The sequence below is a fragment of the Geothrix paludis genome, from assembly GCF_022808815.1.
Taxonomy (GTDB): domain Bacteria; phylum Acidobacteriota; class Holophagae; order Holophagales; family Holophagaceae; genus Geothrix; species Geothrix paludis.
In genome coordinates this window covers 391005-447218 of record NZ_JAKZLC010000003.1, presented here as the reverse complement: position 1 = coordinate 447218, position 56214 = coordinate 391005, and the positions used below count along the sequence as shown (strand labels likewise).

Annotated in this window: 51 protein-coding genes and 2 tRNA genes (1 of these 53 cut by a window edge); 17 read left to right on the top strand and 36 right to left on the bottom strand. The window is 68.7% G+C overall.

Translation table 11 applies throughout. The annotated features are described in order from the left end of the window. Window positions 1-138, top strand: the end of a protein-coding gene (locus MLE64_RS10375) for a helix-turn-helix transcriptional regulator (RefSeq protein WP_243317655.1). It extends 921 nt beyond the left edge of the window; the window shows 138 of its 1059 coding nt (coding positions 922-1059); the start codon falls outside the window, past its left edge; it ends in the stop codon at window positions 136-138. Window positions 139-141: 3 nt separating this feature from the next. On the opposite strand, the gene MLE64_RS10370 is transcribed toward MLE64_RS10375, so the two are convergent. From MLE64_RS10370 to MLE64_RS10340, 7 genes are all read right to left on the bottom strand, one after another. After that, window positions 142-732: a hypothetical protein gene (locus tag MLE64_RS10370; RefSeq protein WP_243317654.1), complete on the bottom strand. Its 591-nt coding sequence runs from the start codon at window positions 730-732 to the stop codon at window positions 142-144. Window positions 733-812: 80 nt separating this feature from the next. Beyond that, complete coding sequence (locus tag MLE64_RS10365; RefSeq protein ID WP_243317653.1) at window positions 813-1418, bottom strand: hypothetical protein; 606 nt, start codon at window positions 1416-1418, stop codon at window positions 813-815. 1 nt (window position 1419) lies between these two features. Next, the gene (locus tag MLE64_RS10360; protein ID WP_243317652.1) at window positions 1420-2586 is read right to left on the bottom strand and encodes a M48 family metalloprotease; all 1167 of its coding nucleotides are present in this window, start codon (window positions 2584-2586) and stop codon (window positions 1420-1422) included. A gap of 3 nt (window positions 2587-2589) precedes the next feature. Further along, the gene (locus tag MLE64_RS10355; RefSeq protein WP_243317651.1) at window positions 2590-3270 is read right to left on the bottom strand and encodes a hypothetical protein; all 681 of its coding nucleotides are present in this window, start codon (window positions 3268-3270) and stop codon (window positions 2590-2592) included. A gap of 115 nt (window positions 3271-3385) precedes the next feature. Beyond that, window positions 3386-4876 carry an ammonia-forming cytochrome c nitrite reductase subunit c552 gene (locus tag MLE64_RS10350; RefSeq protein ID WP_243317650.1) on the bottom strand — a complete coding sequence of 497 codons (1491 nt, stop codon included), beginning with the start codon at window positions 4874-4876 and terminating at the stop codon, window positions 3386-3388. An 87-nt stretch (window positions 4877-4963) separates the two neighbouring features. Further along, complete coding sequence (gene nrfH, locus MLE64_RS10345) at window positions 4964-5461, bottom strand: cytochrome c nitrite reductase small subunit (RefSeq protein ID WP_243286772.1); 498 nt, start codon at window positions 5459-5461, stop codon at window positions 4964-4966. Between the two features lie 163 nt (window positions 5462-5624). Further along, the gene (locus tag MLE64_RS10340) at window positions 5625-6437 is read right to left on the bottom strand and encodes a DUF4097 family beta strand repeat-containing protein (RefSeq protein ID WP_243317649.1); all 813 of its coding nucleotides are present in this window, start codon (window positions 6435-6437) and stop codon (window positions 5625-5627) included. A gap of 106 nt (window positions 6438-6543) precedes the next feature. Between MLE64_RS10340 and MLE64_RS10335 the strand changes: the two genes are divergently transcribed. Further along, a complete protein-coding gene (locus MLE64_RS10335) occupies window positions 6544-6804 on the top strand; it encodes a hypothetical protein (protein ID WP_243286774.1) in 261 nt (86 codons plus the stop codon). Between the two features lie 10 nt (window positions 6805-6814). On the opposite strand, the gene MLE64_RS10330 is transcribed toward MLE64_RS10335, so the two are convergent. Beyond that, a complete protein-coding gene (locus MLE64_RS10330) occupies window positions 6815-7279 on the bottom strand; it encodes a DMT family transporter (protein WP_243317648.1) in 465 nt (154 codons plus the stop codon). A gap of 70 nt (window positions 7280-7349) precedes the next feature. Then, window positions 7350-8279, bottom strand: coding sequence for a GGDEF domain-containing protein (locus MLE64_RS10325; protein WP_243317647.1), 930 nt, complete (start codon window positions 8277-8279; stop codon window positions 7350-7352). A gap of 104 nt (window positions 8280-8383) precedes the next feature. On the opposite strand from MLE64_RS10325, the gene MLE64_RS10320 reads away from it, so the two are divergent. Continuing rightward, a tRNA-Gln gene (locus tag MLE64_RS10320) sits at window positions 8384-8458 on the top strand. A 17-nt stretch (window positions 8459-8475) separates the two neighbouring features. Then, window positions 8476-8550, top strand: a tRNA-Glu gene (locus MLE64_RS10315). 357 nt (window positions 8551-8907) lie between these two features. Here the strand turns inward: MLE64_RS10315 and MLE64_RS10310 are convergent. Beyond that, the gene (locus MLE64_RS10310) at window positions 8908-9348 is read right to left on the bottom strand and encodes a hypothetical protein (RefSeq protein WP_243317646.1); all 441 of its coding nucleotides are present in this window, start codon (window positions 9346-9348) and stop codon (window positions 8908-8910) included. 191 nt (window positions 9349-9539) lie between these two features. Here MLE64_RS10310 and MLE64_RS10305 point away from each other — a divergent pair, with 191 nt between their 5' ends. After that, a complete protein-coding gene (locus MLE64_RS10305) occupies window positions 9540-9893 on the top strand; it encodes a hypothetical protein (RefSeq protein ID WP_243317645.1) in 354 nt (117 codons plus the stop codon). 238 nt (window positions 9894-10131) lie between these two features. On the opposite strand, the gene MLE64_RS10300 is transcribed toward MLE64_RS10305, so the two are convergent. The 6 genes from MLE64_RS10300 to MLE64_RS10275 form a co-directional block, all read right to left on the bottom strand. After that, the gene (locus MLE64_RS10300) at window positions 10132-12864 is read right to left on the bottom strand and encodes a DUF927 domain-containing protein (protein WP_243317644.1); all 2733 of its coding nucleotides are present in this window, start codon (window positions 12862-12864) and stop codon (window positions 10132-10134) included. Beyond that, window positions 12861-13154 (bottom strand): hypothetical protein, encoded by a 294-nt coding sequence (locus MLE64_RS10295; protein WP_243317643.1) that lies wholly within the window; start codon window positions 13152-13154, stop codon window positions 12861-12863. The genes MLE64_RS10300 and MLE64_RS10295 overlap by 4 nt, the downstream gene beginning before the upstream one ends. A 205-nt stretch (window positions 13155-13359) precedes the next feature. After that, window positions 13360-13575 carry a helix-turn-helix domain-containing protein gene (locus tag MLE64_RS10290; RefSeq protein ID WP_243317642.1) on the bottom strand — a complete coding sequence of 72 codons (216 nt, stop codon included), beginning with the start codon at window positions 13573-13575 and terminating at the stop codon, window positions 13360-13362. A 253-nt stretch (window positions 13576-13828) separates the two neighbouring features. Next, a complete protein-coding gene (locus tag MLE64_RS10285; RefSeq protein ID WP_243317641.1) occupies window positions 13829-14143 on the bottom strand; it encodes a hypothetical protein in 315 nt (104 codons plus the stop codon). A 62-nt stretch (window positions 14144-14205) separates the two neighbouring features. Continuing rightward, the gene (locus tag MLE64_RS10280) at window positions 14206-15570 is read right to left on the bottom strand and encodes a tyrosine-type recombinase/integrase (RefSeq protein WP_243317640.1); all 1365 of its coding nucleotides are present in this window, start codon (window positions 15568-15570) and stop codon (window positions 14206-14208) included. 573 nt (window positions 15571-16143) lie between these two features. Continuing rightward, window positions 16144-16893 carry a cytidylate kinase-like family protein gene (locus MLE64_RS10275; protein WP_243317639.1) on the bottom strand — a complete coding sequence of 250 codons (750 nt, stop codon included), beginning with the start codon at window positions 16891-16893 and terminating at the stop codon, window positions 16144-16146. A 168-nt stretch (window positions 16894-17061) separates the two neighbouring features. On the opposite strand from MLE64_RS10275, the gene MLE64_RS10270 reads away from it, so the two are divergent. Further along, window positions 17062-18132, top strand: coding sequence for a VanZ family protein (locus tag MLE64_RS10270; protein ID WP_243317638.1), 1071 nt, complete (start codon window positions 17062-17064; stop codon window positions 18130-18132). A gap of 131 nt (window positions 18133-18263) precedes the next feature. Here the strand turns inward: MLE64_RS10270 and yihA are convergent, their stop codons facing one another. Next, window positions 18264-18851, bottom strand: coding sequence for a ribosome biogenesis GTP-binding protein YihA/YsxC (gene yihA, locus MLE64_RS10265; protein WP_243317637.1), 588 nt, complete (start codon window positions 18849-18851; stop codon window positions 18264-18266). Between the two features lie 88 nt (window positions 18852-18939). Further along, the gene (gene ftsE / locus MLE64_RS10260) at window positions 18940-19626 is read right to left on the bottom strand and encodes a cell division ATP-binding protein FtsE (RefSeq protein ID WP_243317636.1); all 687 of its coding nucleotides are present in this window, start codon (window positions 19624-19626) and stop codon (window positions 18940-18942) included. 170 nt (window positions 19627-19796) lie between these two features. On the opposite strand from ftsE, the gene purU reads away from it, so the two are divergent. Further along, window positions 19797-20651, top strand: a complete 855-nt coding sequence (gene purU, locus MLE64_RS10255; protein WP_243317635.1) for a formyltetrahydrofolate deformylase — start codon at window positions 19797-19799, stop codon at window positions 20649-20651. A gap of 8 nt (window positions 20652-20659) precedes the next feature. Here the strand turns inward: purU and MLE64_RS10250 are convergent, their stop codons facing one another. The 5 genes from MLE64_RS10250 to zwf all read right to left on the bottom strand — a co-directional run bounded on the left by MLE64_RS10250 (window position 20660) and on the right by zwf (window position 25765). Beyond that, entirely contained in the window at window positions 20660-21832 is a 1173-nt protein-coding gene (locus MLE64_RS10250; RefSeq protein WP_243317634.1) for an acetyl-CoA C-acetyltransferase, read from the bottom strand. A gap of 73 nt (window positions 21833-21905) precedes the next feature. Continuing rightward, the gene (locus MLE64_RS10245) at window positions 21906-22715 is read right to left on the bottom strand and encodes an SHOCT domain-containing protein (protein ID WP_243317633.1); all 810 of its coding nucleotides are present in this window, start codon (window positions 22713-22715) and stop codon (window positions 21906-21908) included. Between the two features lie 60 nt (window positions 22716-22775). Then, window positions 22776-23618 carry an SIS domain-containing protein gene (locus MLE64_RS10240; protein WP_243317632.1) on the bottom strand — a complete coding sequence of 281 codons (843 nt, stop codon included), beginning with the start codon at window positions 23616-23618 and terminating at the stop codon, window positions 22776-22778. Further along, window positions 23615-24304 carry a 6-phosphogluconolactonase gene (gene pgl / locus MLE64_RS10235; RefSeq protein ID WP_243317631.1) on the bottom strand — a complete coding sequence of 230 codons (690 nt, stop codon included), beginning with the start codon at window positions 24302-24304 and terminating at the stop codon, window positions 23615-23617. Before pgl ends, MLE64_RS10240 begins: the two co-directional genes overlap by 4 nt. Then, on the bottom strand, window positions 24305-25765 hold the full coding sequence (gene zwf / locus MLE64_RS10230; RefSeq protein WP_243317630.1) for a glucose-6-phosphate dehydrogenase: 1461 nt from the start codon (window positions 25763-25765) through the stop codon (window positions 24305-24307). Window positions 25766-25874: 109 nt separating this feature from the next. Between zwf and edd the strand changes: the two genes are divergently transcribed. From edd to MLE64_RS10205, 5 genes are all read left to right on the top strand, one after another. Beyond that, entirely contained in the window at window positions 25875-27707 is a 1833-nt protein-coding gene (edd, locus tag MLE64_RS10225) for a phosphogluconate dehydratase (RefSeq protein ID WP_243317629.1), read from the top strand. After that, on the top strand, window positions 27704-28330 hold the full coding sequence (locus MLE64_RS10220) for a bifunctional 4-hydroxy-2-oxoglutarate aldolase/2-dehydro-3-deoxy-phosphogluconate aldolase (RefSeq protein ID WP_243317628.1): 627 nt from the start codon (window positions 27704-27706) through the stop codon (window positions 28328-28330). Before edd ends, MLE64_RS10220 begins: the two co-directional genes overlap by 4 nt. 22 nt (window positions 28331-28352) lie before the next feature. Then, window positions 28353-29351, top strand: coding sequence for a type I glyceraldehyde-3-phosphate dehydrogenase (gap, locus tag MLE64_RS10215; RefSeq protein WP_243317627.1), 999 nt, complete (start codon window positions 28353-28355; stop codon window positions 29349-29351). 82 nt (window positions 29352-29433) lie between these two features. After that, window positions 29434-29916 (top strand): hypothetical protein, encoded by a 483-nt coding sequence (locus MLE64_RS10210; RefSeq protein WP_243317626.1) that lies wholly within the window; start codon window positions 29434-29436, stop codon window positions 29914-29916. 36 nt (window positions 29917-29952) lie between these two features. Continuing rightward, complete coding sequence (locus MLE64_RS10205) at window positions 29953-31428, top strand: AGE family epimerase/isomerase (RefSeq protein WP_243317625.1); 1476 nt, start codon at window positions 29953-29955, stop codon at window positions 31426-31428. 154 nt (window positions 31429-31582) lie between these two features. Here MLE64_RS10205 and MLE64_RS10200 read toward each other — a convergent pair whose 3' ends face one another. The 11 genes from MLE64_RS10200 to MLE64_RS10150 form a co-directional block, all read right to left on the bottom strand. Next, the gene (locus tag MLE64_RS10200) at window positions 31583-33850 is read right to left on the bottom strand and encodes an alpha-amylase family glycosyl hydrolase (protein WP_243317624.1); all 2268 of its coding nucleotides are present in this window, start codon (window positions 33848-33850) and stop codon (window positions 31583-31585) included. A gap of 19 nt (window positions 33851-33869) precedes the next feature. After that, a complete protein-coding gene (gene glgP / locus MLE64_RS10195; protein ID WP_243317623.1) occupies window positions 33870-35522 on the bottom strand; it encodes an alpha-glucan family phosphorylase in 1653 nt (550 codons plus the stop codon). 71 nt (window positions 35523-35593) lie between these two features. Continuing rightward, window positions 35594-37282 (bottom strand): alpha-amylase family glycosyl hydrolase, encoded by a 1689-nt coding sequence (locus MLE64_RS10190; RefSeq protein ID WP_243317622.1) that lies wholly within the window; start codon window positions 37280-37282, stop codon window positions 35594-35596. 168 nt (window positions 37283-37450) lie between these two features. Beyond that, window positions 37451-37882 carry a pullulanase-associated domain-containing protein gene (locus MLE64_RS10185; protein WP_243317621.1) on the bottom strand — a complete coding sequence of 144 codons (432 nt, stop codon included), beginning with the start codon at window positions 37880-37882 and terminating at the stop codon, window positions 37451-37453. 56 nt (window positions 37883-37938) lie between these two features. Then, entirely contained in the window at window positions 37939-38829 is an 891-nt protein-coding gene (gene malG / locus MLE64_RS10180) for a maltose ABC transporter permease MalG (protein WP_243317620.1), read from the bottom strand. Window positions 38830-38840: 11 nt separating this feature from the next. Beyond that, a complete protein-coding gene (gene malF, locus MLE64_RS10175) occupies window positions 38841-40373 on the bottom strand; it encodes a maltose ABC transporter permease MalF (RefSeq protein WP_243317619.1) in 1533 nt (510 codons plus the stop codon). 76 nt (window positions 40374-40449) lie between these two features. Beyond that, entirely contained in the window at window positions 40450-41655 is a 1206-nt protein-coding gene (malE, locus tag MLE64_RS10170) for a maltose/maltodextrin ABC transporter substrate-binding protein MalE (RefSeq protein WP_243317618.1), read from the bottom strand. Between the two features lie 45 nt (window positions 41656-41700). Further along, entirely contained in the window at window positions 41701-42798 is a 1098-nt protein-coding gene (locus MLE64_RS10165; protein ID WP_243317617.1) for an ABC transporter ATP-binding protein, read from the bottom strand. Window positions 42799-42860: 62 nt separating this feature from the next. Next, window positions 42861-44549, bottom strand: a complete 1689-nt coding sequence (locus MLE64_RS10160) for an alpha-amylase family glycosyl hydrolase (RefSeq protein WP_243317616.1) — start codon at window positions 44547-44549, stop codon at window positions 42861-42863. A gap of 70 nt (window positions 44550-44619) precedes the next feature. Then, window positions 44620-45978, bottom strand: a complete 1359-nt coding sequence (locus MLE64_RS10155; RefSeq protein ID WP_243317615.1) for a maltoporin — start codon at window positions 45976-45978, stop codon at window positions 44620-44622. Window positions 45979-46057: 79 nt separating this feature from the next. Beyond that, on the bottom strand, window positions 46058-47707 hold the full coding sequence (locus tag MLE64_RS10150) for an alpha-glucosidase (RefSeq protein WP_243317614.1): 1650 nt from the start codon (window positions 47705-47707) through the stop codon (window positions 46058-46060). Between the two features lie 430 nt (window positions 47708-48137). Between MLE64_RS10150 and MLE64_RS10145 the strand changes: the two genes are divergently transcribed. The 5 genes from MLE64_RS10145 (at window position 48138) to MLE64_RS15805 (ending at window position 54185) form a co-directional block, all read left to right on the top strand. After that, window positions 48138-49172 carry a glucokinase gene (locus MLE64_RS10145; RefSeq protein WP_243317613.1) on the top strand — a complete coding sequence of 345 codons (1035 nt, stop codon included), beginning with the start codon at window positions 48138-48140 and terminating at the stop codon, window positions 49170-49172. A gap of 71 nt (window positions 49173-49243) precedes the next feature. Continuing rightward, window positions 49244-50212 carry a LacI family DNA-binding transcriptional regulator gene (locus tag MLE64_RS10140; RefSeq protein WP_243317612.1) on the top strand — a complete coding sequence of 323 codons (969 nt, stop codon included), beginning with the start codon at window positions 49244-49246 and terminating at the stop codon, window positions 50210-50212. Between the two features lie 115 nt (window positions 50213-50327). Then, window positions 50328-51230, top strand: coding sequence for a DUF4097 family beta strand repeat-containing protein (locus MLE64_RS10135; RefSeq protein ID WP_243317611.1), 903 nt, complete (start codon window positions 50328-50330; stop codon window positions 51228-51230). Window positions 51231-51243: 13 nt separating this feature from the next. Then, complete coding sequence (locus MLE64_RS10130; RefSeq protein WP_243317610.1) at window positions 51244-52923, top strand: M16 family metallopeptidase; 1680 nt, start codon at window positions 51244-51246, stop codon at window positions 52921-52923. After that, complete coding sequence (locus MLE64_RS15805; RefSeq protein ID WP_279343028.1) at window positions 52920-54185, top strand: M16 family metallopeptidase; 1266 nt, start codon at window positions 52920-52922, stop codon at window positions 54183-54185. The genes MLE64_RS10130 and MLE64_RS15805 overlap by 4 nt, the downstream gene beginning before the upstream one ends. On the opposite strand, the gene MLE64_RS10120 is transcribed toward MLE64_RS15805, so the two are convergent. Together MLE64_RS10120 and MLE64_RS10115 are read right to left on the bottom strand one after the other, a co-directional pair. Further along, complete coding sequence (locus MLE64_RS10120; RefSeq protein WP_243317609.1) at window positions 54186-55064, bottom strand: phosphoribosylaminoimidazolesuccinocarboxamide synthase; 879 nt, start codon at window positions 55062-55064, stop codon at window positions 54186-54188. Between the two features lie 93 nt (window positions 55065-55157). Further along, the gene (locus MLE64_RS10115; protein ID WP_243317608.1) at window positions 55158-56201 is read right to left on the bottom strand and encodes a tetratricopeptide repeat protein; all 1044 of its coding nucleotides are present in this window, start codon (window positions 56199-56201) and stop codon (window positions 55158-55160) included. Window positions 56202-56214: the final 13 nt, after the last annotated feature.

Below are 56214 nucleotides of genomic sequence, written 5' to 3'. Positions count from 1 at the left end.
AGCTTCATGGCGACGGACCTCCAGGGTCCCACCCGCTACATCCTCCAGCTGGGCGCCGAGGCGGAAGTGCTCGAGCCCAAGGCCCTGCGGACGCACCTGGCGGCCACCTTGAAGGCCATGGCGGCTCGGTACCGGTAGGTCTCAGCCCTGCTTCACGCCTCGTGTATTGCTCTCGATGGCGCAGAGCAGGCCCAGGAGTTCGGAGGCGAGGTAACCGCCCAGGAGGCCCAGGGCCGCGGAAGCCAGGCCGGTGAGCAGCATGGCCAGCCCCGCGGGGAACGGATCGCCCCCGGCGCCGGGCAGCAGCAGGCGCAGCTCGCCCATGTCGGGCCGCGCCTCGCCGGCGCTGATCCAGATCATGAGGGCGCCGCCCACGCTGGCCACGGCTACCAGGCTGGCGTAGAGCTCGCCGCCCAGCCGCAGTAGCAGGCGCGTGAGGGGGATGATCACCTCTCCGGCGATCTGGGGCATGGCCGCCACGTCCTGGGCCCGCACCCAGCTCAGGTGGGCCACGAGGTAGGTGGCCAGGACCAGGGCGACCTGGAAGATCAGCTGTCCGAAGATGGCCTGGGTGCTCGTCCCGCCGCCGCGCCACAGCTCGATGGACAGCCAGATCCCCGCCACGAGGGCGGCCACCGCCCACAGCCGGAGGAGCCAGGAGAAGACCTGCTTGAAGAAGCTGCCCTCGGAGATGAGGCGCAGCAGGGCGGGAACGATGGACAGCTTCGGCATCGGAGCCTCCGGCGGACGTGGGATCAATGGCTCCAGCCTCCGGGGGTCACCGGCCTCCGTCAAGCGATTCCCTTCTCCGGTCAGCCCTTCTCGCGGGGGTGCGCCGACTGGGCGATGGCCTCGACCTGGGGCAGGTGCTTGGTGAAGTAGTGGATCCGGGGGGCCTCGTACACCATGAGGAAGAGCTCGCCACGGTGGATGGCGCCGTAGGCCACGCCCCGCGTGCGGACCTCGTCGCCCTTCCTCACCCGGCTGAACTCGAACCGGAAGCCGTTCTCGTCCGCGAACCGCGCCGGAGCCAGCTTCTCCAGCTTGAAGACGCTGCCGTCCCGGCTGGCGAAGGCCTCGTACATCTCCACCACATCCTGGGCCTGCATGTCCTTCCGGAAGCGGGGGATGGGCTTGTCGGCCGGGCGGTCCTTGACCACCACCAGGGATTCACCCTCGGCGATGCCGGTGTGGAAGTGGAGCTGATCCAGGGGCATGCCCTCGGAGGTCCAGACATCGTGCTTGGGCTGCTGGGTGCCCTCGAGGCGGCTCCAGGCGCCGTCGATGCGGACCGCCAGACGGTCGCACACCACCATCTCCCCGGGCGTGACGCCCACCCAGGTGGCCGGCTTCGTGCAGCCGGGCAGCAGCACCAACGAGGCGAGGAGCGCGACGAGGAGCACGGGCTTCAGGTTCATCTCAACCCCCTTCCGTCAGGTAGGAACGGATCATCTCGGCGTCCTCGGCATCCGGGCGGGCCGCCAGGTACCGGCCGAAGGCCTCCCGCATCTCGGGCAGCCGTCCGGCCTTGCGGTGGAGGACGCCCAGGGCCCGGTGGACTTCGGGCGGCACGCCCGGCAGGCCCGCGGCCTTCTGGTAGGCGGCCAGCGCGCGCTCGCCGTCCCCGTCCGAGGCCCGCAGGCGGTAGGCCTCGCCCAGGAAGTAGGCGGCCTGGCCGTCCTTGGGATCCGCCGCGGTGAGCCGGTCCAGCAGAGCCAGACTCTCGCCGAACTTGCGGCGCCGGAGCTCGTCCTCCAGCCAGAGCTGGCGCCAGGGCGCCGTGGCCTGCCGGAGGGCCGGGGCGCGGGGGTCGAGATCCGGTTGGCCGAGGGCCTTGGCCGCGGCCTCCAGCTTGGTCTGGCGCTCCTTCTCCGTGGGATGCGTGGCGAAGAGGAGGCTCCGGGAGGAGGCGTCGCCCGTCCAGTCCTTCTCCGCCTGCAGTTCCGCCAGGAGGTTCGTCCAGACCTTCGAGGCCTCCAGGGGCGGATAGCCCGCGGCGGCCATCAGCTCCAGCCCGATCTGATCGGCCACCCGCTCGTGGTTCCGGCTGTAGGCGAACGCCCCGGCCAGGATGCCCAGGCCCGCCAGCGTGCCGGCCACGGGCACCAGGCCCAGGACATGGGCGAAGGCCGTCCGCGACTTGGCGTCCCGGAGGCGCTCCACCGAATGGCGCGCCATGTAGTGCCCCACCTCGTGGCCGATCACCGCGGCCAATTGGGCTTCGTTCTCGGCCCGGAGGATCAGCCCCGTCCAGACCTGCATCATGCCGTTGGGGGCCATGTTCGCGTTGAAGTAGGGGGACCGGACTACATAGGTGCGCACATCCGGGCAGTGGGCCTGGGCCAGGCGGCAGGTGATGGCGTGGACATAGGCGGACAGGGCCCCGTCCCGCACCAGGAAGGAGCTCTGGCGCAGGCGCTCCTCCTCCCGGTCCATGAGGGCCCAGAGGCCGCCCTCATCCGTCTTCGGCGAGGGCCGCGGGATCCGGGGCGGCGGCGTCCAGCCCTGCGCCGCCCTTAGCGCCGGGCCCAGGAGGGCCATGGCGCCGCAGCACCCGCAGGTCTCGACAAAGTCGCGGCGGTCCACACCCTACTCCGGGAATTCCTTGAGCAGATGGCCGAGGGTGGCCTTCGCGGGTTCCAGTTCCCGCACATCCCCGGTGACCTTGGCCATCTCGTTGAACCACAGGATGCGGCCCGTCTTCAGATCCACCAGGGAGGCGTAGCCCACCTGGGCGCCCCCGCCCACCCCCACGCCGAGCGCCGCGTAGAGGACCATGGTCGCCACCCGGCCGCCGGTGGCGTAGCTGTCCCGCAGGAAGATGAACAGCGCGTAGTCCGCCGAGGCCTGCTTCCGGATCTCGGCGACCTCCTCGCCCAGGGACCAGTCGAGCTTCCCGGCCTTGCTGGGCAGCTTCCAGCTGCCGAAGTGGTGGAGGTCGATGGCGCGGGCCACGGCGCCGTGCAGGTGGTTGAGCTCCGCCAGGAGCTCTCCGTCCCCGGGCGGCACGGGCACGAAGGTCCCGCCCTGCCCCGCCTTCCGGAGACGGAGGGCCTCCTTCAGATTCGCGATGGCCTTGGTGGTCCACTCCGCCCGGGGTTCCAGCACGCCGCCGGCGGTCACGGCGAACAGTTCCACGTCGAGCGGCATCACGGCTACCGTGGCCCCGGCGGGCAGGCCCGTGAAGCCCTCGGCGAGGTGGGACTGGGCGGCGAGCCCACGGCCCAGACTCAGGATCAGGGCCAGGAAGATCAGGCGGAAACGGACCATGGGATGCCTCCGGATGCACGGAGCAGGTCATGTGTGGGATCGGTTCCTTCCATGCTATCCCCTGACGCAAGCGGGGCCGGCTGAGCCGGCCCCGCGGGGTGCTAGGTGGGAATGCCTACTTCCGGGCCGACTTGGAGGTGCCCAGATCGCGGAGGGCCACCTGGCCCTGGCGGCCGAAGTCGATGGCCTCGCCGAGGATGCGGGCGACCTCCTGGGGCGCGTGGAAGCCCATGGAGTTCTCGGCATTCACGAAGTCGACCCGCCACTGGGCCTTGCGCTGGAGCTCGAGGATGGGCTTGAGCTTCGCCTCGTCCACGCCGGCCTTCTTGGCGGCCTCGATGTCACTGATGAGGTTCACCACGGCGTCCTCGGCGCGGTCCATGAGCGCCTTGGTGCGGTCCTGGATGGCCGTCACGCGGGCCTTCAGCTCCTCCTCTGGGAAGCGGTGGCAGGTCTGGCAGGAGCGCGAGACATTGAGCAGCGGGCTGCGCACCTGGTGGTCGCTGACCTTGAGGGCGCCTTCGCGGACGTAGGGCATGTGGCAGTCCGCGCAGGAGACGCCGGAGCGGGCGTGGATGCCCTGGCTCCACATCTCGAACTCGGGGTGCTGGGCCTTGAGGACCTCGGCGCCGGTCTTGCCGTGCTGCCAGTCGAAGAAGCGGTGGCCGTCAGGGAACTTGTAGCTGTCGTAGTAGGCCTCGATCTGCTCGACCTTCAGGCCGTTGTTCCAGGGGAAGAAGAGCGTCGTCTTGGGCCCGCAGTAGTACTCCACGTGGCACTGGCCGCACACCATGGACCGCATCTCCTGGCGGGAGGCGTCGCGGTTCGCGTCATAGGGCGTGGCGCGGTCGCCCTTGCGCCACTTCTCGATGGACGGCAGGTGCGGCACCGGCTCGGGGCTGTTGGCCAGGGCCACGATGCCGCGGATGAAGCCGGGCTTGGTGACGCGCAGGGCCATGTTCTTGGGGTCGTGGCAGTCGATGCAGGCCACGGGGTGCTTCACCAGCTTGGTGGCGTCGGCGTAGGGCATCTTGCACACGGCTTCGAAGCCGGCCATGAGCTGGGCCTGGGCGTTGGCGCTGGTGAAGTCCTCATCCAGCGTGCCGGGCGCGCCGGCCTTCAGGCCCTGCTCGCGGAAGGCCACGGTGTTCGAGGCGTGGCAGTGGAGGCAGGAGCCGGGCTGCTTGCGCTCGGTGACGCGCTTGGTGTTGCGCTGGTCGTCCAGCATGTAGGCGTGGCCGCGGCGCTGGTTGAAGTCGATGGCGAAGGCGTAGCCGTCGAAGATGGTCACCAGCCGCGGATCCTCCTGGATGCGGCTCTTGGGCAGGGCCTCGCTGCCGGCGCCGCCGTACTTGGTGTTGTACTTCTCGGAGGTCTTTAGGTAGGTCTCGTACTCGCGGGGGAAGTTCTTCCCCCACAGGGCGGGATCGACGACCTTCTCGTCGAGGTCCACGAGCTTGAAGCTGGTCTGCTTCGCCTCGGCCTTGCGGGTGGTGATGCTGGCGTAGAGGGCCATCACGAGCACCGTCGCCACGGCGGCGCCCGCGGCGATGAGGCCCATCCGGACCACAGGCCGGGAGAAGAACGGGGTGGGGTTGTCGGTCATCGGGGGTTCCTCCCGCGTGGCGGGCCACGCGCCTTAAGGTGGGATCGGGGGTGGGATCAGGGGTAGGTGGTCAGGTCGGTCGGAAGCTCAGCCCATGGGCCCATGGCCCACCTCCTGGTGGCAGCGCACGCAGCCGTAGAGGTCGGCCTTCTGGGTCGGGTCCGTGGGCACGCCCAGGGTGCCGTGGGCGGTGATCTCGCCTGTCAGCTCGCCGTGGCAGCGGATGCAGTTGTCCTCCAGCACCTTGGCGTTGCCGGGCTTGATGCGGATGGGCTCCGCGAAATTCAGCAGCGTGAAGGCCTTCGAGTGGTGGTACCCGTTGCTGGCCTTCACGAAGAACTTGTTCACGACGTTGTCGTGAGGCAGGTGGCAGTCGTTGCACACGGCCACCGCATGGTGCGAACCGTGCCGCCAGCTGTCGTACTCCCCGCGCATCACGTGGCAGTTCACGCAGACCTGGGGATCGTTCGACAGGTACGACGTGCCGTGGGCCGCCACGAACGTGTAGGCCCCGGACCCCACGAAGACGCCCGCGAAGACGCTGGCGAGGACGCTCAACAGGAAGAGGCGACGCTTTCCGCTCACGGGGTATCCATCCGATGTCCGAGGGTCCGTCCTCCGACCGGAACAGGATGAGATAAAATTAGGACCTGTCAATCCGATATCAAAATATCTTTTCAGACTAAATGGTTGCCTATGAAGAGCAAGAGCCGGCAGGGCCGGCTCTTGCTCAATGGGTCGAGAGGTCCTAATCCAGCGTGATCGCCCCGTTCACCGTGCTCAGGTGGATGTCCTGGTCCCCTCCGGGGAAGGTGGCCGTGACCCGCCGCTTGGCCACCTCCACCTGCTCAGCGCCCTTCGCCTTGAAGGTGATGCCGCCGTTCAGCGTGGTGGCGGTGAGGTGCCCCTTCAGGCCCGCGATCTGGAGGTGGATGGTGCCGTTGACGGTCTCGGCCTTGACCCCGCGGCCCAGGCCGTCCAGACCCGTGCCTTTGATGGTGCCGTTTACGGTCTGGATGGTGAGGCCCCCCTGCACCCGCTCCAGGGTGACGGCGCCGTTCACCGTGGTCGCCTGAAGGGAATCCCCCAGATCCATGGCGCGCACCCCGCCGTTCACGGTGGTGAGGCTGGCGGCGCCCCGGGTTCCGCTGAGGGCCACTTCACCGTTCACGGTCTCCAGGGAGGAGACCACGCGACGCGGCACCTTGAGGGTCATCTGGCACTGCGGCCCCTGGTAGGAACCCCAGCCATTGTGCTTGGGATACTCGCCGCGGATTTCCAGACCGTTCTTCCCGGATTCGAGGACCACCTTCACCTGCTCGTCCCGGCTGCTGGGCTTGAACTCGCCCGTGAACTGCACCTCGTCGCGATCCCAGGCCTCCACGTGGATGAATCCATTGACGTTCTTCACCTTGAGCGTCGAGCCGGCCGCCAGGGGCACCGTGCGGGTCTCGGTGGTCTTCTCCGCTTTGATGGGCTGGATCACCTGGGTCTGGGCGGCGAGCGGGGCCCAGAGGAGGACGGCGGCCACGGCCGCGGCGAGGGGATGGGTGAGGGACATGGAAGCCTCCTGCGCTGTCAGAGAACGATGGAGGTGATACGAAGGCCTTCGGAGGCGGTTTAGACTCCTTTCCAGCTCCGTATACTTGGGAGTGCGCGGAGTCCCCATGTCCCAGACCATCGACCGCCCCGAGCTCAGCCCCGCCGAGTGGAAGCTCATCCAGGATCTGCGCTCCCTCCCGGACGCGGCCCTCCGGGAGCGCATGCAGACCTCCATCGGCGAGCTGCTGTTCTTCTTCCAAACCCCCCGCTGCCAGGGCATCGGCATCGAGGGCTTCCCCTGCGGCGATCCGCGTTCCTCCTGCGAGGACTGCCACCAGATCTGGGACACGCTCGACAAGGTGGCCGAGCGGGTCCGCAAGGCCTGAGCGACCGGCGTCAGCGCGCCAGCCAGCGGTCGCCGAAGTTCACGAGGATCGCGCCCGCCAGGATGAACCCGGCCCCGAGAAGGCGGATCCAGGACAGGCCCCGCGCCTGGAGGCCGATGAGGCCGAAATGATCGAAGGCCAGCGAGGAGCACACCTGCCCCGCCACGATGAGCGACACCATGGCCGCCAGGCCGATGCGGGGAGCCAGCAGGGTCGTCCCGAACACGAAGAAGGCCCCCAGGAAGCCGCCCAGCCACTGCCACCACGGCACGCGGGATAGGCCGCCCAGCGCCGCGAAGGGTTGGCCCGTGAGGGCGGAGACCACCAGCAGCGCCGCGGTGCCCACCGCGAAGGACACCAGGGCCGCCAGCATGGAGCCGCTGTGGAGCGATGCCCTGAGCGCGTTGTTGACGGCCGACTGGAGGGGCACCGCCAGCCCGATGGCGAAGGCCATCACGAGAAAGAGCAGAACCATGCGTGCCTCCGCCTGGAAGGGCCCATGGTAGCCACCTTGGAAGCCCCGGCCATCCTTTGACGGGGCCTCCTCAGAGGGCGCACACGCGATTGCGCCCCTCCACCTTCGCCCGGTAGAGGCCTGCGTCCGCCCGGGCCAGCATCTGCCCCGCATCCAGGTCCCCCGGGCCCCGCTCGGCGATGCCGAGGCTGCAAGTGACCAGCAGCCCGCCGCCGGGAAGGGGCACGGGCACTTCCCCCATGGCCTTCCGGAAGCGCTCCGCAAGGGGCCGTGCGCCATTCAGGTCCGTCTCCGGAAGGATCACGAGGAACTCCTCGCCGCCGATGCGGCCGGCCAGGTCCGCCTCGCGCAGCGTGGCCCGCAGCCGCTCCCCGAAGACCTGGAGCACGAAGTCCCCGGCCCCGTGGCCGTGGGTGTCGTTGATCTGCTTGAAGTGGTCCAGGTCGCACATCAGCACCGACAGCGGCCGGCCGTAGCGCACGCTGAGGCCGAAGCGGGTCTGGAACTCCGCCAGGGCGCGGGTGCGGTTGGCCAGGCCCGTGAGCGGGTCCTTGGTACTGAGGTCCAGCAGGGTCTCGTGGAAGGCGCGCTCGAGGGGGTCCATGGCCACCAGCTTCAGCACGTGCCCGCCGATGGCCATGCGATCGCCCGGATGCAGGGCCACGGCCCCCTGGATGCGCGAACCGTTCAGCAGGGTGCCGTTGGTGGACCCGAGGTCTTCCAGCCACACCTGGCCGCCGATCACGCCAATCCGGGCGTGGTGCCGGCTCACCTCGCCATCCAGCAGCGCCACCTGGACGTCCGGCGCCCGGCCGATGAGGGAAGCCCCGGGCCGCAGGGCGAAGATCCGTCCCAGAGCCGCGCCCGCGTAGGCCACCAACGCCCATTCCGAAGGAGCCTCGGGGAGGTCGCCTCCGGGCTGGATCCCCGCCAGCGTGGGCATGTCCGCGGTGACGGGCGCCTGCACGGGCCGGGGCGGGGCAGGCCGTTTGCGCACCATGGGTCCTCCGGGAGATCCCTTCTTTTTTGGAAGACTACATCCCACCTGCCGGAACCACCTCTTGTCTTTTACCCAACACCTGGTACATTGAATCTTCCACTCGTTGGGGAGTGGTCTAATGGTAGGACAACAGATTCTGGTTCTGTCAGGTGAGGGTTCGAGTCCTTCCTCCCCAACCACTCAAAACTTGGTTCCTGGTCCCATCGTCTAGCGGTTAGGACGACGCCCTCTCACGGCGTAAACAGGGGTTCGATTCCCCTTGGGACTACCAGCAAGCCCCCTAGAGAAATCTAGGGGGCTCTTGTTTTTAAACGGCGTCAGCCTTCGCCCTCTGGGCCCCACGGGGCAATTACGGGGCAAACCCGTGTGCGAAGCACTCCGAAGAGTGACGAACCCGCATCACACGAACCAGAGCACAAGGCGCACAAGGCCGGCGCCGATCATCAACGGCACACAGCACCCGGCCATCTTCCCGGCCCTGCGTTGCCGCCCGCTCCGGGAGAGCGGAATGCCGATCTGACGCGACAGCCGCGCCTGGGCCTGGGAGATGCCCAGGGCGCGGCGCCACGAAAAGGAGAGTCCAGGGATACCTGATCCCTTGCGTCCCATGCTGCCTCCGGTTGGGTTCTCACGATTCTACGGCGGCCCGCTCGGACGACTCCGCACCATCTGTCCCAGGCCGCTGGGAGTCCTCCGTCAGGGTTCGGAGGGCGAGCCACGGGAGCGGGCACGGATCCGCGCAGGCGGCCATGGCCTCGAAGAGGAAGGCGGCCCGCTTCGCCCCCTCCGCACGCGACTCCCCCTCCATCGCCTGGACGAGGATGGAGGCCAGAGCCGGAGCCAGCACCACGATTGCCTGTCGCAGCTGTCGCACCATCTCATCCCGGCATGTCTGCCCCTCACCAAAGGCCAGAACTTCCGGCATCGCCCTCGCCACGTAGGCAAAGGCCCGGGCCCGGTTCCCATGCGGGCCAGCTGTCGCGCGTTCATGAACAGGAGGCCGTGCGTGCTCGATGAAATCCAGATACCAGGGGAGCACCGCGGCCAGGTCATAGGCCCCCTGGATCATCCCGGGCATCCCCAGCCTCTGCCACCGTTGCAAGGTCCGAGGCGTCACGCCAAGGGCCGCGGCCAAGTCCAGGTGTCGGATTCGCATTCGTCCTCCTCATCATCAGAGCGGCGCCATGGGCCTGTGGCCTCTAGCTAGTAAAGCCGGGAGGGCTGCCGCGATACCCTCCCGGTAGGCCCTGGGAAGGACCCGTGAAGCCCAGAGCCCGGGGGCGGGGCGATCTGGGCCCCTGGCATCCCCTGCCTCAGGCTCCCGGGCACGGCACAGGCACCTCCTTCCTCGACCTCACATGCACCGTCCCGCCCCTGGGACAGGCCGGCCCTGGCCTCTGCCTCTGCCCTGGGGAGGCCCCCCTCATGCTCCATGATTCCCGCCCGCTCTTCCCGCAGACCCTGGGCCTCCCGGATGGGCAAGCCAGCGCAGAGCTGGGCCAGCACAGGATCAACGGCCCCCGCATGACCTTCCACCTGGTGCCTCATGGGCAGGCGATCTGCCCAGCTCACCTGGCCCCGCCCTTCCCACAGGTGTTCCAGGTGTTTCCATGAATCCCAAAGCCAACGCCTGTGCGGCTTTGAATGGGAACACCTAGCCTCTTCCCGAAGGTGTTTCCGGCGTGCCCCAGGTGTTCCCTACCCCCGGGCCCCAGGTTCAGCAGGTGGAACATGGGAACACCTAGGGAACACCTAGGGAAACACCTTGAGGTGTTCCCTTGAGAGTCAACATTGATGCGGGTTTCCATGATTGAAACACCTGGAACACCTGATTGAGCACGTCCCGGAAGGATCACTCATCGCCCCCCTGATGCTGTGCCACGCGGCAAGCCCGAATGACGTAGCACCGCACAGCCCCATGCCCGGGGATCTTGATGGACCGGGCCAGCTTCCCTGCCCCATCCGGTTCCAGGATGCCGGCATCGGCACAGGCCCGCGCCACGTCCCGGGCTCCGGACCCCTGGCAAGCCTCCCTCCAGCCTTCGGAGGTGATGAAGTAGTCCCACCCGTCCACCGGACCTTCAGCCCGCTTCCTGGTCCCGGCCCGGTTGATTACCCGCGCCTCCCTGACTCCCCACTCATCGAATCGAGAGGTGCCGTGCTTCTCGATGAAGGCGAGCACCGCCTCGATGCCCTTGTGCGTCTCCGAGGCCCCAGCGTGCCCGCGCCGATCCAGCCAAGCCCGGAAGCACTCCCCCGCGGCCCGGAACGACTCGCCCTCCGGCCAGGGCAGAACACCCATGCGCTGGGCCAGCTCCCCGGCCACGGCCACCAGGGCGAACCGCCCTCCCACGCGCCGAACCTGGGCATCCGCACCCTGCGGAATCGTGGCTTCCATCCACTCGGCCTCCATCTCCAGGAGCTTCCCTTGGATGAAGGCCCGGCGCTCCCACTCCGCGCACAGGCCCTCCAGGAAGGCCCGGGAGGCGTGCCCGTAGTGCGCCCGCGCCTGGGCCTTCAAGTGCTCGGCCAGGGCCCCCTGGCCTGGGAATCCATGGGCCCCCTCGAAGATCCCGGAGGTTGGGCAGGGAATGTCTGGCACCCGCACCTCGTGACCCGCCATGGCTCGCTTCCCCGCCCCGGCCAGGATGGCGTCCACCCCGCGCTCCCCTGTGCTCAGGAAGATCAGGCCCCACTGGTGCAAGGGGCGTGTGCCGCCCTCCCGCTTGGCCCGGACCTTGGCAGATCCGTTCGCCAGCATGTAGGCCACGTCCCCGATCTCATCATCCTTCGCCTGGTTCATCTCATCGAGAGGCAGGAACCCGTCATTGCGTGAGGCGGCCACTCCCTCCAGCCCATTCGACGTGGCTCGCCAGGTGGGGAGAGTATCCACGCTCCCCCAGACGGACGCGGCCACCTCAAGCACCGTGCTTTTCCCTTTGGAGCTGGCCCCCTGGATGTTGAACCCGCCGCGGGCATCGGGGCGCACCATGCGGAGGAGCGGCCCTGCGAAGGCGCAAGCCAGGGCGAAAGCGAGGCGGGGCTCTCCCACCGCATAGGCGGCCACCTGGTCCTGCCACCCCTGAAGCGTGCCGCCTGTCCCCGCATTCACAGGCGATCCCGCTCCCGAGTAGCGCACCGCCTCCGCGGTCTTCCCCACCACGCTCCCATCCGGAAGCACAAAGGCCCCACCGTGCCATCCGAGGGTTTCCACCAGGCGCACCCGGGCCCGGATCTTCGGCGCGGCCCCGCACAGGTAGCGCAGCAGGGCCTTCCTGGGCCCAGGGTCCGGGGAGAGCATCATGCCGCCCTGGGCCAAGGTCCGGGCCAGGTCCGTGCCCTCACCGCTCAGAAGGTCGAAGGGCACCGCTTCCTCGTGATGCACTCCGTCCAGGTCGTCCCAGGCGATGAGCAGTCGCCACCCCGAGGATTCCAGGTCACGCACCAGGCCCGGGAGGGTGAAGGGCGGGGCGATCCAGGTTCGAGCTGGGGGGAGAGGTTGCCCTTCTGCATCCTTCCCGTTCTCCTTCACCAGGAAAAGGCCCCGCGTGCCCCACTCGAACCCGGCCACGCAGGGCCGGCCCTCCGGCGCCTGGGGCGTATCTTCGCCTCCGCGGCCCTGGGGCCCGCGTGCGGGCTCCATCAGCGCACAGCCCAGCTCCGTGCTCCCCTGGGCCCGTTGCCAGGCGTCTGCCACCTTGTGCTCCAGCTCGGCCCGGCTCCAGCTCGGCTCGCACTTCGGGTTATGCACCTCCTCCATCAGGACCAGGGCCTCGGCCTCCGTGAGGTTGAACCTCGTGACCACCTTCAAGGCGGCCTCGAAGGTGGCTCCGCTCCCGTTGCTCCCCTGGATGCCCCCGGGCATCGTTTCGAGGTAGGCCCCCGCCCGTCGTAGCACGGCCTCCCGGTCCTGGTGGAGGGGCGGCACCTCCGGCGCACACGGCGCTGTGGTGGCTTGCCCTCGGTCCACCGGGAAGGCGGCGCGGATCTGGTCCCGTGTGTAGCGGGGCCCATCGGCCCATTCGAGGATCACGGGGGCGGGTTCGGCCTTCCGATGGAGGAAGCCGGGCACCCGGAGCACCCGCGCCACATCGCAGGCTTGCAGGTCCCCGCCGAAGGGGGCCAGGGCCCAGGCGATGGCCTTCACCTCGGCCTCGTGCTCGGCCCTCCGCTCCTTATCCCCGCATGGCATCAGAGCATCCGCGCACCAGTAGAGGTGCCACCCTCCCGGCGTCCGGACCACCATCGAGGGGCACAGAGGCAGGGCGGCCAGGTCCAGGGCCTGCTGTGCCCCCTTGGAATCCACGTCGCACCACCAGGCCCGGAGCGTCCGGATGTTCGATTTCTTGCGGCCCTTCCCGTCCGTGCCGTTCACCGCCACGAACACCCCCGCCCCGCGCCGGTTCAGGTCCTCCAGGGCGGCCCGGTTCTGTTCCAGGGGCCCGTGGATGGTCCGGGCCAGCGTGCCGCGGGGCTTCCCTCCGGGCTTCTCATCATCGAAGGTCTGAAAGGTCAGGCCCTCACCCTCCGGGGAGAGGCAAGCCAGGAAGGCATGTGCAGAGGAATCAGTCGTCTGTGCGCTCACCGCGCACCTCCCTTTCGCCAGATCCCAGCCCGCTGGGCGTCAATTCCCTCCAACGCCAGGAAAAGCGCGGCGCCCCAGGGCGTGCCTGCGTCCTCTTCCTGGATCAGCACTCGCCCCTTCCAGTAGAGGAAGCGCACGGCCTCTTGGCGTCCCTGCCAGGGCATCATGAGCACCCCCCCATGCCGGCGCTTCACGCGGCGCAGCTCCCGGGCGCGGGAGATGAGACGGGCGGCCAGGCCGGGCAGACAGGAGGGCTCCCCGTCCGCCAAGTCCTCAGGACCAAGAGGCATGACCAGAGGGGGCGCTACGATGCTCAGGGCACGGCCATGCCCCAGGACAGTTCGAGGGAAAATCAGGAAATCACGCATCCGCCCCCCCGTTGCGATGGGCGATGGATGGGCAGACACTGAGGGGGCAGAGGGTGTGCCGCACCTTTCGCAGACCTCGGAACACCAGGCCCCCGCCCCCGGGGGCCTTTTTCTTTGCTCGCATCGGTCACTCCCCCTTGGGGAGGCTTGCGAGCCGCTCCACCAGAGCCTCCACGTCGCCCGCGGGGATCACGGTCCGGCGTCCGATCTTCACGCGCCGGAGCTGGCCTTCCTTGAGGAGCTTGAAGAGCATCACCTTGCCGATCCCGAGGGAACGGGCGGCCTCTTCGACAGTGAGGGCCGCGCGGGGCGCGGCGGGTTGTGCCTTGGGTTCGTTGCCCATCTGGGGCCTCCTATCTTGGCGAAGAGTAGGAGGCCCCCGCACATGGGGCGTTCTCATTGGATGAGAACGCACGGACGCCATACGAATACAGGCGAATTGCCCAGAGCTTCTCGATTATTGGTGTGGCTTTAACCGCACAAAGAAGTGCCACGAATTCCAATTAATGAAAGCGAATTTCGATGCTCCTAGGTGTTCTCATCAAACTGGAACACTCTCCGCCTGCCTCACGGTTTGTCGAGGTGCGATGGGATCTCTATTGGGCCATCGCCTCGGCCAAGACCGCACGGGCTTGGCTCACCTGCGCCATCAGCAGCTCGGCATCAGCGAGAGCTAGGCCCTCACCATCTGCCTTCACATTCAGGGCCTTGAGGGTGGCTTTCTCATCCACCACCTCATCCAGCAGGAAGCACCCCAGCCGCTCCGCTGTGCGCAGGAAATCATCGGCCCGGTTCACCGCGTCTTGCAGGTTCAGGTAAGCCACTCGCTGGGGCGCCTGCCCCGGGGCCTCGTGAGTCAGGGGCTCCACCTGTATCCCCACGCGGATCTGGTCCTGCTGAGTGTTCGGCATCGAGAATCCTTCCGGTTGGGCGGGCCCAGGGCCCGCGTGTTGGGTGAACGTTGAATTGCGGATCAGGCCCCGGTCTTGATGCGTAGGCCGGCCACGTTCCCGGCCTGGTGGATGCCCAGCTTTGGGGCGAGCTTTCGGATGGAATCTTTCACCGCGGATGGGGCCAGGTGCCCGTAGTGCTTTTCCACCATCCGCGTGTCCACATGCCCCAGCACTTCTGCCACGTAGGCAAGCGGTATGCCCGCGTTGATCAGAGCAGAGGCGTAGGAGTGCCGCAGCTGGTGGAACCCCATGGGCTCGATCCCCGCGGCCTCGCAGGCCAGTCTCATGGGGCGGTTCTGGTCCGAGGTCTTCCAGGCCCGATGGATCTTCGGCAAGACCTCGTGCGTCTCGGGATTCACCCGGCGCATGTCCGGGAACCCCTCCCGAGTGAACACCAGGTCACTCCCCTTGAGGCCAGCCACGGCTTCGGCCAGGAAGGCGGCCCCCTCCTCCGTGAGGACCACGTGCCGCCCCTTCCCGGTCTTCCCGGGCCGGATGAAGAGGGTCCCATTCTCCGGGGCGAAGTCCTGGGCCTCCACGCGGGCCAGCTCACTGTATCGGCCCCCCGTGAAGAGTCCTCCCTGAACCAGCTTCCGGAAGTCAGGCTCGCAGGCGTTGACCAGGCGCACCTGTTCCTCGATGGTCAGATACCGCACCCGCGGGGCGTCTGCCTTGCCGAACGGCTTGACCTCACGCCAGGCATCGCCCGGGCAGGACACCCGGCGCTTTCGTTTCGCAAGATTCAAGGCGCTCTTGAGGACCGTGAGCACCCGGTTTGCCGATACCTTCCGCTTCCGCTTCTCTTCTTCGCTCGAAGGTTTCGGCCCGAAGGTGGGCTTTGTGCTCGTCTTCCTACCCCGGACGTGGGGGGCGGCCTCGGCCAGGGCCTCGTGCCATCGCTCGATTCGGGCCTGAGAGAGCTTCACCACGGGCAGAGCACCAAGGGCCGGGAGGATATGCAGTCTGGCCGCGGATTCCATTCGGTCCGTCCGCTTCACCCCGCGGCGCAGACAGTCCCGCCGATAGGCTTCCATGGCATCGGCCACCGTGTAGGGCCCGGAGCTCGGGGCATCCTCCCCGATGGCTTGCCGGGCTGTGGTGAACCACTCCCGAGCCTTCGCCTGGGCCTGGGAGTAGTCCAGGATGTGGGCACCGTCCGCGTCCGAGTAGTCGTCCGCGGTTCCCAGGGCGCACTTCTTCCGGGCCCCGGTCCCACTCTCCCGGATCTTCGCTCGCCAGGTCCCGGCCACCCCGGAGCTGGCCCGGTAGTAGCCCAGGAACTCGCCCGGGGCGAGCCTCATCCAGTAGGGCTCCTCACGTGGCGGGCACTTCGAGAGGCGGGCCGTGCGCGTGTCCAACTTGCCGCTGCGCTGGGTCCTGGCCATGGGTTCCCCCCTCAGAACTTCACGGGGCAATCATGGGGCAAAAGTGTGTGCGAAGGTAGATAAATTTGAATGAAGGCAAGAAGCTCACCGATGCTGTATCCATGCGGTTCTAGACATTCACTGGCATTCGCAAAAGTGTCTGCCCTTTTTCTCTCACAGCGTAAACAGGGGTTCGATTCCCCTTGGGACTACCAAATGGCCCGGCGCAAGCCGGGCCTTTCTCATGTCCCAAGGGGAATCGAAGTCACGGATGGCGCGCAGGTAGGGCCAGACCCGGGCAGCCCGAGGGGCTGTCCGGGCCGGTCCGCCACAGGCGGAGGCCCGTGCGCAGCCAGCCGTGCGGCCGGAGCGTCACCCCGGAGGCGCGGCCGCAGGGGTGATGCGGAGGGATTCCCCTTGGGACTACCAACGAGGCCCGGCACATGCCGGGCCTTCTTCTTGTCCGGCGCTATCCTGAAGGCATGGCCGCCCCTGTTCCTGTTCCCCCGTCGGCACCCAAGGCCGCGCGCCTCGCCTGCTCCTGGACCTGCCTGGGCCACTGCCCGACCTGCCAGGCCCGGGCCATGGAAGGGGTCAGCTCCGGATCAGGTGGGTCACACGCATCGGATCGTGCCTGAAGTAGTCCTGATCCGGCCAACCGTCGACGACGACCCGCCGGCAGGCCTGGGCGATGGTCTCCACGCTCTGGCGCTCGTTGTTGAACACGGCGTCGTACCAGCGGGAGGACGTGACGTCCGCGTGGAGGCATTCACTGATGAACTTCTCCCGCAGTTTCGACTGCTTCCGGACCAGTTTCTCCGCCTCCTCCAGGGGAATGTCCAGGCGGCGAGCGATGGTCGAGATGCGGAAATCCAAGCCGGCCTCCAGACGGAAATGGAAGCAGTTCTTCAGGTCCTGGCAGGCCACGGCTCCGCCCCGGCCGACGATGATGGCGCTGCCGACCATGGCGATCTGGACGAGGTGCTTCACGACCTTGGCGTAGGCGTCATCGTGGGTGAGGTGGCCGAAGTGGGTCCGGAGGACATCCTGCGCGTGGCTCTCGTCCCCCAGATGGCCCAGGAGTTGGCGGGACAGGTTCTCATCGGAGGCCACCTGATCCACCAGCGCCTTGTCGAACAGGTTCCAGGGCTGGCCGGAGGCCTCCTCCAGCAGCACCTTGAGCCGCTGGGCCAGCGCGTAGCCCTCGCACCCGTACTGCCTGGAGATGGTCACGGACGGATGGGCCTGGGGCCGGTGGGCCTGCTCGAAGCGCTCCCGGAGACGCATCCAGCCGGCTTCGCGCTGCTCGATGCTCGGGATGAGGGAATCGAAGCTCTTGGGCATGGAACCTCCGGCTTCTGAAGGGCCAGATCCGGGGCCTACGCCCGGAAGGTACGGCCTCCACGGGCGATGGCAAGGTCCCCGCGCGCTGATATTTCGGGAACCGCCCGGTTCCAGAGCCCCCTGGGAGGGCCGGCTCGCATCTCCCCATCGCCTGTGGTTCGATGGAACATGCGCTTCCGTGGATACTGGCTCCTTCCCCTGGCCTTGGCCGGAACGATCTTCTGGCTGAGTGCGCAGAGGCACTACCCGGGCGGGATCGAGCTGCCCTCGCCGCTGGACAAGGTCGCCCATGCCTCGGTGTACGCGATGCTGGCCCTGGCCTTGGACCGGACGCTGCGCCACACTGCCACCGGCCTGCCCCTCTACCGCCGGCACCTGTGGATCCTGGCCGCCGTCGCCCTCTACGGCGCCTCCGACGAGCTGCACCAGTTCTTCGTCCCCGGCCGCTCCTGCGAGTTCGGCGACTGGCTGGCGGACTGCTTCGGCGGCGGCCTGGGCCTGACCCTGGGCTCCCTCCACCTGCTGTTCACCCGGCGCCTGGGAGCCCTCTCCTGGCGCCGCGGCGCGCCGCGCAGGCCGGACCCCGCCCGGGATCTCATCCTCGTCGCAGACCCCCACTGGAACGCCACGCTCACCGGCCTGGAGACGGCCACCGCGGCCCATCCGGAGGCCGACTGGCTCTTCCTGGGCGACGTCTTCGACGTCTGGGTGGGCTTCCCGGGCATGGAAACGGAGGTGCAACGAACCTTCCTCGCCTGGGTGGACGCCCGCCGCGCCGCGGGTCGCTGGGTGGGCCTATGGATGGGCAACCGCGAGTACTTCTTGGACCGCCACGCCGCGCGCTTCAACCTCATGGGCGAGGGCATCGGCGGGGCGCTGGAGGACGAGGCCCTGGCCTGGGAGCACGGCGACCTCATCAACACCGCGGACCGCCAGTACCGGCTGTGGAACCTGGTGTCGCGTTCCGGCGCCCTGTGGCTGCTGTTCCGCCTGATGCCCGCGGGCACGGCCCGGAAGGTGTCCGCCTGGATGGAGCGGAAGCTTCGCACCACCAACGCCGCCTACAAGCTCACCTTCCCCCGTGAGTCCTTCCGCGCCGCCGCCCAGGTCCATCCCGGCGCCACCTTCCTCACCGGCCACTTCCACACCCACGAGGTGGAAGCCAACGGCATCGCCCTGCCCTGGGCCCATGAGGGGCGGTTCATGGTGCGGCGGGGCGGGAAGGTCGAGGCGTTGTAGGTTCGACGGAACTGCGCCTAAAGACTAAAGATCACCACCAAGACACCAAGAACTGCGAAAGGCAAAACAGGCCTTTCTCGGTGCCTTGGTGTCTTGGTGGTTTCTTCTTTTTTCTTCGAATCTTGGATGGGTCAGAGCTCCAGCAGATCTGCGACCTCGCGCCGCAGCTCGGGGATGCCCGTGCCCTTGCCCGCGCTCACCCAGGCGATGTCGCCGGCATGCAGGCCCAGGTCCGCGGCCACGTCCTTGCGCTGTTTCAGGGCCTTGCTGGGCTTCACCTGGTCGGCCTTGGTGGCCACGATGCGGAGGGGCAGGCCCTCGGCGCGGAGCCACTCGATCATCTGGTGATCCAGCTTGGTGGGGCCCACCTCGGCGTCCACCAGCACGAAGACCATGCGCAGCGTGGCCCGGCCCGTGAGGTAGCCCTCGATCATCTTCTGCCACGTGGCGCGCTCGGCGGCGGGGCCGGTGGCGAAGCCGTAGCCCGGCAGGTCCACGATCCAGCGGTCCGGCCCCGTGAGGAACACGTTGATGAGCCGCGTGCGGCCTGGCGTTTTGGATACCCGCGCCAGCTGCTTCTGGTTGGCCAGGGCGTTCAGCAGCGAGGACTTCCCCACGTTGCTGCGCCCCACGAAGGCCACCTCCGCGTGGCAGACGCCCAGCGTCCGCGCGTCGGAGGCGGAGGTGACGAAACGGGCATCGGTGAGGGGCTGGGCCATGGGACCTCGGGTGGCTACGACGAAGGTCGAGGCAAATTCAAGATTAGCGCCCTTCCAGGCCGTCCGCAGTCTGGAGTCCGGACTGCCTCTACACCGTCACCAGGCTCGTGGGCGCCGGCTGGTCGAAGGCGATGCGGCCGTGGTCGAGGCCGATGACGCGCTTCCTCATGCGCTGGATGAGGCTGCGGTCGTGGGTGGCCACGACGACGGTGGTGCCCTGGCCGTTGATGCGCTCGAAGAGGGCCATGATCTCCTGGGCGAGGTCGGGGTCCAGGTTGCCCGTGGGCTCGTCCGCCAGCAGCACCAGGGGGTCGTTCACCAGGGCGCGCGCGATGGCCACGCGCTGCTGCTCGCCGCCGGAGAGCTGGAGCGGGTAGCTGCTGAGCTTGTGCTGGAGGCCCACCATCTTGAGCGCCCGGAAGGTGCGCTGCTTCTGCTCCGCGGCGCTGACGCCCAGCACCCGCAGGACGAAGGCCACGTTCTCGAAGATGGTGCGGGTCCGGATGAGCTTGAAGTCCTGGAACACCACACCCAGCTTCCGGCGCAGCAGGGGGATCTCCTTCTCGGGCATGGCGGAAAGGCGGTGCCCCGCCAGCTGGATCTCGCCGCTGCTGGGCACCTGCTCGCGGAAGAGCAGCTTCAGCAGCGTGGACTTCCCCGCACCGCTGGGTCCCGTGAGGAAGATGAACTCGCCCGAGTCGATGGCGAAGCTCACATCCGACAGGGCGGTGTGGATGCGGTCGTACTGCTTGCCGACGTGGGTGAGAGTGATCATGAAAAAAACCTAACCGCGAATGGCGCGAATGCACGCGAATACATGTCATTCATATTCGCGCAAATTCGCGCCATTCGCGGTTCCAGTCTTCAGATCTGTTCCACCAGCCTGGCCACGCCCTGGCCGCCCGATTTGCTTGCGGGCCGGGCCCCCCTGGGGTGAAATCACCTATGTCCAACCCCACGGCCATCTTCCTCATCTCCTGCCCGGACCAGAAGGGCATCGTGGCGCGCCTGGCCGGCTTCGTGTACCAGCACGGCGGCAACATCGTCGACTCGGACCACCACTCGGACCTGCAGGCCGGGCGCTTCCTGGGCCGCATCGAGCTGGAGGTCGAGGGCCTGGACCTGGACCGGGCCGGGCTCCGGAAGGGGTTCGCGGACATCGCCGATCCCATGGGCGGCCATTGGGAACTCCACTTCTCGGACGTGGTCCCCCGGATCGCCCTCTGGTGCAGCAAACAGGAGCACTGCCTCCTGGACCTCCTCTGGCGCCACCAAGCCGGCGAGCTGGGGGCGGAGATCGCCCTCGTGCTCAGCAACCACGCCACGCTGAAGCGCCACGTCGAGCCGCTGGGCATCCCCTTCCACGTGGTCCCCATCACCCGCGAGACCCGGGAGGCCGCCGAGGCCCAGGAGCTGGCCCTGCTGCGTTCCGAAGGCGTGGACCTGGTGATCCTCGCCAAGTACATGCAGGTCCTCAGCCCTGCCTTCCTGGAGGCCTTCCCCTCCGTCATCAACATCCACCACAGCTTCCTGCCTGCCTTCGCCGGGGCCCAGCCCTATCACCAGGCCCACGCCCGGGGCGTGAAGCTCATCGGTGCCACGGCCCACTACGTCACGCCGGACCTCGACTCGGGCCCGATCATCGACCAGGACGTGGTCCGCGTCAGCCACCGCGACACGGTCGAGGACCTGGTCCGCAAGGGCCGGGACATGGAGCGCCTGGCCCTCTCGCGGGCCGTGCGGCTCCACCTCCAGCACCGGGTGCTGACCTACGGGAACAAGACGGTGGTGTTCGAGTAGCTCTCGGCCTACAGCCGCTCCACCAGCATGGCCACGCCCTGGCCGCCGCCGACGCAGAGGGCGGCGAGGCCGAGCTTCTTGTTCTCGTCCTGCAGCAGGTGCAGCAGGGTGACGAGGATGCGGGTGCCGCTGGCGCCGATGGGGTGGCCGATGGCGATGGCGCCGCCGCGCAGGTTCACCTTGGCGGGGTCGAGCTCGGGCAGCTCCGCCAGCACGCCGAGGCTCTGGGCGGCGAAGGCCTCGTTCAGCTCGAAGAGATCGATGTCGGCCAACTTCACGCCGGTCTTCGCCAGCAGCTTCTGGATGGCGGGCACGGGGCCCAGGCCCATGGTGGCGGGATCCACGCCGGCCTGGGCGAAGCCGAGGATGCGGGCGATGGGCTTGTGCGCCTTGGCGGCAGCCTCGGAGGCCAGCACCAGGGCGCCGGCGCCGTCGTTGATGCCGCTGGCGTTGCCGGCGGTGACGGTGCCGTCCTTCTTGAAGGCGGGCTTCAGCTTCGCGAGGCCCTCGGCGGAGGCGTCGGCCTTGATGTACTCGTCGCGGTTGAAGAGGACGTCGCCCTTCTTACCCGCCAGGGTGACCGTGAACACCTCGCGGTCAAAGGCGCCCGCGGCCTGGGCGGCGGCGGCCTTCTGCTGGCTGGCGAGGGAGAATGCGTCCTGGGCTTCGCGGGTGATACCGTGCTTGGCGGCCACGTTCTCGGCGGTGATGCCCATGTGGGTGTCGCCGTGGCCGCACCAGAGACCGTCCTGGATCATGCTGTCGATGAGCTGGGCGTTCCCCATGCGGGCGCCCCAGCGGGCGGCGGGCAGCAGGTAGGGCGCGTTGGACATGCTCTCGGTGCCACCGGCCACTACCAGGTCCGCGTCGCCCATGGCGATGGACTGGGCGCCCAGGGCGATGGCCTTGAGGCCCGAGCCGCACACCTGGTTGGGCGTGTGGGCAGGGGTCGAGAAGGGCAGGCCCGCCTTGAGGGCCGCCAGCCGGGCGACGTTCTGCCCGCTGCCAGCCTGGAGCACGTTGCCCATCACCACGTCGCCCACGGCCTCGGACGCCACGCCGGCCCGCTTCAGGGCCTCGGTGATCGCCAGGGCACCCATCTGCACGGCGTTCAGCGGCTTCAGGCCGCCTCCGAAGGAACCGACGGCGGTGCGGGTCGCAGACAGGATGTAGGTGGACATGGCGGACTCCGGAGGATCCCCACAGGGTATCGCGAAGCCGCGCCCGCCAGGACCCGGCGGTCTCCGGGCAGCCTCAGAGCGTCTTCAGGATGGCCTGGCGCTTCTCCTGGTATTCGACCTCGGAGATCAGGTTCTCATCCCGCAGGCGCTTCAGCGCCTTGAGGCGCTGGTACTGAAGGTCGTAGAAATCCTGATCCGGCTTCGCGGCCGCGGACGCGGTCGCCTGAGGAGCCGATGCCGCCGATCCGGGTGCCAGCGCCGAGGCGGGTGTGGGTGCCAGTGTGGTGGCCGCTGGCGCCACGGGCGCGAGCGGAAGGGCCAGCCAGTCGGACCGGAGGTTCGTGGCGCCCTCGGCCTTGAGGGACACGGCGGTGCCCGCCGTCCGCGACCCGTAGGCGAAGGTGGGCAGCGTGCGGTCGGCGGAATAGCGGTCCATGAAGTCGAGCCGGGCATCGTGCACGATCAGGTTGAGGGCCCCCGCCTTCACGAAGAGCCGCGCCGTCACGGCCAGGGCGGGATCCATGAAGTGCCCGCCCCGCCGCTGGGTGCTCAGCAGGACCAGGTCCTCCGACGGCCGGGCGGCGGCGAGGGCCTCCTCCAGGGCCTTGGCGAGCGCGGCGGCCTCCTTGGGCTCGAAGAGGGGCGTGTCGGCCCCATCCACCTGCGCCACCACGGCGCCCAGGGCCTTCTGCAGCACGGCCTGGGAGACCTGGGCCGGATGGCCGTTGGCGACGGCCCCCGCCTCGGCCGGGACCCGGCTCACCCAGGTGAAGTTGGCCAGCTTCCACTGGGTCCGGCCCTCATCGAGAGCGCTGGCGGAGGCTCCCGGAAACAGCACCGCCGCCAGGGCCAGCGTCCGGATCACTTCGCTGCTGCATCGCATGATTCCTCCTGGGATGTCGGTTCGAGACCTGCTCCGGAAGCATAGCCGCAAAGGCCGGCCCTACCGGGGTTCCCGGGTGGCCTGGAGGGACGCCTTGGCGGCTTCCATGCGCGTGATGGCCGCGGGCCCCTTGCGCAGGGCCAGGGCCACGGTGAGCACGTCGATGATGGCCAGGTGGACGAGCCGGGCCACCATGGGCGCGTAGACCTCGGGGTTCTCCTGCACGTCCGCGGGCAGCAGCAGGTCCGCGGCCTCCGCCAGGGGCGTGCCCGAGCGCGTGAGGGCGATGACCGTGGCGCCGGATTTCCGCGCCAGGGCGACGACCTCCAGCAGGTTCCGGGTGCGGCCCGAGTTGGAGATGGCCAGCACCACCGCGTCGGCGGGCAGCAGGGCCGCGGCCACGCGCTGCATCTGGGAATCCGCGCAGGCCACGGTGGGCGTGCCCATGCGGAACAGCTTCATCTGGGCGTCCTGGGCGGTGACGGCGGAGTTGCCCAGGCCATAGCACTCGATGCGGCTGGCCCGGTCGAGGGCCTCCACGGCCCGGGCGAGCCGCTCGGGCCGTAGGGCGTCGCGTCCCCTCGCCAGGCCCGCCAGCGCGCTGTCGAAGACCTTCGAGATCAGGCGGTCCATGCCGTCGCCGGCGGCCAGGCGGTCGTGGACGAAGGGGATGCCGGCGCCCAGATCGCCCGCGAGCTTCAGCTTGAAGCCGGGCAGGCCCGGGAACCTGAGGCGGCGGCAGAACCGGATGACCGTGGGTTGGCTCACGTCGGCCAGGGCGGCGATCCGCGAGATGGGGGCGGAGACCACCTCCACCGGATGGTTGAGCACCAGGTCCGCCACGCGCCGCTCCGAGGGCGGCAGCTCCGGCAGGAGGGCCTGGATGCGTGTGAGGAGGCTCATGGCGCCCAGCATACCGAGACCGGCACCGCGGTCTGGCGCAGGATGGCCCGCACAGGCAGGTCCTCCACCGGCCCCTCCTCCAGCGCCCGCTCCAGCACCCGGCGCTTGGCCGGGCCGGAGATCATCAGCACGAGGTCGCGGGTGTCCAGCAGGGCGCGCAGGGAGAGGCTGAGGCGCGGGTGGGGCGCGTGGGGGGGATGCACGGCCAGTGCCGCGGCCTCCGTGGTCAGGCCCTCGGTCAGCTCCGCGGCCCCCGGGAACAGCGAGGCGATGTGCCCGTCCTCGCCCATGCCGAGGATCACCCGACTGAAGGGCCGGGGCAGCTCCGCCAAGGCGGCGCTGGCTTTGGATGCGCCTTGTTCCGGCGTCGCGTCGCCGGTGAACAGGGGCACCAGCTGGGCCGCGGCGGCGGCGCCCTGCAGGAGGTGGTCCCGCACCAAGGCCTCGTTGCTATCGGGATGATCCGCCGGCACCCACCGCTCGTCGGCCAGCGTGACCGTCACGCGCTCCCAAGGGAGAACCTGCCTGGCCAGGGCCTGGAAGAGGGGTACGGGGCTGCGCCCGCCGGACACCACCAGGACGGCCCGCTCCCGGCGTGCGAGGTCCTCCTTCAAGCGCCGGGCCACGTCCTGGGCCAGCGACGCGATGAGCCTGGCCTGGTCGGGATACTCACGCAGGCTGCACACCTAGTCCTCCTCGGACCAGGCCAGGCCATCGCGGGAAAGCAGGGCGCTGGAGGCCGCGGGGCCCCAGCTCCCGGCGGTGTAGGACTTGGGCCGGTCCTCGCTGGCGGCCCAGCTGTCGAGGATGGGCTCCACCCAGCGCCAAGCCGCCTCCTGCTCGTCGCGGCGCACGAAGAGCGTGAGGCGGCCGCGGATGGCGTCCAGCAGCAGCCGCTCGTAGGCCTCCAGGCGCCGCGCGCGGAAGGACTCGGCGAAGTCGAGGTTGAGGTTCACCGGATGCAGAGCCATGGCGTCGCCGGGCTGCTTGGCCACCAGGTAGAGGCGCATGCTCTCGTCCGGCTGCATGCGGATGACGAGGCGATTCGCCCGGGTGCCGTGGGCGGCCTCGCCGAAGATGAAGTGGGGCACCTGGCGGAAGTTGATGACGATCTCCGCCAGCTTCTCGGGCATGCGCTTGCCGGTGCGGAGGAAAAAGGGCACGCCGGCCCAGCGCCAGGTGTCGATCTCCGCCTTCGCGGCCACGAAGGTCTCCGTGCGGCTCTCCGGGGCCACGCCCGGCTCCTCCACGTAGCCGGCCACGGGCCGCCCCCCCACGGCGCCGGCCTTGTACTGGCCCCGCACGGTCTTCGCGGCCACGTCCTGGGGCGTGAAGGCGCGCAGGGAGCGCAGCACCTTGAGCTTTTCGTCGCGCACCGCGTCGGGATCGCTGGCCGTGGGCGGCTCCATGGCCACGATGCAGAGCAGCTGGAGCAGGTGGTTCTGCAGCATGTCCCGCAGGGCGCCGGTGCCCTCGTAGAAGTCGCCCCGGCCCTCCACGCCCAGCTGCTCGGCCACGGTGATCTGCACGTCCTGCACCCACTCCCGGCGCCAGAGCGGCTCGAAGAGCACGTTGGCGAAGCGCAGGGCCAGCAGGTTCTGCACCGGCTCCTTGCCGAGGTAGTGGTCGATGCGGAAGATCTGGCGCTCGGTGAAGTGCCGGCCCACGGCGTCGTTGATCTCGCGGGAGGACTCCAGGTCATGGCCCAGGGGCTTCTCCACCACCACACGCGAGTGCGGCGAGATGAGGCCCGCCCCGCCCAGGTGGGCGGAGATGGCCGCGAAGAAGTCCGGCGACGTGGAGTAGTAGAAGACGCGGATGCGGTCGGGGTGCTGGCCCAGCGCGGCGCCCAGCGGCCCGTAGCTGTCCTCGGACTGGACGTCCATGGGGAAGTAGCTGATGCGCTCCGCGAAGGAGGTCCAGGTGGCGGCGTCGTAGTCGGCACCCAGGAAGGGCTTGCAGCTGGTCTCGGCCAGCTCCAGGAAGGCCTCCCGGGTGAGCGACCGGCGCGCCGCGGCGAGGATGCGGGAACCCGGGCTCACGGTTCCCGCCTTCACCTGCTGGTAGAGCGCGGGCAACAGCTTGCGCATGGCCAGGTCGCCGGTCCCGCCGAACAGCACCATGTCGAAATCGGGCAGGGTTCTCATGGGATCTCCGGATGTAGAAATACTACGACTTTTTTTCATGCAACCGGTTACAAAAAGTAATAATGTTACACACACCCGACCCACCGGGACTCCGGGAAGGAACCTCCCCATGGCCCTGAACGCCCATGTCTCCGCCCTCACGGATCGCATCCGCCAGCGCAGCCGCGCCGGCCGGGAGGCCTACCTGGCCCAGCTCCGGGAGACCGGGGCGGCCCGTCCGCACCGCTGCGACGTCTCCTGCGCCAACCTGGCCCACACCTTCGCCGCCGCCGGCGCCGACAAAGCCGCGCTGAAGGAGGGCCGCGAACCGAACCTGGGCATCGTCACCGCCTACAACGACATGCTCTCGGCCCACCAGCCGCTGGGGGCCTTCCCCGCCTGGATCAAGGAGGCCGCCCGCGCCGCAGGCGCCACGGCCCAGGTGGCCGGCGGCGTGCCGGCCATGTGCGACGGCATCACCCAGGGCCAGCCGGGCATGGAGCTGTCCCTCTTCTCCCGGGACGTCATCGCCATGGCCACGGCGGTGGCGCTCTCCCACAGAGTCTTCGACGCGGCCCTCTGCCTGGGCGTCTGCGACAAGATCGTGCCGGGCCTGCTCATCGGGGCCCTCCAGTTCGGGCACCTGCCCGTGGTCTTCGTGCCCGGCGGCCCCATGCCCAGCGGCCTCTCCAACGAGGAGAAGGCCAAGGTCCGCCAGAGGTACCAGGCCGGGAAGGCCACGCGGGAGGAGCTGCTGGCCGCCGAGGGCGCCGCCTACTGGGCGCCCGGCACCTGCACCTTCTACGGCACCGCCAACAGCAACCAGATGCTCATGGAAGTGATGGGCCTGCACCTGCCTGGCGCCTCCTTCGTGCCCACGGGCACGCCCCTGCGGGAGGCGCTCACGCGCCGCGCCGCCGCCCGCGCCGCCGCCCTGGTGGAAGGGAGCGCCGAGTACACGCCCCTGGGCCTGGTGATCGACGAGCGTGCCATCGTGAACGGCATGGTGGGCCTGCTGGCCACGGGCGGCTCCACCAACCACACCCTGCACCTGGTGGCCATCGCGCGGGCCGCGGGCATCGTCATCGACTGGAGCGACTTCGACGAGCTTTCCGCCCACGTGCCCCTGCTGGTTCGGGCCTACCCCAACGGCCAGGCGGACGTGAACGCCTTCCACCGCGCCGGGGGCATGGGCTTCCTCATCCGGGAGCTGCTGGACGCGGGCCTGCTGCACGGCAACGTGCTGACCGTGGCAGGACCGGGCCTGCGGCCCTACACCCAGGCTCCGCAGCTGGAGAACGGCGAGCTGGTCTGGCGGGACGCCCCAGCGGAGAGCGGCGACGAGTCGGTGCTGCGGCCCATGGCGCGGCCCTTCGACCCCAACGGCGGCCTGCGCCTGCTCACGGGCAACCTGGGGCGCTCTGTCATCAAGGTCTCGGCGGTGAAGCCCGAGCATCGCCACGTGGTGGCGCCTGCCCGGGTCTTCGACAGCCAGGAGGCCCTGCAGGCCGCCTACAAGGCCGGAAGCCTCACCGGGGACCTCGTGGCCGTGGTGCGCTTCCAGGGTCCCCGGGCCAATGGCATGCCCGAGCTCCACCAGCTCACGCCCACCCTGGCCAACCTCCAGGACCAGGGCTTCCACGTGGCCCTGGTCACCGACGGCCGCATGTCCGGCGCCTCCGGCAAGGTGCCTGCGGCCATCCACGTCTCCCCCGAGGCCCTGGCCGGCGGCCCCCTGGCGAAGGTGCGCGACGGCGACCTCATCGAGCTGGACGCCGAGCAGGGACGGCTGGAGGTGAAGGTGGACCCCGCCGAATGGGCCGCGCGCCCGCTGGCCGCGCTTCCGGCCCGCCACGACCACGGCACCGGCCGCGAGCTGTTCGGCCTCTTCCGCGCCCACGCCACCGAGGCCGAGGCCGGGGCCACCTCCTTCGGCGAGGCCTTCGACCGGAGCCGGCCATGACGACCTCCCTCGAGACCATCCTCCGCGCCGCGCCGGTGATGCCGGTCATCGCCCTGGACCGCCTGGACCAGGGCCTGCCCCTGGCCGCGGCCCTGCTGGAGGGCGGCATCCCCACCCTGGAGATCACCCTGCGCACCCCCGTGGCCCTGGAGGCCATCCGGCAGATCCGCCGGGCCTTCCCCCAGGCCCACGTGGGCGCCGGCACCGTGACCACACCCGAGGCGCTGCGACAGGTGGCCGAGGCGGGCGCCGCCTTCGCCGTGAGCCCCGGCCTCACCCGCCCCCTGCTGGAGGCGGCGGCCGGATCGGGCCTGCCCCTGCTGCCGGGGGTGATGACGCCCACGGAGGTGATGGCCGCCGTGGACGCGGGCTTCCGCTTCCTCAAGCTCTTCCCCGCCGAGCCGGCGGGCGGCATCCCCATGCTCAAGGCCCTGGCCGGCCCCTTCCGGGACCTCGCCTTCTGTCCCACCGGCGGCATCAGCCCCGCCACCGCCGCCGCCTACCTCGCGCAGCCGAACGTGGTCTGCGTGGGCGGCTCCTGGCTCGCGCCGAAAGCATTGATGGATGCCGGCGACTGGGCCGCCATCACCGCACTGGCCCGCGCCGCCGCGGCGCTCCGCTGACCTCTTTACTCAGGAGCTTTTCATGACCCTCAAGATCGGCATCAACGGGTTCGGCCGCATCGGCCGCATGGTGTTCCGCGCCGCCGCGCAGGACTTCCCGGACCTAGAGGTGGTCGCCATCAACGACCTGCTGGAGCCCGACTACCTCGGCTACCTGCTGCGCTACGACTCGGTGCACGGCCGCTTCCGGGGCAAGATCTCCCTCGAGGACGGACACCTGGTGGTGGACGGCCGGAAGATCCGCCTCACCGCCGAGAAGGACCCGGCGGCGCTCCGCTGGAACGAGGCGGGCGTGGACGTGGTGGTGGAATCCACCGGCCTCTTCCTCACGGAGGAACTGGCCTCGAAGCACCTGGCCGCCGGGGCCAAGAAGGTGGTGCTCTCCGCGCCCAGCAAGGACGCCACGCCCATGTTCGTCTACGGCGTGAACCACGACACCTACGCCGGACAGGCCATCGTCTCCAACGCCTCCTGCACCACCAACTGCCTGGCGCCCCTGGCCAAGGTGCTGAACGACACCTTCGGCATCAAGCGCGGCCTCATGACCACCGTGCATGCCGCCACCGCCTCCCAGCGCACCGTGGACGGCCTCAGCCACCGCGACTGGCGCGGGGGCCGGGGCATCCTGGAGAACATCATCCCCAGCAGCACCGGCGCGGCGAAGGCCGTGGGCAAGGTGATCCCCGAGCTGAACAAGAAGCTCACGGGCGTGTCCTTCCGCGTGCCCACCTCGGATGTCTCCGTGGTGGACCTCACCGCCGAACTGAAGACGGAGACCACGTACGAGGCCATCTGCGCCGCCATGAAGGCCGCCTCCGAGGGCCCCATGAAGGGGATCCTGGGCTACACGGACCGGAAGGTGGTCTCCACGGACTTCCGCGGCGAGAGCTGCACCTCCGTCTTCGACGCCGACGCCGGCATGGCCTTGGACGGCACCTTCGTCAAGCTCGTGGCCTGGTACGACAACGAGTGGGGCTACTCCAGCAAGCTCCTGGAAATGGTGCGGGTGATCGGGAAGTAGGACGGTCCCCGGCCCAACTTGGGCCTGGGAGGAGGTCGCCGGTCCGCCATACTGCTTGCCTGGATTCTGATTCGAGGTCCCCATGCGCTGGTCCCCCGCCGCCCCCCTCTTCGCTCTCGCCGTCGCCGCGATGGTCGGATGCGCCAAGCCCGACCTGGACTTCGGCAAGCTCAGGCTCGGGATGGACAGGAAGGAAGTCATCGCCCGGGCCGGGCAGCCCTCCCGGACGTCCATGGTCAACGGCTTCGAGCTGTTCGAGTACGAGGCCTACGACCGCTACGGCGCCCTCAAGGTCAACGAGCGGTCCTCCTTCGTGCGCTTCGCCAACGGCCGGGTTGATGCGCTCGGGACCCGGGAGGAGGTGGACCCCGCCAAGGTCCCGGCCGGCAGACCCGCCGCGGAACCGAAGCTCGGCGCTGGCGCGGAGGCGGCTCCCGCGGCACCCGCCTTCGACCTCAGGACCGAGCTGGAGAAGCTGGAGAAGCTCAAGAAGGACGGGCTCATCTCGGAGACCGAGTTCAAGGACCTGCGCCAGCGCCTCCTGGAGAAGGCGAAGGCCCAGTAGGCGCGAGCCGTTCCACCTGACGCGGGAGCCCTCTCCATGTTCAAGCCTCTGCTGCTGCTGACCACCCTCGCCCTCGCCGGTGGGATTCCCCCGACCCCGGCGCCCCAGCCCCCCCTGGCCGCCCGGATCCCCGCCGACCTGCCCACGGGCGAGCGCTGGCTGGCCCACTTCCGCGGCGACCTTCTGCCCTTCTGGAACGTGCCGGACGCCTGGGGCTCCCCTCGGGGCGACTTTCCCACCTTCCGCGGCAACGACGGCAAGGTGGTCGACTGGGCCAAGCCACCCGCCGAGCTCGCGGACGCGCCAGGCTGGATCCGGGCCGAGTTCGGCCGCGAGTACGTCCGCATGAAGTCCCGCCAGACCTACTTCTACGGCGTGGCCTACCACCTGACGGGCGATCCGAAGATGCTCGAGCTGGCCCGGGACGGCGTGGCCTTCATCCGGTCGAAGGCGCTGGATCCCGCCACCGGCAGCGCCGTCTCCTGGTTCGAGAAGGGCGAGCCGAAGCCCGAGGTGCTGGCCCGTACCAGCCAGGACCTGGCCTACGCGGAGCTGGGAATGGCGATGTACTGGTACCTCACCCGCGACGAGGCGGTGCTGGCCGACATCCGGCGGCTCAAGGACCACATCTTCTCCCAGTACTGGAACCCGGACTGGCAGGCCCTGCGCTGGGTGGTAAAGGAGGACCCGGACAAGGATCAGCTCCGCCAGGAACTGGTGGCCCAGCTGGACCAGGTGAACGCCTACCTGCTGCTGGTCACGCCCCTGCTGCCTCCCAGGGAGCGCCGGGCCTGGACCGCCGACCTGAAGCGCCTCGCAACGGTCATGGTGAAGGACTACCACGACGCCGACCGCCACCTGTTCTGGGGCACCATCGACGATCCGGCCCTGAAGCGGCTGGGCTCCCGTCACACGGACTTCGGCCACACGGCCAAGGCCTACTGGATGCTGGAGCGCATCGGCCGGCTCACGCACGACCAGGCCCTGGTGGACCTCGCGACCACCGGTGCCCAGGCCGTGCTGAAGCAGGCCTATCTGCCGGATTCCGGAACCTGGGGCTCGCGTCTCGGCCGCGATGGCAGCGTGGACTCGGGCAAGGAATGGTGGATCTACGCGGAGCTAGACCAGCTGGCGGAGACCCTGGCCCTGCGGGACCCCGCCCAGGCGGCGCCCCTGCCCCGCACCGCGGACTTCTGGTTCCGCCGCATGGTGGACCCCGTGAACCACGAGGTCTGGGGCGGGGCGGGAGGGCCTGATTTCGAGCCCTGGGAGGGCCCCAAGATCCACCAGTGGAAGAGCGGCTACCACTCCGCCGAGCACGCCCTGGTGGGCTACCTCACGGCCCAGGCCCTCCACCACCAGCCCGCGGTCCTCTACTTCGCCCCCAAGGATCCGAAGGCGGTCCTGCGACCCTACTTCTTCGACGGGCGCCTGGCGAAGCGCACCAGCCATCCCCTGCCCGGCTTTCCCGGGCGCCGGAAGGTGGAGGCCGCGTTCATCGAGCTGAAGTAGCCCTCCTTGGAACCAGGAAGGAACCAAGGATTATCAAGAAAAGCACGGATCACCACCAAGGCACCAGGACCACCAAGAACGGCAAAAGCAGGTGATCTTGGCTTTTCTTGGTGTCTTGGTGGTGTTCTTTAACTTTCGAAGACGCCGGATGCCGCTATTTCCTGAAGATGGCCGAGGTCAGCGGATCCAGCGTCACGGTGGAACCGCTGACGGCCACGCCAGTGGGCGCGACGATCGCCGTGGTGCCTGCGGCGGCGCCATCGGCGACCAGGGTGGCCGTGGTGAGGTCGATGTCCGCCGAGAAGGTCTTCGCGGTGGTGTCCGCATTGTGGAAGACGTACCAGGTGCCCGTGCCGTCCGAGGACACGGCCTTGTAGCCGAAGGCCAGGGCGCTGCTGCCGGCGCCCGAGGCCGTAAGGCTGGTCACGTTCGCGGCACGCACGGCGTCTGGCAGGCGAAAGGCGTTGGTGCTCTTCCGCAGGAAGATGAGGCCCTGGACGTAGCGGTAGAGCTGGGTGCCGTTCTGGGTGGTGTCGTAGTTGGCGAAGCCGCCGGCCAGCGGGTTGCCGTTCGTGTATACCCGGGACCAGGCCACCAGGTTGATGGCGTCGGAGGCGTTGTAGGAGTTGTCCACGAAGTAGCGCCCGCCGTTCGACTTGGTGTTGGCGTACAGCCCGGTGGTCTCCTTGGTGCGGAACATCTCGTCACCGGCATGGATGAACGCGAGCCCCTGGGAGGTCAGCAGCGCGGCGTAGCCCACCTTGGCCCGCTTGAGGAGGATGGCGTCGCCCGCCGGGCTCTTGGGCGCGGCGGTGGCCATAGCCAGCACGTCATAGAGGCAGAGGTTGTCGTGGCAGGTGAGGTAGCTGGCCACGTTACTGGTGGAGCCCGGTGCGAAGGCCGGGCTGGTGTTGGTGGGGACGCCGGCGATGTTGGAGAACAGGGTGGCCACGGACTGCGAGACGCCCGTGAGGAAGGCAGGCTGGCCGTCGTTGGGGAAGCCGTTCTTGAAGACCTGGCGGTAGCTGTCGGAGAACATGGCGACGTTCTGACCGAGGAACTGGACCGAATTCCCCTGGTCCGCGCCGGTGGTGGCATCGCCGTTGTAGTCCGTGGCCGGCCCGCTGTAGAAGCCGTTCCAGCCTTCCCCGATGAAGAGGGTCTTCGGGTTGTAGGAGGTGGCGGCGGCGTAGGCGGCCTTCACCGTCTGGGTGTCCAGCACGCCCATGAGGTCGAAGCGGAACCCGTCCACCTTGTACTCCCGCACCCAGTAGGCGATGGAGTCCACGATGAGCTTCCGTACCATCTTGGCCTCGGAGCGCACGTCCTGGCTGCCCGCGCCGTTCCGGCTGGTGCTGCGGTAGTAGTAGCCCTGGATGCCGGAATCGCCCAGCACGGCGTTGTTGGCGGTGTGGTTGTAGACCACATCCAGCACCACGCCCATGCCCTGCTTGTGGATCTCGTTGATGAGGGTCTTTAGCTCGTTGACGCGAGCCGCGGGATCGCCCGGGGCCGCCGAGTACATGCCGGTGGGCGTGAAGTAGTTCTGGGGATCGTAGCCCCAGTTGTAGTTGGCGCCGGAGGTCTGGCTGATCGTCAGCTCGCGGGTACCGATCTTCGTCTGGTCGTAGGTGTAGTTCTCCAGCGGGCAGAGCAGCTGCACATGGGTGACGCCCAGCTTCTGGATGTGGGGCAGCAGGTCCACCAGCCCCTTGAACGTGCCCCAGGTGTGCCCCGCGGCGAACCCGCTGAGGTTGGGATCCACCGTGAGGTCGCGCACGCCGGTCTCGTAGAGGATGGCGTCCCGGTTCGAGGCGTAGGCATAAGGAGCTGCCGTCGCGCCATCGGGGCCCTTCATGGCCGATCCGTCGAAGTAGTAGGAGGCGCCGGCGTAGGGTGTCCAGCCGCCATCGGGGCCGATGGCCGTGGGATCCACGATCGCGCCCTTCCCGATACTGTCACCAGAGATGGAGGCCGTGGGCGTCCGCACCCACTGGGCCATGGACTTGGCGTAGGGGTCCAGCACGTACTCGCCGCCCACCTTGAAGACATAGAAGCTCTGCGCGGGGAGTGCGATGGCCCCGGTGCTCCAGACGCCACCGGAACCACGGGTCATGGCCACGGTGGCCGCGGGGGCGTTCAGGGCGTCGTTCCAGTGCGCGTAGAGGCAGAGCCCCACGGCGCTGGCGTTGGCATTCCAGTAGTTGAAGGTGACCGTGCCCGAGCCGAACACCGGTCCCAGGGCGGTGCTGGGCACCTTGTAGTAGCTGGCGTCAGGGGCCGGCGTGGCGTTCGGATCCGCATCAAGGGCCGAGGCGCTGGGGTTGGAAGGGCCCGTGCTCCCGCCCCCGCCGCCTCCACCTCCGCAGGCGAGCAGGAGGACCAGGCTGACGACCAGGGGGAACAGGGCGGCTCGGGACATGGGACCTCCTGCGGAGGGACTAGCGGGAGGCCCGCTTGTACATCCGGCTGTAGTACTCGTCGAGCATGCGCTCGACGCCGAAGGCATCGCGGGTGCTCCGGATCGAGGCGGCCATCATGTCCACCCAGGCGTCGTGACGATCGTAGTAGGTGGGCAGCACCTCGTCGGACAGCACCTTCTTGAAGGCCTTGAAGTCGTGCTTGTCCAGCACCGCCTCGTCCTCGCTCTCGAAGCCATCCCCGAACTGCCAGCCGTTCACACCGTGTTCGCAGGCCTCGGGCCACCAGCCGTCCAGGATCGACAGGTTCAGAGCCCCGTTCATGGCGGCCTTCATGCCGGAGGTGCCCGAGGCCTCCTTGGGCCGGCGCGGGTTGTTCAGCCACACATCGGAGCCGCGGGTGAGCATGCGGCCGATCTCCATGTCGTAGTTCTCGAGGAACACCACGCTCTCGGGGTACCGCTTCGTCATCTCCAGGATGTTCTCGACGATGCGCTTGCCGTTGTCATCCAGGGGGTGGGCCTTGCCGGAGAAGACGATCTGGAGCCGGCCGCTCTTGAGCAGCGGCTCGATGAACTTGCGGTCGGTGAAGATGAAATTCGACCGCTTGTAGGGCGCCGCGCGGCGGGAGAAGCCGATGAGCAGCTTGTCCGCGTCGAGCTTCACGCCCGTGCGGGCCTCCACGAAGGCGATGAGCTTCTTCTTGTTGTCCAGGTGCGCCTTCCAGATCGCGTCCTTCGCCTTCTTCGTGCCGTCATAGCTGGCGCCGAGGTCGAGCATGCGGGCGTCCACCCAGGTGGGACGGTGGATGGCGTTGGTGATGCCGATGATCTCGCTCCGGCCCTCGATGTGCTTCCACATCTTGTTGGAGGTGACCCGGTGCAGGTCGGCCACGGCGTTGGAGATCCGCGACAGCCGCAAGGCCCCCACGGTCATGTTAAAGGGGCTGCCGCCGAGCTGCTTGAGCTGGGCCTTGGTCATGCCGAGGTTGGCGCCCATGTAGAGGAAGCGGTCGATGGGATGGGACTCGTTCCCCTGGACGATGGGCGTGTGGGTGGTGAAGACGACCTCGTCACGGGTCTTGGCCCAGGCGGCCTCGAAGGTGGCGCCCTTGGTCATGCGCTGGTGGATCAGCTCGAAGCCCGCGAACAGGGCGTGGCCCTCATTGAAGTGGTAGACGTCAGGCTTGATGCGGAGGGCCTGGAGGGCACGGACACCGCCGATGCCCAGCACCATCTCCTGGGCCACGCGCTCCTCGCCGAACCAGCCGTAAAGCTGGCCGGTGATCCAGCGGGCCTCGCCGTCGTTCTCCTCGATGTCCGTGTCCAGCAGGTAGAGGGAGTCCACGCCGTAGCTGTTCACCCGCCATACCTTGATCTTCACCGGCCGGGCCTTGATCTCCACCTCGACGGTGACGCCGGTGTCCTCCAGGAATTCGTGGCTGGCGTTCTTGTAGGCGTCGAAGACCCTGCCTGTCGCCGGGTCCACCATCTGCTCGCCGTAGCCCTGCTTCCAGCGGATGCCGATGCCCACCATGGGGTAGCCGTGGTCCTTCACGCCCTTCAGGTAGTCGCCGGCGAGGATGCCCAGGCCGCCGGAATAGATCTTGAACGAGCTCTCGAGGGCGTACTCCATGCAGAAATACGCGACCCGGGGCAGCTTCTTGATGGTCATGCAGGCTCCTTCGTTCTCGATTCGTGCGATGTTCCGCGCGCCATCCGTGCCGGATGGCGCAGGTGGCAATCTCAGTGGGCCTGGACGCGCTCGAGCAGGACGGTCCCCTCCGCCTGGAGGGCCACCTTCCCGCCGGCCACCGTGGCGGTGCGGCCGGTGTAGGCGTCGCGCAGGGTCTCGCCGTCCTTGAAGACGCCGGCCACGGGGACGCTCACCTGGCCCTGGGCGCCCAGGGCCACCACCACGCGGTCGCCACTGGCAGCCTCCATGCGGCTGAAGGTGTAGGGTGCGTCGCCCAGCTGCTTGTGCTCGCCTGCGGCCAGGGCCCGGTGGCGGGCGCGGAAAGTGCCGAGCTTGCGCCAGTGGGCCAGGACCTTCGCATCCACCTTGCCCCAGTTCATGTCCGAGCGGGTGGCCTGCTGCTTGTCCGTGCGGGGCATGGGCCCTTCCGGCCGGGCGGTCTCGTCGCCGTAGAAGATCTGCACCCCGCCGGGGGCCAGCAGGAGGGCCGTACCCCCCTCGATGAGCTTGCTGCGGTCGAACAGCTCCGTGTCGTGGGACGAGAGGTAGTTCAGCATGTGGACAGGCTTGCCGGCCTGGGCCTGGGCGTAGCTCCGGAAGAGCTTCTCGGGTTTGGCGAAGGCGCCGTCCTGCTGCTGAAAGTCGAAGTTGATCATGGCGTCGAAGCCGAACCCCGTCATCTTGTGCTTCTCGGGCCCCGCGCCCCAGAACTCGCCCACCATCCAGAAGGGGGCGTCGTCGACCTTGCGGGTAGGGTTCTTGGCCTTGAACTCCGCCAGGGCCTTCACGGCCTCGGTCTTGAGGGCGGCCCAGGCCTCCGGCTCCACGTGCTTCACGGTATCGCAGCGGAAGCCGTCGACGCCGTACTCGCGGACCCAGTCCGTGAGCCACTTGATGAGGTAGCCGCGCACGGTGGTGTTGGCGAGGTCCACCGCCTTCGTGTCCGCCTTCTCCTTCAGGAACTTCGGGAGCTTCACGAAGTCGGGGCTCTCGGTGCGGAAGTCGGGCAGGAAGGCGAGCTGCATGGTGAGGTCGTTGCGGCCGCCGTCGATGTAGCCGGGCAGCCCGGCGCGCACCCAGGGCCGGCCCCACCAGTCGCCGAACTTGAAGGAGTTGTAGTCGATGTAGTTGTGGTAGTTACGAAGCAGGTTCGGGTCCTTCTCCCAGCCCTCCCACAGGACGTCCACCTTCAGGTCCTTGGCCGTCTGGATGTCGAGGTAGCCGGGGTGGTTCATCACCACGTCGAAGAGCACGCGGATGCCCTGGGCGTGGGCCGTGTCCACCAGCTCGCGGAGGTCCGCCGCGGTGCCCAGGTTCTGGTCGATCACTGTGTAGTCCAGGGCCCAGTAGCCGTGGTAGCCGTAGTGCTTGAACTCGCGCTGGCCGCCCTGGACCCAGCCATGGATCTGCTCATAGGGTGCGGTGATCCACAGGGCGTTCACGCCCAGCTCCTTGAACCAGCCCTCCTTGAGCTTATGGGTGAGGCCCTTGAAGTCGCCCCCATGCCAGGTGCCCACGTCATCCTTGGGGTTCATCTCCCGCTGGCGGCCGTAGGCGTGGTCGTTGGAGGGGTCTCCGTTGACGAAGCGGTCCGTCATCACGAAGTAGACGATGGGGTTCTCGGCGAAGGTGCCTGGAACGGCCACCGGCGCCTGGGCAAGTGCGGACAGGTGGGTCGCAGCGAGTCCAACCGCCAGCAACAGGGAACGAAAAGCCGGGCGGCTTTGAAGCGGAAACATGGGACCTCGGATAGAAACATTCAACATGACGGTGATTCAAGACAGGCCTTCCTGTTCACCGTTCATCACCGTCTATCACTGGTTCCCTTTTTCTTTAGCGCTCTGCTCGAGGAAAAGGAAAGATCAACCGGTGATGAACGGTGATGAACAGCGAGAAGGCTGAAGGCCCTACTTCTTGCAGACGTGGTCCTTCAGGGCCTCTTCCTTGGAGAAGTAGATGGTGCGGTCGTTGTTGACCACCCAGATCTCCTTGTGGGCGCGGCCGTCGAAGGCCATGTCCTTAGCGCCCTGCTCCTTGATGTCGCCCTTGTGGATGATGTAGTTCACCTGGGACTTGGAGCCGGTGTTGAACTCCTCGAGGTCCACCTGCCAGAAGACGCCGAAGTCGGTCTTGCCGGTGGGCATCATGGGGTTGGGCCACTCGATGTCGGGCAGGGGCATGTTGGGACTCTTCCAGAGGTGCACACCCCACTTCTCGTACTTGCCGTCGCAGCGGTGGTAGTTGATCTGGATCTTGCCCTCGGGCGGTGCGGCGAGGGCGGGGGTGATGATCAGGGCGATCACGGCGATCGCCTTGAGGAAGGTCGTGCGGAGGCTCATGCGTGACTCCTTGGGGGAAGGGAGGGCTCGGCCCTCGGGTTGGGTGGGAAAGCGGTTCAGCCCTTGTTGGCGCCGGCGGTGAGGCCGGAGATCATCCAGCGCTGGACGAGGATGAAGACGACGGCGATGGGCAGGCCGGAGAGGATGGCCGCGGCCGCGAAGTCGCCCCAGAGGTACTTCTGCTGGTAGAGGAACTGCTTCATGCCCGCGGCCATGGTGAGCTGGTCCTGGCTGCGCAGCAGGATGGAGGCCACGGGGTACTCGTTGACCGCGCCGATGAAGGCCAGCAGGAAGATGACCATGATGATGGGCAGGGCCATGGGCAGCAGCACCCGCCAGAAGGCCTGCCAGGGCGTGGCGCCATCCACAGTGGCGGCTTCCTCGATCTCGGCCGGGATGGTCTCGTAGAAGCCCTTGATGGTCCAGATGTGCAGGGCGATGCCGCCGGAATAGGCGAGGACCAGCGCCCAGGGGCTGTCGATGCCGAAGGCGGGGAAGGTGTGCCCGAGCCGGGAGAAGATGGCGTGGATGGCGATGAGGGCCAGGATCGTGGGGAACATCTGCATCAGCATCAGCCCCACGAGCGAGGCTTTCTTCCCGGCAAACTTCATGCGGGCGAAGGCGTAGGCGGCGGTCGTGGAGAGCAGCACCGCCGTGGTGGCCGACAGGGTGGCCACCTTCACGGAGTTCCACAGCCATCGCAGCACGGGCAGATCGGGGATGATCACCTGGCCGTCCGCGTTGGTCACGGGCAGGCCCAGGGCGAAGCGCCAGTGCTCCAGGCTGATGGTCGTGGGGATCAGGCTCCCCGTGGCGAAGTTGCCGGGGCGGAGCGAGATGGAAACCACCATCAGGAGCGGGAAGATCACCAGGGCACAGAGGCAGATCAGGAACACATGGGCGGCGACGACGCGCCAGCGCTGGGATTTGTCGATGACGATAGCCATGGCCTCTCCTCTCAGCGCTTGGTGTCTTCGGCGATGCGGGTGGACCGGATCTGGATCATCGAGATCACGGCCACCATCAGGAACACCACCGTGGAGATGGCCGCGCCCAGGCCGAACTTCTGGCCCGAGTCCTGGAAGGCCATGCGGTAGGTGTAGGACACGAGGATGTCCGTGGTGCCCGCCGGCGTGGAGGTGTTCAGGAAGTCCGGCAGCCCACCCGTCAGGAGACTGATGAGCACGAAGTTGTTGAAGTTGAAAGCGAAGGAGGAAATGAGCAGCGGCGTGAGGGGCTTGAGGATCAGCGGCATCGTGATCCTGAAGAAGTTGGTGATCGGCCCCGCGCCCGCCACCGCCGAGGCCTCGTAGAGGTCCTGGGGGATCGCCTTGATGAGGCCCATGCAAACCACCATCATGTAGGGGAAACCCAGCCAGGTGTTGACGATAAGGATCATCGTCTTGGCCAGGAAGGGATCCGAGAACCACGTGGGCTTGATGCCGAAGAGGCCGTTCAGCACCAGGTTGATCTCGCCGAAGTTGTTGTTGAAGAGCCCCTTGAACACGAGGATGGAGATGAAGCCCGGCACCGCGTAGGGCAGGAAGAGGAGCAGCCGGTAGACACCTCGGAACCGCAGGTTCTCCCAGCTCAGCAGCACGGCTAGCACCATGCCGAGCGCGGTGCAGAACACCACCGTCAGGGTGGAGAAGACGATGGTCCAGGTGAAGATCCGCCACAGCGGCTCGCGCAGGGAGGTGTCCGTGAAGATGTCGACGTAGTTCTTCCAGCCGATGTCCACCTGGAAGCCCGGCGTCACCGACTCGCCGTCGGCGGTCTCGTAGAAGCCCGTCTTGAAGTTGGGCCGGAGTACGTCATGGGTCTCGTTGTTTGTGAGACTGCCGTCGGCGTTGCGCGTGAACTGGGGCCGGCTGGGGGCGAACTCCCGCAGGCCCGTCATGCGCACCTGGCTGCCGTCGGGCATGACCACCGCGAGGCCCTTGAGGAAGGGCTGGCGGTCGATCAGGTCCTTGAGGGGCATCTCGTCGCCGGGAAGCGGCCCGGTGGCCGGCTGGGCCTTCAGGGTGAGGTGCGTCCCCTCGGCGCCCAGGGCGAAGGGCTCCGTCGCGAAGGCGGCGCCGCTGTCGGCATCCTCCAGGCGGAACCGCCAGCGACCGCCGTCGGCATGGAGCTCGGACGTGTAGGTGGCGCCCTCGGCCCGGTAGGTCTCCTCCAGCAGGTACTGGGTGGCCCGCTTGAAGGTCAGGAGGTTCGTGGAGCTGTAGTTGGTGAAGCCGATGCGGATGGTGTAGAGCATCGGGAAGACCACGAAGATCAACGCCGCGCCGATGCCCGGGAAGAGGTAGCGGTAGGCATAGGTCTTCTTCGAGGTGTAGATCCACACGAAACAGACCAGGGTCACGAGCATGACGCCTGCCAGCAGGGTCTCGCCCGTGGCGTAGACCACGGTGACGGCGTACAGCCCGGCCAGTCCCAGGAGGACCATCAGGAGGGACGGCAGGAGGCGTTTGAGAACCGGCGGCATGGGCATGGGTGGATCCGAATCTTGAAGAGGGCCCGGAGCGGCGGGGCGGACCCGGAGGCCCGCCCCGTGCCGGGAGGAACGGCTACTTGAGGATCCGCTTGGCGGCGGCGTCCAGGGCTTCCTTCGGGGTCTGGCGGCCTTCGGTCATGTTGTTCAGGGCGGAGACCATGGCGGCCCAGAAGCGGCCCATGCGGGGGTTGTTCGGCATGACGACGCCATCGGTGGCGCTGGCCATGGAGACCTGGATGAAGGGATCGTTCTTCATCTTGGCGTAGGCGGCCTTGTTGGCGGGGGCGCCGATGGCCACGTCGGCGTTGATGGTCTCGAGACCCTTCAGCGTCAGCATGTTGTTCTCGATGAACTCGCGGGCGATGTCCACGTTCCCGGCGGAGGAGGCGGCCTTGGTGATCATGGCGCCCATGTAGCCCACGAAGGGCTTGGCGGGCTTGCCGGCCACGCTGGGGAGTTTGGCCACGCCGAAGTTGATCTTGGCCTTCTTGAGGTTGTCCCAGGCCCAGGGGCCGCTGATCATCATGGCGAGCTTGCCCTGGGCCATCTGGGCTTCCATGTCGGCATAGGTGGCGCCCTTGGGCATCACGCCCTCCTTCACCATCTTCGTGAGCAGCTCGGCGCCGATGACGGCCCCGGCGTTGTTCACGCCCGTGTCCTTCTGGTCATAGGTGCCGTCGGCGTTCATCTTGAACGCGTAGCCGCCGTTGGCCGCCAGCATGGGCATCGTGAAGTAGGTGTTCGTGTAGTCCCACAGGATGGCCTTCTTGCCCTGGGCCGCGAACTTCTTGTCGAGGGCGAAGATCTCCTCGAAGGTTTTCGGCGGGGTCTTGATCAGGTTCTTGTTGTAGATGAGGGAGACCGCCTCGATGGCCACGGGGTAGGCCCACACCTTGCCCTTGATGGTGAAGGCCTGCCAGGCCTTCGCGTCGATCTGGTCCTTGATCTTCTTGCCGGGAGTCACGGCGTTGATGACGCCGCTGTCAGCCCACTCGCCCACACGGTCATGGGCCCAGATCCAGATGTCGGGCCCCTTGCCCTCTTCGGCGGCCGCCTGGAACTTGCCGGGGGCGTCCTCGGGATGCTCGACGACGACCTTCACGCCGGTCTTCTTGGTGAACTCGTCGCCCACCTTCTGGAGGCCGTTGTAGCCCTTGTCGCCATTGATCCAGACGAGGAGCTTGCCCTTCTCGGCCGCCTGGGCCACGGTGAGGGCGCCGGCGACGAGCAGGGGGGCGGTGGTGGCCGCCAGTTTGCGGAGGGTGGATGGATGACTCACGACAGTCTCCTTGGGTTGGGCCGGAAGGTCCGGTGGATGGGAACGCTAGATGAGGCGGGTGCAGGCCCGGCCGTCCGGGCCGAACAGGTGGCAGTGCTTGGCCGGGAAACGAAGGTGGGTCTCGTCGCCGGTCCGGAGGGGAGTCTCGGGCAGAGCCTTCACCGTGAGCTGCCCCTGGCCGCCGGGGGCATGGACGTACAGGAAGACGGTGTCGCCCAAGTGCTCGGATACGATCACCGAGGTGCGGGCCGTGCCTTCGCCGGAGGCGGTCTCGGCCAGCAGGCGCTCCGGGCGGATGGCCAAGGTGAGCGCCGCGCCCTCGGCTTGGCCCCGGGCGTCCACCTGCGCGGTCACCTGGGTGCCGTCCTCCAGCCGCACCGTGGCCAGCGCCTCCGTGGCGGAGACCAGCGTGCAGGGGAGGAAGTTCATCTTGGGCGAGCCGATGAAGCCGGCCACGAAGCGGTTGGAGGGGCGGCGGTAGAGCTCCAGGGGCGTGCCCACCTGCTCGATGCGGCCCTCGTTGATGACCACGATGCGGTCGGCCAGGGTCATGGCCTCCACCTGGTCGTGGGTGACGTAGACCATGGTGGTGGCCAGGTCCTTGTGCAGGCGGGCCAGCTCGACCCGCATCTGCACGCGCAGCCCGGCATCCAGGTTGGACAGGGGCTCATCGAAGAGAAAGACGCCGGGCTTCCGCACGATGGCCCTGCCGATCGCCACCCGCTGGCGCTGTCCCCCCGACAGCGCCTTCGGACGGCGATCGAGCAGGGGTTCGATCTGGAGGATCTGGGCGGCCCGCTGGACGGCCTCCGTGATCTCCTGTTTCGGACGCCCGGCGAGCTTGAGGCCGAAGGCCATGTTTTCGGCCACGGTCATGTGGGGGTAGAGGGCATAACTCTGGAACACCATGGCGATGCCGCGCTTGGAGGGCGGCACCTCGTTCACCTGGCGGCCGCCGATGTAGAGCTCGCCGCTGGTGATCTCCTCCAGGCCCGCGATGCAGCGCAGGAGCGTGGACTTCCCGCAGCCCGACGGCCCCACGAAGACGACGAACTCCCCGTCCGTGATGCCGAGGTCGATCCCGTGGAGGATCTCGATGTCACCGAAGGACTTGCGGAGGGCTTTGAATTGGAGGTCGGCCATGGGGATTCCGGATGAGACGGGTGGAGCCAGATGGATAGGGCCGCGAAGGCCCGCAGGCAAGGTCAGGGCAAGTCGCCGTGGAGGGTGCCCTGGAAGCCTGTGCCCGCCAGGTAGAGCACGCGGACACCGTAGGGGGGCAGGTTGGATGCGGCATAGGCGTCGCCGCTGAGGGCGCCGACGCCCTTCAGGTCGCCCAGGATGGCCTGGACGGGACCGGAGGCGAGCACGCCCAGGGCCGTCAGCCCCGAAACGGTGACTGTCTGGGCCGCGCCCGTGAGGTTCACCACCACCAGCACCCGCTCGGTGCCCGCATCGCGCAGGTAGGCGAGGGCCTTGCCGGTGCCCACGTCGGTGGGAAGGGTCGCGTAGCCGCCGCGCAGGGCCGGATAGGTCTTCCGGGCCTGGATGAGGTAGGTGCACCAGCTCAGGATGGAGTCGGGCTGGCCCGTCTGGGCCGTCACCGCCGCCCAGTCCATGGGCTGGCGGAGGTTGATGTCCGAGCCGGCCTTGCCGGCCATGCCGACCTCGTTGCCGTAGTAGAGGATGGGTGTGCCGGGGGACAGGAGGTTCAGGGCCTCGGCCAGGATGATCCTCCTCCGGTCGCCGCCGTACTGGGTGCCGGGGCGGGAGATGAGGTTGTCGTGGTTCGAGTCGAAGGTGGCCGAGCGGTAGCCCGCCGGGTAGGTGCGCTGCTCGTGCTCCCAGAGGGAGGTCAGCTGCGTGGCGTCCCCCCGGCTGATGGTGTTGTAGATGGCCCAGGGCGCGCTGAAGTCCAGGCACATGTGGAACTCGTTCGCGCCGTTGCCGTAGTAGGGCGTCACGCCCGAGGCGTCGTTGGTCCAGGCCTCGGCGATCATGGCCTTGCTGCTGTGCTTTGCCGGGTCGCCGCCCGGATGGGGATGGAGGTCGCCGCTGTCGTACTCGTCCAGCAGCGCGCGGAAGGCCTGGAGCCGCGCGTGGGTGTCCGGCTGGTCCGCCTGCTGGCCGGGGCCGGTCTCGCAGAGGTAGCGCACCGCGTCCACCCGCATGCCGTCGAAACCACGGTCCAGCCAGAAGGCCTGGACCTTCCGCATCTCGGCCTGGACGGCCGGGTTGTAGAAGTTCAGGTCCGCCAGGGTGTCTGTGGCAAAGGAGGTGTAGAAGTAGCCGGAGGCGCCGGATTTCCAGACGTCCCGGGACGTGCCGCCGCCCCAGGGGAGGCCCCAGCCCGCGGGCTGGCCGGCGCTCCAGATGTACCAGCTGTCCCGCGTGGCGGCGTTCGTGAACCAGGGATGCTTCGTGGAGGTGTGGTTCGGCACGAAGTCGAAGAGGATCCGCATCCCCTTCGCATGCACGGCCTCGATGAGGGCCTTGAGGTCCGCGCGGGTGCCGAAGCGGTCGTTCACGGCGTAGTAGTCCGTCGTGTCGTACCCATGCATGTTGTCGCCCTTGTAGCCGCACTCGAAGATCGGCGACAGCCACAGGGTGTTCACACCCAGGGACTGGAGGTAGTCCAGCTTGCCCTGGATGCCGGGAAGGTCGCCGATGCCGTCCTGGTAGGCGCCATCGGCGAAGGCCTTCACCCAGATGTGGTAGACCACCGCATCCCGGTACCAGCCGGGGGCATTCTCCAGCTGCTGGCCGGGGGCGATGATCGTGGTGTCCACCGGGTAGCGGCTGGGGCTGGTCGAGCTCGGGCCGGCACAGCCCGCCCCGCCCACCAGGAGGTAGGCGAGCAGGGCCGTGGCCGTCATCAGGCGGGGGATCTTCACATCCGGTCCTTTGCGTCAGGAGCGAGGAAACGGCCCGCCCCGGAGGACGGGCCGCTCCGTCAGCCAGTCATTACCACCAGGCCTCGATCTGGGCGCCGTAGGTGTAGCCGGAGCTCTGGCCGCGGCTGCTGAACTGACCGGCATCCACGGGGCCCCAGTTGTTCGCCAGCTCGTTGTTCCAGGAGCCCTTGGTCACGAACAGGCGGAGCTGGGGGCGGGACCAGAAGCTCGCCTGGGGGCTCCACTGCAGGGCCAGCGTCTGCTTGTTCAGGTGGCGGTTGCCGTTCTCATTGTCGAACTTGAGCTGGTCGTAGCCGATCTCGTAGGCCAGGCTGAAATGCTGGGTGAAGAAGTACGTGGGCCGAACACCGATCGATTTCCAGGTATTCGAAGCACCCTTGTTGGTATCGGCACCGTCCTGCCTGCGGTACTCCACCACGCCCTGCATCTCGAGGTTCGGAAGCGGCTTGATGAAGAAGATATCCATGATCTGATGCCACTTGTTGGCGGTCGTGAGCTCGGGGTTGTACCAGTTGTACCAAGTCGAGCCATCCCCGAACGCCACGTAGACCCGGTTATCGCCCCCCAGCACGCCCGACTGGGTGTACATGAGCGAGTACTTGTTGCCCTTGTTGTTGTTCGAGGCGTTCTCGACAGTGGCCCGGCTCCGCGCGTCCTGGTGCTGGATTCCGAGCGTCACGCTGGCACCCTGCCAGGGATTCAGATCCGAGAGCCGCAGGTCATGGGCGCCGATGACGGTCCCCTGCCGGTTGTAGGTGTCGGTCTGCAGGTTCCCGGGGAAGTGGCCTGCGCCCCAGCCGGTGTCCACATTGCCCGTATCATTCTGGATGAAGGCGTAGTGCAGCTTGCCGAAGCCGAGGTCGATGTTCTCGATGCCCACGCCATCCCCGCTGTTGTTCCAGTACCACTGGTCGCGGATATGGAGGTCCTGGCGCTGGTAGAACCGCCGGCCGATCCACAGCGAGGCATCCTTAAAGGGGCCACTCTTGCCGAAGATCCCCGTGGCCTCGCCCCAGCCTTCACGAATGAAGACCTGCTGGGTGTTGTTCGGGTAGAAAGACCCGTTGACGTTGCCACCAGCGTCGGAGGAGGCATCGCGGGCTCCGTAGTACTGACGGAAGGTGGGGCGGAAGTGGAGCTTGAAGGTGGTGCTGCCCTTCTCGTAGGCCTTCACGTCGACGGCCAGTTCGATGTAGGTATCGGTCTCGTTGCCGAGGCGATAGCCAGGACCGGCCGTGACGGCATCGCCGGTATTGGGCAGGTAGAAGGTGACCTGCTCACCGCCGTTGGAAGAGCGGCCGATACCGGTGCGCATGTAGCCGTGGATTTCGACCACATCCTGCGCGAGGAGCGGTCCGCAGGCCAGCGCCAAGGGCAGCGCGGCCTTGATGAGGGAGAGAGACTTCATGGTCTTGCCTCCAGTGGGAGAAGCCGCGGGGGCGGCGGGTTGGGTGGGAAGCTTGCGGAGGGAGGGCCGGCGCATGGGGTCAGGCCATGCGGCCGAAGAACCCTCCCCAAGGGGGAAGGTGGAGGGTCCGGCCTTCGAGGCGGCAGGCCGGGAGGCCAGGCCCGTCGAGGGGCTGGACGGAACGGGGAACCGTGTGGCTGATGGGGTTGGGGCTCAGGTTGAAGGCCGCCAGGATGTGCTCGTCGCCGGCCTCGCGGCGGAAGGCCAGGAGGGGCTCGGCGGTGCGCTGGAACCGGATGGTCCCGCGCCGGAGGGATTCGAAGCCTTTCCGCCAGACGAGGAAGCGCCGGTAGAAGCCCAGCACCGAATCGGGATCGGAGGCCTGGACCGCCACGGCGCGGGGCAGGTGATCCGGGAACATGGGCAGCCAGGGTTCCACGGTCGAGAACCCGCCCCGCGGCGCCTCGCTGGTCCAGGGCATGGGGGTGCGGCAGCCGTCCCGGCCCTTGAAGTCCGGCCAGAAGGTGATGCCGTAGGGATCGATGAGGCGGTCGAAGGGCACCTCCGCCTCGGGCAGGCCCAGCTCCTCGCCCTGGTAGATGCAGAAGCTCCCCCGCAGGGAGCCCAGCACCGCCAGCAGCAGCTTGGGGAAGGCAGGATCGTCCACGCCCTTGCCCCAGCGGGTGACCACCCGGACGCTGTCGTGGTTGGAGAGCGACCAGCAGCCCCATCCGCCGCCGCGACGGACGTGGCGCTCGAACTCCTCCACCACGGACCGGATGCGCCCGGCGCTGAACTCGTCCGTGAAGAGGCTGAACCCGTAGGCCATGTGCAGCTTGTCGCCATCCGCGGTGTACTCGGCCATGGTGGCGAGGGCGCCTTCGTCGCCAATCTCGCCCACGCTCATGGCCCCGTACTGGTCCAGCAGCGTCCGGAGGCGCTTCAGGAACCCCAGGTTCTCCGGCCGGGTCTTGTCATAGCGATGGATCTGCCGCCCGTAGGGGTTGCCCTCCTGGACGGAGGTGAGCTCCACGGATCCGGGCCGGGCCGCCGGGTTGTTCCGCAGCCGCTGGTCGTGGAAGTGGAAGTTGCAGGCGTCGAAGCGGAAGCCGTCCACACCGCGCTCCATCCAGAACCGCACTTCCTCCAGCAGCTGGGCCTGCACGGGCTCATGGTGGAAGTTCAGGTCCGGCTGGGACTCCAGGAAGTTGTGGAGGTAGTACTGCCGCCGCCGCGGCTCCCAGGTCCAGGCCGAGCCGCCGAAGACCGACTGCCAGTTGTTGGGCGGCGTGCCGTCCGCCTTGGCCTCAGCCCAGACGTACCAGTCCGCCTTGGGATTGGCGCGGCTGGCGCGGCTCTCCTTGAACCAGGCGTGCTGGTCGGAGGAGTGGGACAGCACCTGGTCGATGAGCACCTTCAGGCCCAGGCGGTGCGCCTCGGCCACCAGCCGGTCGAAGTCCGCCAGCGTGCCGAAGGTGGGATCCACGCCCCGGTAGTTCGACACGTCGTAGCCGAAGTCCTTCATGGGCGACGTGAAGAAGGGGGAGATCCAGATGGCGTCCACGCCCAGGCCCGCCACATGGGCCAGGTGGGCGGTGATGCCCGGAAGGTCGCCGACGCCATCCCCGTTCGTGTCCTGGAAGCTCCGGGGGTAGATCTGGTAGACCGCCGCCCCGCGCCACCATTCGGTGCCTGGGATCGGGTGGGCGACGGGTTCCCGGACGGGCATGGCCTGAGTTCCTTTCTGGATTGGGGACAAGGCGGGTGGCTGGGAGAATTCGATGTAACCGGTTACAAATCGATATTCACGGTCTGCTTTTCCTGGGTACCTGCGGGAAACATGGATGGGGACAGGGGTGTGGCGTCGAGGGGTGTGTAAACGGTTACAAGGAAGTCGCAGGTATGGTCGACTGGTGTCATGGGCGTGTCAAGAAAGGAATTCAGGAGCGGGGGAACTTTTTGACGATTCGCATGCGATGCAGCATCCAGGCTGGTTTCAGTCGCCGACGCCCAGCTGGGGGCCATCCTGATCCGTCCGGAGCGTTCCGTGTGATCCAGTGGACGCCTCGCCTGGGAGGGGACAATCTGATCCCGGCCGGCCGTCATGGCCTGAAGGGGCGTTACTGCCCCACTTTCGGGACCTGCTGAGGTGATATCCAGTGGATGCAACCGTTGACAACCTCATCCTGGTGGCGGACGTGGGCGGCACCAACCTCAGCCTGGCCCTGCTGGCGCCTGGCGAATCCGGCTACCGCCTCCACCGGAAGGAACGCTTCAGCACCCAGGACGAGCCGTCCATCCTGGGGCCGATCCGGCGGTTCCTCGCCTCTGCTCCGGCTGATCGGCCGGTCCGGGCCTGCCTGTCCGGGGCCGGCCCGGTCCTAGACCGCCGCATCCGCCTCACCAATGCCCCCTGGGACATGGACGGCACCGAGCTGGAGCAGGCGCTGGGCATCCCGGTCCGCCTGATCAACGACTTCACGGCCCTGTCCTGCGGCGTGCTCGAGCTGAACCTCTCGGACGCTGGCCAGGTCCTCCCCCTTCCCCACGGCGACGCCAGCCTCCCCAAGGCGGATCCCAAGGGCCTCGCCCTGGTGGTGGGCGCCGGCACGGGCCTCGGCGCGGGCTTCATCGTGCGCACGCCCCAGGGCGCCCGGGCCTACCCCAGCGAAGGGGGACACATCGGCCTGCCGGTGTTCGACGAGGACTCCCTGGCCCTCTGGAGGCACCTGGCCGACGGCCTGCCCGGCCCGCCGGGCGCCGAGCTGGCCGTCTCCGGACAGGGCCTGGCCCGCATCCTCCGCTTCCTCCTCGACTCGGGCCGCGCGCAGGGGGCGGCTGGAACCACTGCCCTCCTGGACCTTCCCGCCGCGGACCAGCCCGCCGCCATCTCCGCCCGTGCCGGCTGGGATCCGGCCTGCACCCGCGCCATGTCGATGTTCGTGGACCTCTACGCCCGGGTCTGCGCCGAGCTCTGCGCCGCGTTCCTGCCCACCGGGGGACTCTTCCTCGCCGGGGGCATCGCCGCCAAGAACTCCGAGCGATTCCTGGAGGGCGGCCGCTTCATGGCCCGGTTCGAGCGGAACTACCGCCCGCACATCGACGTCCTCACCCGGGAAACGCCGGTCTTCATCACCCGGGACTACGACCTGAGCCTCTACGGCGCGGCCCGCGCCCTGGACTGCCTGGATTGACGCCCGGATGACCGAACGCTATTCATGGGTGGTCCCTTCCCTTCTCCCGCGCTCCTTTCCCGGCGGCCCCCATGAAGATCACCATCGGTGAGATCGCCCGCCAGGCCGGTGTTTCCACGGGCACGGTGAGCCGCGTCATCAACGGCAAGCCCACCGTGGCCGCCGAAACGCGGGAAACGGTCCTCGCCGTGATGAAGAAGCTCGGCTACGAGCCGGACCCCGTGGCCCGGGAGCTGTCGCGGCGCAGCAAGCACACCCTCGGCATCTGGGTGGGCGCCGGAGAGAACCGGCTGTCGCCCTACTTCAGCGTCATCTGGCGCGCCCTGCTGCGGGAGATGCAGATGCACGCCACCCAGTTCATCGAGCTCCCGGTGGACATCACCCCCGTGCGACGGCGGCTGGACGCGGTGCTGATGTTCCATTGCACCGACATCGACCAGCGGCTGGCGACCCTCTGGCGGCGCGGGGTCCCAGGCGCGCTCATCGGCCACCACCCGGGCGTGTCCTGCGTGGCGCCCGACGACATCGGCGGTGGCCGCCTCGCCGCCATGCGCCTCCTCGCGCTGGGCCACCGCGACCTGCTGCACCTCACGGTGGCCGATGAGCACCAGTGGGCCGTGGACCGCGCGGCCGGCTTCACCGCCGCCCTGGCCGAGCACGGCGGCCAGTCCCTGGCCCCCGTCATCCTGCGGGGCGGGGGCTCGGTGCTGGGCGGCTACCGGCTCATGCGGGACGCCTGGCAGCAGGGCCACCGCCCGACGGGCATCTTTTGCGCGACGGACGAGATGGCCGTGGGGGCCCTCGGCGCCCTGGCCGACCTGTCCGTGGCCGTCCCCGAACAGGTCTCCGTGCTGGGCTTTGACGGCCTGGTGGACCTCTACCCCGGGCTCGCCTCCGTGGCCCAGGACATCCCCGCCATCGCCCACGAGGCCGTCGCGCTGGCCCTCGGGGCCATCGAGCGGGACGCCATCCGGCACGTGGTGGTCCCGGTGAAGATCATCGAGGGGTCCACGCTGGGGCCCGCCCCCAGGAAAAGCTGAGCTCCGGCCGCCCCGGCCGGGACCGGGACAAGCCCTGGTGACTAAACGCCCCCGAGGCATTACCGTGAACTTCACATCCAGGCCCGCCCTGGTTCTTTCCTCCACGGAAGCCGCCATGACCGTCTCCAGCCGTTGGATCCCCCTGTTCCTGGTCGGGAGCGCCCTGCTGGCCCAGGCTCCCCCTCCGCCGCCACCGCCCCCGCCGCCGGCGCCCCCGGCTCCGATGATCGGGGTGGACGTGCCCTCCGGCTCGCGCACGGAGCAGCGCACGGAGAAGCTGGCCTACGGGTCGAAGCTCTGGGTGAAGAACCGCAACGGCGGCATCCGGGTGACCGGCTGGGACAAGGAGGAGGTCGCCCTCACCGCCCAGATCCGCGACAGCGAGAAACGCCGGGTGGAGCTGGTGCTCCAGCGGAAGGGATCGGACCTGGACATCGAGGCGATGTTCCAGCAGCCCTCCTGGAGTTTCGGCGTCTACATCAGCCCCCGCTGCGAGATGACGCTCCAGGTGCCCCACCGGGTCCTGGGCTATTTCCGCACCACCAACGGCACCGTGGCCGTGGAGCACCTCGAGGGCTACGCCCGTTGCGAGGCCACCAACGGCGCCATCCTGGTCGCGGACGTGCGGGGCGAGGTCCAGGCGGACACCACCAACGGCCCCATCGAGGCCCGGAACCTGGCGGCCCGGATCAAGGGCGGTACCACCAACGGACGCATCGTCCTCGAGGATGTGGCCGGCGGCATCCGCCTGGAAACCACCAACGGCAGCGTCCGGGCCCGGAACCTGGACGGCTGGGGCGAGGGCATCTACCTGGAATCCACCAACGGCAGCATCGAGGTGGAGCTGGGCAAGGCCACGGGCGAGCTGATGGCCGAGAACAGCAACGGCTCCATGGACGTCAAGGTCCCTGGCGCGCAGATCGTCGAGATCACCAAGCACAGCGCCCACGTGAAGGTGCCCGGCCGGGCTCAGCAGATCCGCCTTGAAACCACCAACGGCAGCATCCGGGTGAAGTAGTACCCTACGGACCATGCGACGCCTGGTCCTGCCCCTTCTTGCCGTCCTCGGCCTGAGCGCCCAGGCGCCCCTCCTCGACTCCCGCACGGAGGACGTGCAGGAGCGGCGCCTGGCGAACGGCGTCCGGCTCCTGGTGGTGGAGCGGCGGGCCGTGACCGCCTTCCATGCGGCCCTGGTCTTCCGGGGCGGCAGGGCGGAGGAACCCCCGCCGCTGGCGGGCGCCACGGATCTGCTGGCCCGGGCCCTCTACGGCGCCACCTGGCCTGAGGATCTGGAACCGGCCAAGGGGAACGGCTCGCTCGATGCCCTGCTCAAGGAAGAGGAGGGCCTGCTGGAGGCCCTGCGACTGGAGCAGCTCCGCCAGCGGAAGGCGCCCGAAGCCGCGAGCCAGGCGCAGGCCCTGGGAGCCAGCCTCTGGACCCTCCACCAGGCCGTGCGGGCCCGCTATTCCACCTCGCCCCTGGCGGATCTCTACGTGGCCCGCGGCGGACGCCAGACGGCCACCGCCGGGGCCGACGCCCTGCTGGTCCAGGTCGAACTGCCCGCCTCGGACTTCGAGTTCTGGTGCCGCACCGAGGCCCAGCGGCTGACCGTCCTCCAACTCAGCCGGTTTTCCGAAGCCCGCGCCGCCCTGGCGGCGGAGCTGCGATCCCGGGGCCCCCAGGGCCTGCCGATGATCCAGGGCGCCGCCCTGCCCGGCCACCCGTACGGCCGCGACCTGGCGGACCACCTTCCCGCCCTGGAGGCCATGCGCCGCTCGGACCTCCAGGCCTGGGCCCGCCGCGCCTGCCGGCCGGATCAGCTCACCGTGGTGCTGGTGGGCAGCCTCAGCATGGATTCGGCCCTGCCCTTCGTGGAGCGGACCTTCGGGGCCCTGCCCGCCGGCGCGGCCAGTGCCTCGACGGAGGACCCCCTCCTGCCGGAGATCCCCGCGGACCTCGGCGACCGGCGCATCCAGGCCAGCCTGGGCGGGACCCCCGCCCTGCTGGTGGGCTGGCGCATCCCGGCGCGCCCGCACCGGGACCACCTGGCCCTGCGCATGGCCGCCCGCCTCCTGGAGGGCCCCTCGGGCCGCCTGGCCCAGCGGCTGGTGCGCCAGAAGGCCGTGGCCCAGTCCGCCGAAATGTGGATGGATGTTCCGGGGGGCCGCCTGCCCGGCCTGCTGGTGGTCCGCGCCGTGCCGTCGGAAGGCCACAGCCTCGCGGAGCTCGAAGGCGCCCTGCACACGGAGATCCTGCGGCTCCAGCAGGAGCCCATCCCCACGGACGAGTGGCAGCGCGCCTTGACCCAGATCGACGTGGAGCAGCTCCGCATCCAGGATGAGCCCGGAGCCCTCGCCTCGACCCTGGCGCGCGCCTGGGTGGAGGCCGGGGACTGGCGGCAGGCGGAACAGGAGGTCCAGCGCCTGCGGAACCTTGGGCCGGAGATGGTCCAGCTGGCCACCCGGACCTGGCTGAACCCGAGCCACCGGACGACCCTCTGGCTGCAGTCGGGCACGGACGAGAGCCAGGATCCCCTGGAGGCCGAGACGGCCCGGGTGCTGAAGGCCCTCGCGGCCACCCGCATCGAGGACCTGGCCCAGCGGGAACACCTGGTCTCGGAGGGGCTCCGCCAGCTCCGCATGCTCAGCCTCGACGAGCGCCGCCGGACCCTCAAGCTCCTGGAAGCCCAGCTCGCGCCGGAGAAGCGATGAGACCCCTGGCGGCCCTGGCCGCGATCCTCCTCAGCCTCCCGGGGCAGGCCCAGACCTCGATCCGGCCCCAGACCTTCAGCCTGCCCAACGGGATGCGGGTGGTCCTCCTGGAGGATCACGAGCGCCCCCTGGTCCGGGCCCGCCTGAACGTGCTCCTGAGCCGCGACCTGGAGGCGGCCCACCCGGGCCTGGCGGCCCTGGCCCTGCGCGTCCTGGGGCATTCGGACGCCGGCGCCTTCAGCGTCGACGAGTTCGAGCAGCTCCTGGCCGGGGCCGGCATCGAGCTGGTTCCCGCCCTCCAGACGGACGGCCTCTCCTGGAGCCTCCTGGCCCGGAGCCGCGATCAGGACCTGGCCCTGGGCCTGCTGGCGGATCGCGCCTTCCGCTCGGTGGCCACCTCCCTCACCCTCGAGACCGATCGCCTGGCCACCTGGCGTGAGACGGAGCGCCTGGAGGCCTCCCCCCGGGCCAAGCTGCGCCTGCTGCTGGAACCGGACTGGACCCTCCAGGCCCCTACGCTCGAGCACTTGTCCGCCATCAACCACCCGGATCTGCTGGCCTTCTACGCCGGCGCATTGAGGCCCGATCGGGCGGTGCTGATCCTCCAGGGCGACCTCGGCCTGGAGCAGGCCAAGCGCCTCGTGCTCCTCAGCTTCGGCACCTGGACGGTCCAGGCGCAGCCGCCGGTTCCCGCCCCTGTCCAGGCCACCCCTCAGACTGCCGCCGCACCAGCGCCCGCAGCCGCTTCAGCCCCCGCTCCCGCGGCCCCGCAGGCTCCCCGGATCCTGGTCCGGAATCCTCGACCCGCCCTCATGGCCATGGCGGTGGCGGCCCAGCCGGAGGACCTGGACCCGGAATCAGCGGCGCTTCTCGCCCTGCTCCTTCCCGGAGACCCGGCCCTGGCTCCCGCGCAGCTCCGATTGGAGGGTCTGGACCTGGTGGGCGAGCTGGAGTCGGATCCCTCCGGATCCGCGGCCAGCGCCGAGACCTCGATGCTGGAGCGCCTCCAGGCCATCCGTCAGCGCGGCTTCACCGAGACGGACCTCCGCCGCGCCCAGGCCGCCTGGTCCGAAAGCCGCGCCCTCATCACCCTCCACCCGGAAGCCCAGGTGGCCGAGGCCCTGGCCGACGCGCGGGGACGGTCGGTCTCTCCCGCGCGCGTGAATGCGCTCACGGTGGAGGCCCTGAACCAGGGGCTCCGCCGGTGGCTGGACCCGGCCCGCATCCGGACCGGGGTCCTCGCCGGCCCCGTCGGCCCCTGATCAGACCTGCACGCCGAACCGTCCGGCCAGATCCAGGTACCGGGCCCGGATCCCTTCGATGACGGCCTCCGGCAGGTGCGGCGCCGGCGGCTGCTTGTTCCAGCCCGGAAGCGTCTCCAGGTAGTCGCGGAGGAACTGCTTGTCCAGGCTAGGCGGGTTCTTCCCCGGCGCCCAGCTGTCCGCCAGCCAGTAGCGGCTGCTGTCCGGCGTGAGGGCTTCGTCAATGAGGATCAGCTCGCCGGCATCGCTCAGGCCGAACTCGAATTTCGTATCCGCCAGGAGGATCCCCCGCTGGGCCGCCAGCTCCGCGCCGCGCTGGTAGAGGGCCAGGCTCAAGTCCCGCAGCCGCGCCGCCAGATCCGCGCCCACGATCTCCGCCATGCGCTCGAAGCTGATGTTCTCGTCGTGCCCTTCCTCCTCCTTGGTGGCGGGCGTGAAGATGGGCTCGGGCAGGCGATCCGCCAGGCGCAGGCCCGCCGGCAGCGGCACGCCGCAGACGGACTGGCCGCTCTGGTATTCCTTCCAGCCGGTGCCCGCCAGGTAGCCGCGCACCACGCACTCCACGGGCATGGGCCGGGTCTTCTCCACCACCACGGCGCGGCCGGCCAGGGCCTCGCGGTAGGGTTCCAGAGCCGCTGGCCAGGCGGGGTTGCCGCGGAAGTGGTTGGGCACCAGGTCCTCGGTGGCCTCGAACCAGTAGGACGCCACCGCCGTGAGGATGCGCCCCTTGTCCGGGATGCCCTCGGGCATCACGCAATCGAAGGCGCTGATGCGGTCCGTGGCCACGATGAGCAGCTGCTTGCCCAGGTCATACACATCCCGGACCTTGCCCCGGCGGAAGACGGGAAAGGGGAGATCGGTGCTCAACACGACGGCCATGAAGCCTCCAGAGTCGAAACATCCATCCTAGCGGTCGGCCGTCACCGGTCCGTCACTGATCGCTGACAGCTGATAGCCGACAGCTGATAACTCCTAAACCAGATCCGGAAGGCGCCTGGGCGTGGGGGCGGACCAGTTGAGGCCTCCGGGCAGCAAGGCGTAGCGGTTCATCACGCCCGCCCACCGGGCCAGCTCCGATTCGCGCACGGCGCCCTCGGGCCCCGTGAGGGGCAGGCCCAGGAACTGGAGGAAGTCCTGGATCTCGGCGCCGGAGACGCCGAGAAGGGGCGGCAGGGCGTCCAGGGGATGGACCCGGTCCCCGGCCGGGGGCTCCAGCAGCCGGTAGTCGAAGGTCTCCCTCAGCACCGAAGCCGTGGCGGCGGGATCCAGCTCCTGGGCCGCGTCCAGGTGCGGGAACGGGTTGCCCCCCAGCATCCCCAGGGCCTGGGCCATGCCGAGGTGGCCCAGCAGGTGGACCGGCTGGGCCTTCAGGACGGCCTCGAAGGCCGCCCGGGCCTCTCGCGCGCGCGCCAGGCGCAGTTGGGCCTCACCCAGACGCAGCTGCGCCTCCAGGCGCCCGGGCTCGGCCTTGACCCACCGCTCGGCCACGGCCGCCATCTCCTCGGCCATGCCCTGGTCGCGGAAAAAGGTGGTCAGGTAGGCGAGGCTGGCGACATCCTTGGGCGCGAGGAGCAGCAGGCGATCCAGGACCTCGGCGGCCCGGAGGGCCTGGCCCTCCTGGTCCAGGCGGTTCGCCCAGTCCCGCAGGATCTCCACTTGGCGGGCCACGGGATGGTTCGGCGTCGAACGCGCCGCCTCGGCCGGATGGAGCAGCTGGGTCCTGACCCACAGGTAGCGCAGGGGGTTGCGCCCCTCGGGGCCGGGCAGTTCCTCCTCGATGGCGTGGATAACGGTCTTGAGGCCGTGTTCCCAGAGGGGCGGCACCGGCATCTGCACGTGCGTCCGCAGCTGGCGGCTCAGGGGATCGAGCGCGTTGCCGGCCCTTCCCAGGTGCAGGTGCAGGCGGATCAGGTCCATGCCGGGCTCCGGCCCGGACTGGAAGGCCACCCGCAGGGCGAGCTCGCCCGTATCGGGGTCGAAGCCGTCCAGGATCAGGAAGCGAAGGTGGGCCCGCATGACCTGAGGTTAA

Bases quoted from the DNA above. Each gene is read 5' to 3' on its own strand.
- MLE64_RS10370 (WP_243317654.1), bottom strand. From the start codon at position 732: ATGCCGAAGCTGTCCATCGTTCCCGCCCTGCTGCGCCTCATCTCCGAG.
- MLE64_RS10365 (WP_243317653.1), bottom strand. From the start codon at position 1,418: ATGAACCTGAAGCCCGTGCTCCTCGTCGCGCTCCTCGCCTCGTTGGTG.
- MLE64_RS10355 (WP_243317651.1), bottom strand. From the start codon at position 3,270: ATGGTCCGTTTCCGCCTGATCTTCCTGGCCCTGATCCTGAGTCTGGGC.
- MLE64_RS10350 (WP_243317650.1), bottom strand. From the start codon at position 4,876: ATGACCGACAACCCCACCCCGTTCTTCTCCCGGCCTGTGGTCCGGATG.
- MLE64_RS10340 (WP_243317649.1), bottom strand. From the start codon at position 6,437: ATGTCCCTCACCCATCCCCTCGCCGCGGCCGTGGCCGCCGTCCTCCTC.
- MLE64_RS10335 (WP_243286774.1), top strand. From the start codon at position 6,544: ATGTCCCAGACCATCGACCGCCCCGAGCTCAGCCCCGCCGAGTGGAAG.
- MLE64_RS10330 (WP_243317648.1), bottom strand. From the start codon at position 7,279: ATGGTTCTGCTCTTTCTCGTGATGGCCTTCGCCATCGGGCTGGCGGTG.
- MLE64_RS10325 (WP_243317647.1), bottom strand. From the start codon at position 8,279: ATGGTGCGCAAACGGCCTGCCCCGCCCCGGCCCGTGCAGGCGCCCGTC.
- MLE64_RS10310 (WP_243317646.1), bottom strand. From the start codon at position 9,348: ATGATCCAGGGGGCCTATGACCTGGCCGCGGTGCTCCCCTGGTATCTG.
- MLE64_RS10295 (WP_243317643.1), bottom strand. From the start codon at position 13,154: ATGCCTCTTGGTCCTGAGGACTTGGCGGACGGGGAGCCCTCCTGTCTG.
- MLE64_RS10290 (WP_243317642.1), bottom strand. From the start codon at position 13,575: ATGGGCAACGAACCCAAGGCACAACCCGCCGCGCCCCGCGCGGCCCTC.
- MLE64_RS10285 (WP_243317641.1), bottom strand. From the start codon at position 14,143: ATGCCGAACACTCAGCAGGACCAGATCCGCGTGGGGATACAGGTGGAG.
- MLE64_RS10280 (WP_243317640.1), bottom strand. From the start codon at position 15,570: ATGGCCAGGACCCAGCGCAGCGGCAAGTTGGACACGCGCACGGCCCGC.
- MLE64_RS10275 (WP_243317639.1), bottom strand. From the start codon at position 16,893: ATGCCCAAGAGCTTCGATTCCCTCATCCCGAGCATCGAGCAGCGCGAA.
- MLE64_RS10270 (WP_243317638.1), top strand. From the start codon at position 17,062: ATGCGCTTCCGTGGATACTGGCTCCTTCCCCTGGCCTTGGCCGGAACG.
- yihA (WP_243317637.1), bottom strand. From the start codon at position 18,851: ATGGCCCAGCCCCTCACCGATGCCCGTTTCGTCACCTCCGCCTCCGAC.
- ftsE (WP_243317636.1), bottom strand. From the start codon at position 19,626: ATGATCACTCTCACCCACGTCGGCAAGCAGTACGACCGCATCCACACC.
- purU (WP_243317635.1), top strand. From the start codon at position 19,797: ATGTCCAACCCCACGGCCATCTTCCTCATCTCCTGCCCGGACCAGAAG.
- MLE64_RS10250 (WP_243317634.1), bottom strand. From the start codon at position 21,832: ATGTCCACCTACATCCTGTCTGCGACCCGCACCGCCGTCGGTTCCTTC.
- MLE64_RS10245 (WP_243317633.1), bottom strand. From the start codon at position 22,715: ATGCGATGCAGCAGCGAAGTGATCCGGACGCTGGCCCTGGCGGCGGTG.
- MLE64_RS10240 (WP_243317632.1), bottom strand. From the start codon at position 23,618: ATGAGCCTCCTCACACGCATCCAGGCCCTCCTGCCGGAGCTGCCGCCC.
- zwf (WP_243317630.1), bottom strand. From the start codon at position 25,765: ATGAGAACCCTGCCCGATTTCGACATGGTGCTGTTCGGCGGGACCGGC.
- edd (WP_243317629.1), top strand. From the start codon at position 25,875: ATGGCCCTGAACGCCCATGTCTCCGCCCTCACGGATCGCATCCGCCAG.
- MLE64_RS10220 (WP_243317628.1), top strand. From the start codon at position 27,704: ATGACGACCTCCCTCGAGACCATCCTCCGCGCCGCGCCGGTGATGCCG.
- gap (WP_243317627.1), top strand. From the start codon at position 28,353: ATGACCCTCAAGATCGGCATCAACGGGTTCGGCCGCATCGGCCGCATG.
- MLE64_RS10210 (WP_243317626.1), top strand. From the start codon at position 29,434: ATGCGCTGGTCCCCCGCCGCCCCCCTCTTCGCTCTCGCCGTCGCCGCG.
- MLE64_RS10205 (WP_243317625.1), top strand. From the start codon at position 29,953: ATGTTCAAGCCTCTGCTGCTGCTGACCACCCTCGCCCTCGCCGGTGGG.
- MLE64_RS10200 (WP_243317624.1), bottom strand. From the start codon at position 33,850: ATGTCCCGAGCCGCCCTGTTCCCCCTGGTCGTCAGCCTGGTCCTCCTG.
- glgP (WP_243317623.1), bottom strand. From the start codon at position 35,522: ATGACCATCAAGAAGCTGCCCCGGGTCGCGTATTTCTGCATGGAGTAC.
- MLE64_RS10190 (WP_243317622.1), bottom strand. From the start codon at position 37,282: ATGTTTCCGCTTCAAAGCCGCCCGGCTTTTCGTTCCCTGTTGCTGGCG.
- MLE64_RS10185 (WP_243317621.1), bottom strand. From the start codon at position 37,882: ATGAGCCTCCGCACGACCTTCCTCAAGGCGATCGCCGTGATCGCCCTG.
- malG (WP_243317620.1), bottom strand. From the start codon at position 38,829: ATGGCTATCGTCATCGACAAATCCCAGCGCTGGCGCGTCGTCGCCGCC.
- malF (WP_243317619.1), bottom strand. From the start codon at position 40,373: ATGCCCATGCCGCCGGTTCTCAAACGCCTCCTGCCGTCCCTCCTGATG.
- MLE64_RS10165 (WP_243317617.1), bottom strand. From the start codon at position 42,798: ATGGCCGACCTCCAATTCAAAGCCCTCCGCAAGTCCTTCGGTGACATC.
- MLE64_RS10155 (WP_243317615.1), bottom strand. From the start codon at position 45,978: ATGAAGTCTCTCTCCCTCATCAAGGCCGCGCTGCCCTTGGCGCTGGCC.
- MLE64_RS10150 (WP_243317614.1), bottom strand. From the start codon at position 47,707: ATGCCCGTCCGGGAACCCGTCGCCCACCCGATCCCAGGCACCGAATGG.
- MLE64_RS10140 (WP_243317612.1), top strand. From the start codon at position 49,244: ATGAAGATCACCATCGGTGAGATCGCCCGCCAGGCCGGTGTTTCCACG.
- MLE64_RS10135 (WP_243317611.1), top strand. From the start codon at position 50,328: ATGACCGTCTCCAGCCGTTGGATCCCCCTGTTCCTGGTCGGGAGCGCC.
- MLE64_RS10130 (WP_243317610.1), top strand. From the start codon at position 51,244: ATGCGACGCCTGGTCCTGCCCCTTCTTGCCGTCCTCGGCCTGAGCGCC.
- MLE64_RS15805 (WP_279343028.1), top strand. From the start codon at position 52,920: ATGAGACCCCTGGCGGCCCTGGCCGCGATCCTCCTCAGCCTCCCGGGG.
- MLE64_RS10120 (WP_243317609.1), bottom strand. From the start codon at position 55,064: ATGGCCGTCGTGTTGAGCACCGATCTCCCCTTTCCCGTCTTCCGCCGG.
- MLE64_RS10115 (WP_243317608.1), bottom strand. From the start codon at position 56,201: ATGCGGGCCCACCTTCGCTTCCTGATCCTGGACGGCTTCGACCCCGAT.